A 56,203-nucleotide genomic window follows, 5' to 3' on the forward strand; every position below is an offset into this window, starting at 1 on the left:
GCCTTCGGCATTCTCGCCGCACTGCACGAGCGGGAACGCTCGGGCGTCGGCCAGCACGTCGACGCCGCGATGGTCGACGGCGTGCTGTCCATGATGGCCATGCCCTTCGCGGACTGGGGCACACCGACGCTGCCCCGGCGCGGAACCGGCGCGCTCACCGGCACCATGCCCGTCTACCGCACCTACGAATGCGCCGACGGCCGATACGTCGCCGTGGGCGCACTCGAGCCGCGGTTCTTCGCGGCGCTGTGGACCGAGCTCGGACTCGGTGACGGTACCGAGGTGCCGGACCACCTCGATCCCGCCGGATTCCCCGAGCTCACCCGCGCCCTGGAAACGGTCTTCCGCAGCAAGGACCGCGATACCTGGGCGGCGCATTTCGCCGACAGCGACGCGTGCGTCACCCCCGTGCTCGAGCCCGGCGAACTCGCGGCGCACCCGCACGTGACCGCCCGCCACCCGGACTTCGCGCTGGACCGCGTTCCGGCCGTACCGAAGTTTTCCCGTACTCCCGCCGCCCCCGGCGGCACACCGGCTCCGGAAGAGACCGTGGCGGTGCTCGCGTCCTTCGGGCTCACCCCGGACGAAGCAGCCCGGGTCGTCGCGCCGCGCGACGCGGCCACCGGCGACCTGAGCTGGCCCCCGATCACCCGGCCCCACCCCGGCTCCACACAGGAAGGAATGCCTCAGGCATGAACACAATCGAGACGGACGTCCACGCCGACTTCCGGGCCATCGTGCGCAAACTCGCCACCGAACGGATCGCGCCGCATGCCGCGGACGTCGACGAGAGGGAACGGTTCCCGGAGGAGGCCTGGCAAGCGATCGTCGAGGCCGACCTGGCCGGCCTCGCCCACCCCGAGCACCTCGGCGGTTCCGGTGCCGACCTGCTGTCCCAGGTCATCGCGATCGAGGAGATCGCCGCGGCCTGCATGACCACTTCGCACGTGTTGCTGGTGAACTGGGCGGGCACCTGCACGATCCTGTCCCACGGCTCGGACGAACTGCGGAAGCTCGTCGTACCGCGGGTGGCGAGCGGACAGGCGGGCGCCGGCTGGTGCCTCACCGAGCCCACCGCGGGCTCCGATGTCGCCGGGCTCACCACCACCGCCACCAAGGTCGACGGAGGCTGGCGCCTCAACGGTCTCAAGCGCTTCATCAGCAATGCACCGTGGGGCACCTGGTTCGCGGTCCTGGCTCGTACCGGCGAGTCGAGCCACGGCGTGTTCATCGTGCACCGCGACGATCCGGGCCTGTCCTTCGGGCCGCACGAGCGCAAGATGGGACTGCGGGGCAGCCCGACCGCCGACATCGTGCTCGACGACTGCTTCGTGCCGAACGTACGGGTCGTGGGCGACCCCACCCAGGGCTACCGCTACATCATGGGCGAGCTGAACGGCAGCCGCGCGCTGATCGCGGCGCAGGCGCTCGGTGTCGCGCAAGGGGCGTTCGACGCCGCTCTCACCTACACCTCCGAGCGCTCGCAGTTCGGCCAGCCCGTCTCGCGGTTCCAGATGGTCCGCGGGATGGTCGCCGACATGGCCGTGCGGCTCGCCTCCGCCCGCGCTCTCCTCTACGAGGCCGTCGCGCTGATCGAGGCGGGCCACCCGGAGGCCCGCGCCCGGGCCGCCATGGCGAAGTTGCTGTGCAGCGACAACGCCATGTCCGTCACCACCGACGCCGTGCAGCTCTTCGGTGGCTACGGCTACATTCGCGACTACCCCGTCGAACGCATGATGCGCGACGCGAAGATCACGCAGATCTACGAGGGCACCAACCAGATCCAGCGGACGATCATCGCCAAGGCCGCCTACGCGGGGGCGGGTGCCGCATGAGCCGCGCGCTGGAGGGCATCCGCGTCGTCGAGCTCTGCGAGATCATGCAGGGACCACTCGCCGGCCAGACGCTGGGCGACCTCGGCGCGGACGTGGTGAAGGTCGAACGGGGCGAGCGAGGCGACGCGATGCGCACGCTCGACCGGGAAGCCGTCGAAAACGGCCGGATGTCGTCGTACTTCGTGGCGCTGAACCGGAACAAGCGCAGCATCAGCCTCGACCTGAAAACGCCCGCGGGAAGGGAAATCCTGCACCGGCTCCTCGCGGAGGCGGACGTGCTGGTGCACAACTACCGGCCGCACGCCGTCCGCGGGCTCGGACTGTCCTATGAGGACCTTGCGTCACGGTACCCGCGGCTGGTGTACGGCAGCGCGTCGGGCTTCGGCGCCACCGGACCGCTCGCGCACAAGCCCGGACAGGACATGCTGGCCCAGACCGTGAGCGGGCTCGCCCGGGCGGTCGGTGACCCGCGGCTGACGTCGTACCTCAATCCGACCGCGCAGGTGGACTACACCTCGGGCATGGGGCTGGTGCAGGGCATTCTCGCCGCTCTGCTCGAGCGGGAACGCAGCGGGCGAGGGCAGGAAGTGCGCGTCAACCTGCTCGACTCGGCCGTGGCCATGCAGATGCTCGAAGCGGCGGCGCACACCCTGTACGCGGAACACCTGAACTGGGTCACGCAGTGGTACAGCGGCACGTTCGCCACGACCGACGGAGTGGTCACCGTCCTCGGGCTGTTCCGGGACAACGCGGTCCGCCTGATCTGCGATGCCCTGGAAATTCCGGACCTCAGCCTCCGGCCCGAACTGTCCACGACCGAGCTTCAGGCGAGGAACAAGGACGTCGTCAACGAGGTCATCGCCCCGGTCGTCGCCAAGCTGAGCACGGAGCAGGCACTCGAACGCTTCGAGGCCGTCGACTTGCTCTGCGCGCCACAGCTCACGCTCGCCGAGGTGCTGCGGCACCCGCAGCTCGCCGCCAACGAACTACTCGTCGATGTCGATGTCCCCGGCCAGGACCGGGCGCGCGTCGTCGGTTATCCGGTGCGCCTTTCCCGGAGCCGCGCGGACGTCCGCCGCGCGGTCCCGCGCCGGGGAGAGCACACCGGCGAAGTCCTTGGCGAACTCGGCTACACGCCGGAGGAGATCGCGGAATTCGGCCGGCAGGGCGTCGTCCGGATCGAGGCCGCCGCCCACAGCCGGTCCTGACACTCACCTCGGTGGTGACCTCGACCCACTGGCGGTCTGACCCCCGCCCGTAAACTCTTGGAGAACAAAGCCATGGCTGAGGTTTTGGTGCTTGTCGACCATCTCGACGGACAGATCCGGCGGAGCACGTTGGAACTGCTGACCGTCGCCCGCGGACTGGGCGAGCCGTCCGCGGTGGCGGTCGGCCCCGTCGGCACGACGGGAAAGCTGTCGGCGGAGTTGAAGTCGCACGGTGCGAGCAAGATCTACCTGGCCGAGACGGATTCCGGGGACTTCGTGACCCCGCAGGTGGAACTGCTCAGCGCGTTGCTGGAGGCGGGGGATGCGGTGACGCTGTTGGCCGGGGCGATGGCCGGTGGCCGGGAGATCGCGGCCAGGGTGGCCAGGAAAACCGGCCACGCCCTGGTCGACAACCTGGCCGCGGTGGTCGTCGGCGACCATGCCGCCCGGACGACGGCGGCGACCACCATGACCGCGAGCGGCCATCGTCTGGGGAAGACGAGACTTCTCGCGTGCGCCGCGGGCTATCCCGACGAACTCGACGAGTGACAGCGTGTCCTGTTCGGATAACTGGCCGACTTCGCCGGAGGCAGCGCGGCGGGCACGCTGCTCCCGCCCGGCTGGGTGAACATGACCGTCGACTACACGGTGAAGATCGTCGCTCCCGCGCGAGGCGACCGGGTCGTCGCGCGCAGCTCCGTCCCGAGACCTTGGAACAGTCCCCGTGCGCCGTCCAAGTCGGAGGCTTGACTCGTCCGTTCAGGGCATGGGTGGCGGTTCTTGTCAGCACTCAGAACCTCGCGTCCGTAAGCTCGTACTCTCGAGATCGAGGGGACCGATGCGGATGAACCCGTGGTTACAGCTGAGCGCCACGCTGGTCGTCGGCGTGATGACCGCGGGTGGCGCGTTGTGGGGCGTTCGACGGAATGGCCAGGTTGGGGACCGGGCCACCGAGCAACGGGAGGCTCAAGGGCGCCGGGAAGAATGGTCGAAAAGATTCTACGAGGTGCTAGCGTACGTGGTCGACGAGTCACCACGTAAGCGAACCGCTGGCCTGAACCTGATGGCAGCCCTGGGCGATTCGGAGCTCGCGGGGCCGGACGAACGCCGCTTGATGGAGGCTCTCACTGATCGCGTTCTGAAACCGCTTATCCGCGAACTGAACGCTTGCGACCCGAACGAGACCGTGGTCGAAGACAACGAGGGCGAGCTACCAACATGAAAGAGCCATTAGAGGTGACCGCCGAGCAGGTCGCAGCCGCCCGCCTCCGCGTTGTCCTTGATCGACGAGCGGGCCGCGAGCCGGCCGAGATCGTACAACGCATCGCGGAGCAGGAGCCTGCTGAGCCGAGGAACGCCACATCAGCGCCCGCCACAGGGAGCCACGGCCCTGAGCAAGACCAAGTCGGAGAACCCTCACGTCTCCGGAAGCTTCAAGTCGCCAGGCCCAAGGTCAGACATCCGGGTGTCTCCGCGAGCCTTCCCGTATTGCTCGGGCGATTTGCCGACGTGGCCAGCCTTTCCCCACCGGGCAGGGCCGGCACACCGGATGCGGTTCGTGAGTATTTGGAAGCGGGCCAAGGAGAATATGCCGGTGTCCTGGGTTTGTTCGTCTGCCAGGCCTCCAGGTTGCCTGAGCTGATCACTGAGTTGATCAAGGTGAGGCCGGAGCAGCCGCTCCCGCTGTCACTGAGCATCGACACGGACCTGGGCGGGTTGGCGAAAGCGGTCTCGATCTCCGAATCCCGCGCCGATCTGCTCTCCCTGCGCATGGTGGAGGCGCCCGCTCCCCCGGATGTGGACGACGTCTGGCTGGAACGGATCGCGGAGTTCATACCCGAAGATGTGGTCCGCGTCGTCGAACCGCGCGGCGGTGGCCATAAGTGGCTGGACAGCGTCCGGAGGGTCGCTGAGCACGGCAGTTGGCCCAAGCTCCGCTGCGGCAGACTCCGGGACGACAGTTCCCTCAGTGTCGAGGAAGTCGCCAGCTTCCTCGACGTCATCATCAGCCTTAACGGAGCTTCTTTCAAGGCAACCGGCGGTTTGAACAGAGCAGTTCGGCACACCGACCCGGAAACCGGTGCCACCCATCACGGCTTTCTCAACCTGCTGATCGCCACCGCTCGAACCCTGTCTGGCGACGACGTGCGTGAAGCCCTGGCGGCGACTGATGGCCGCGCTCTCGCAGACGAAGCCGCCGCGCTGTCCGAACAAGCCCAGCACGCCGTCCGTGGAATTTTCGCCAGCTGTGCGTGGTCTTCCTTCGCGGAAGGAGTGGAGGACCTAATGCGGCTGGGACTGTATGCCCCACGCGTGAGTTACGGAAATGAGAGCACCGGGGGTGCCGCCGGCGCGTGAGACGCGATGGCGTCGTTGATCCGGTGCGAATCCCTGTGCTCGCGGTCGAACGCCCCCGTTCCCCTGAATGACCGGAGACCATACCCACCCCGACCCGGTAGATCGACATCTCGGCCGCCACGAGCGGATCTTCAGCGACAGGGCCGCTTATCTCACCGCTTGCCTGATTGCGGACCTCCGGCCGATCATTCACGCGACGAGTCTGTCACCCCTGGACCTTTTTGGCGCAAATAGTGACGCAGACGGAAACGGAGAAACGAATCCGAACGGCGTACAACCTTTAGCGCGAACCGTTCGTGTCGGGACGCACCGGGCTCGGCGACCTCGCCGAGCTGCCCGAGCCGGTGCCATTCGGCGGCCGCGGAACAACGCAGGCGACCAGCTGCGCCACGTACCCACGCCAGCACGCCACGAAGTGACCATGCAGTCGACGACATCGGGGTCCATGGCAAGCAGCTCGGTCATCGCCACGATGTCTCAACATGGTGATCACTCCGTTGAGGAGGTTGGGGGCGCGGTGCGGGTGGTGACGGCTCAGGCGGTGACGAACTCGAGCAGCGCCCTGTTGACTTCCGCTGCGTGGGTCCAAAGCAGACCGTGCGGGGCATCGTCGATCTCGACGTAGTCCGCTTCGGGGAACGCCGCGTGGAAGGGCCACTGTTCTACGCCAAGGGGGGTTCAGGCCGTCGGGATGGACCGGGTCAGGAACGAGGCCGGCGTCTCGCTGAAACGGATCTACTCGCTGTTCCCGTCGAAGGACGACCTGCTGGTCGCCGTCCTGAACCGTCGCCGGTCTCAATGGGATGCCGGGATCGCGCAGTTCGCCCAGCGGGCCGCGACTCCGCGCGAGAAGATCCTCGCCATCTTCGATTTCCTCGACGCTTGGTTCCGCCAGCGCGACTTCCGCGGTTGCGCGTTCATCAATGTGTTCGGCGAACTCGGTCCCAACTCGCCCAACGCCATCCGGACAGTGCGGGCTCAGAAGAAGTCCTTCCAGCGGTACGTCTCGCGCCTGGTCAGCGAAGCCGGTGCCCCCAACGCTGTCGCGGCGCAGATCACGATTCTCGTCGAAGGCGCCCAAACCACCGCTGCCATCTCCGGCCGGCCCGACCCGGCCCGGCAGGCACGCATTGCAGGCAAGGTCCTTCTGGATAACGCTCTCGCCCAACATCAACTCCAACAAGAAACCGGCGAATTCGGCGCACCCCAGCTGCCGCCGACGACGGCTGATCGCGGTTGATGATGGGCAGAATGTCGCGGCGGGGGTACTCGCGCCGTGGCGCAGATTGTTCACTGCGGTGATCATGTCCGCCTCGTGCTCTGTTTGGGGTAGGACATGGGCGCGATGACCTCCTTCCAAGCAAGGCCATTCGGCGGCTGACTTCACGGGCGGTGTGTGATGTTCTCGAGTTCCGGAGATTTGCTGAGGGGACAGGGAGACATGATGAGACGCAGTGTGCGCCGTATCGTCGTCGTGATAGCCGCGACCGTCGCGCTCACCGTCACCGCTGCGGTGGGCGAGGCCGGTCTTGCGCAGGCAAGCCAACCGGCGGGGGCGCGTGTTGCCTCGAGCGCCGGGGTGCTCGACGAGCCGTCGCCCTCGGATCAGGACCAGCTGCGAATCGTGGCGGCGGCCATCTGGGGCCAGGATCTCGCCAACGGCTGGGACATGAACACCGACGTCGCCAATGTCCTGTCCGACGCGACTCATGCCATTCTGACCTGCTCAGCGGCATTTTCCTTGGTGCCCAAGCCTCCGGGCTGGGTGCCGGGGATTACGTATCTGGTGAAGTACGCGTTGAACCTTCGAAATTACTTTCTGGCTGTTTCGGGGAACCGAACCTACGCCGCGTGTGTGTCGGGGACCGCTTTGAACTACCGCTCTGCCATGGAGATCGCGTCAGCGGGAGTGTGATCCATGAGTGGCACCAGACCCGAAAGGTGCCGCGGTGACCGGATCCCGGCGGAACATCCGCAAGCGCGGCCCCCAGTCGCAGGCGTGCCCGCGATCCGATGGGACCGCGGGCACGTCGCGACTAGCTCGAAACGGTGAACGACAAAGTCACTTCTCCGCGGCGCGACCGGCGAACCGCTGCCTGAAGTCGGCGGACTCCTTCGCGGTGATGATCACGTCGGAGTAGCCGTCCTCGGTCGGCCAGGTGACGACCTGCTGCTTGCCGGCGCGCACTTCGATAGTCCTTGTCCTGCCGGCGAAGTCGTTCGTGGTCAGGGTGAAGGTCACCGACTGGCGGCCCTCGGCGAACAGGAAGAACCGCCGAGTGGGACGCCCCGCAATCTGTTCGGCTTCAAGGACGGCACGGCCAACAAGGAGATCCTCGACAGTGCCGATCTCACCGATCGGCTGGTCTGGACCAAGGCAGGCGGCGACGAACCGGACTGGGTGGGCGGCGGTTCCTACCACGTGGTCCGCAAAGAACGCCACGACCGCAGCGAGTCGCTGCTCCGGCCAAATGTTACATTCCAAGACTTTGTAGCGTAACGACTATCACACTGTAGACAAGTTCTCGCTAGATGCAAGGCCTCAGCTCGAAAAGTAGCAGTAATGCTTATGCAACATGAGACGGAAATGACGCATCGTGTCGACGTCGAGGCGCCGCGCATGCGAAGCAGGGCGGCCCGAGCGGGCGAGGAGCCCGCGCCTTGACCACGTCGCTAGAGCTCAGGGCCTTCGACGGCTTCGCCCACGGGCTGAACTACGGCTACGAGAAGGTTCCGATTCCCGGCCCCGCTACCGGCCGGTGCAGGCGATCACGAGGGTGCCGACGCCCCGTGATCACCGGCTACCGACCTGCGATCTCGCCTGATCGATCCCGAGGTCAGGCGGCCAGTTTGAGCCCGTTGACCCACAACGTGGTCACGACCGCCACGACCTCCTCGACGTCACGATCTTCGTTGACGAAGCTGTCCTCGGCGGCGCGACTGACCATTCCGGACAGTGTCCTCGCGGTCAACAAGGGATCGAGGGACGCGTCGACGAGACCGCGCTGCTGCAGGTCGCGGATGTGGCGCGCGTTGCGCTCGGCGAAAAGTTGAGAACGCCGGACGCGCAATTCCTTGAACTTCGGATCGATGGCCGCCACCTGGTGCATCAGGGCCATGAGCTTCGCGTTGCGCTTGTACGCCACGAGGTAGGCCCGGTTACTCGCCTCGATGACGGCGACCACGTCGTCGGAGTCCGCGAGACGAGGCATTCCCGGGTGGAGCATGTCGTCTTGAGCCGCTTCCAGGACAGCGGTGAAGGCTTCTTCCTTGCTCGCGAAGTAGGTGTAGAAGGTGCCGGTCGAGCAGTTCGCCTCTGCGGTGATATCGGTCAGACGCGAGGTGAGGAACCCATCGCGCTCGAAAACCGTTCGTGCGGCGGCGACGAGCGTGGCACGCATCCGCATGCCACGGGCGGTCGCCGGTGGCTCCTTCATGCCTGTCGTGTCGGCGAGCGCGGGGACATCGTCCATCACGTCACCCGCCGTCCGTTCGCTCATGGCCTCTTTGTACTGAAGCCGAGTTCAGAACGCAAACGTGCCCCGCCCGCCGCCCAGGCACCGTCAACCGTCCCATTGGTGCAGGTCAATCGAGCGCGCGTGGGCGGCGGGGGTGCACTGGGTCATTTCTTCTTGTTCCAGCCCGGGGAGACACGGCCCAGCTCGACGCGGGCGATGGTGCGCTTATGGACCTCGTCGGGCCCGTCGGCCAGGCGCAGGGTTCGGACAAGGGCCCAGAACGAGGCGAGCGGGAAGTCGTCGGTCACGCCCCCGCCACCGTGGACCTGGATGGCACGATCGATGATCTTCAGCGCCACCTCGGGCGCGGCGACCTTGATCGCGGCGATCTCGACCCTCGCCTTCTGATTCCCGGCCGTGTCCATCAACCACGCGGTTTTGAGCGTGAGAAGGCGGATCATCTCGATATCGATGCGTGCCTCGGCGATCCAGTCCTGAATGTTCGACCTGTTCGCGACCGGTTCGCCGAAGGTAACCCGGTTCTGCGCCCTCGAGATCATCATGTCCAGCGCTCGCTCGGCCATGCCGATCGTCCGCATGCAGTGATGGATGCGGCCCGGGCCCAGACGGGCCTGACTGATCAGGAACCCATCGCCCTCGCCGGCAAGCAACGCGGTCTTGGGTACCCGGACGTCCTCGAAAACAATTTCCGCATGACCCTCGCGGTCCAGGTAGCCGAACACCGGCAGGCCACGCACGACGGTCACACCCGGCGTGTCCAGCGGCACGACCATCATCGACTGCTGGCGGTGGGCAACCGCGCCGACGTCGGTCTTGCCCATCACGATGAGGACCTTGCAGTTCGCGTGCAACGCATTCGAGGCGAACCACTTGCGTCCATTGAGGACGTACTGGTCGCCGTCGGCGTCCATCCGCAGCTGGACATTGGTGGCATCCGAGCTCGCCACCGCCGGCTCGGTCATCGCGAACGCCGAGGCGATCTCGCCCGCAAGCAGTGGCTTGAGCCACTTCTCCTTGTGCTCGGCGGTCCCGAACAGCTCCAACACCTCCATATTGCCGGTGTCAGGAGCATTGCAGTTGGTAGCCTCCGGAGCCAGGTGCGGACTGCGACCCATGATCTCCGCCAAGGGCGCGTAGTCGAGGTTGCTCAAACCCGGCGATCCCCACGCTTCGTTCTCATGCGGGTGAAACAAGTTCCACAGGCCACGCTTCCTGGCCTCGGTCTTGAGCTCTTCCAGGATCGGCGGATGGAATTGAGGATCACCCGATTCGGCCATCTGGGCGGCATAGACGGGCTCGGCCGGATAAATGTGGTCGTCCATGAACTCCAGGAGCTTCGCCTGGTACTCACGTGCTCTCGGACTCGGTGCGAACTCCATCGGGTCTCCTTGGGTACTGTGCCGTTCGTTACCAATCCGACGGCAGCCACGCCGGAAAATCCGGCCAAGTCAGTCCGGCCGCCATGATGCGAGAACCAATCAGCGCAGCTCTCGCTTGAGGATCTTGCCGGTCGGGGTCGTGGGGAACTTGTCGACGAACTCGACAACCCGGGGGTACTTGTAGGAGGCGAACTGCTTCTTGCCCCATTCGACGAGGTCGGCCTCGGTGACGTCGTCGAAGCCGTCGTTCTTGATCGCGACGGCCTTGATCTCCTCGCCGAGCGTCTCGTGGGGAGTGCCGATCACGGCGACCAACGAGACGGCCGGGTGCGTCATCAGCACCTCCTCGAGCTCACGGGGATACACGTTGAAACCGCCACGGATGATCAGGTCCTTGACGCGGCCCACGATGTAATAGAAACCGTCGGCGTCCTTTTTTCCCAGGTCACCGGAGCGGAACCAGCCGTCGCGGATCGCCGCGGCCGTGGCCTCAGGACGGTTGTGGTAACCCTTCATCACGTTATGGCCCTTTATCGCGATCTCTCCCACGGCGCCGGGCGTATCGGGCACATCGCTCCAGTCGTCGTTGATCAGCTTCATCTCGACGCCCGGAATGGGCCTGCCGATAGAGCCGAGCCGCAACGGCTCCCCCAGCACGGACGAGGTAGCCGTCGGAGAGGTCTCGGAAAGCCCGTAGCCCTCGAGGATCTGGACCCCGAATCTTTGCGCGAACTGGCGGTGAACCTCCGCGGGCAAGGCCGCGCCACCTGCGGCCGCCACCCGGAGACTGCCTTCCAGCTGACGGACACCCGTGGCGTCGTCGAGGGCTCCGAGCAATCCCCAATACATGGTCGGCACGCCCGCGAAGATCGTCACCCGTTCGTCGATCATCAGTCTCAGGCATTCGGACGGATCAAATCGGGGAAGCATCACCACGGTCCCCCCGAAAGCCGTTGCCCCGTTCTGGATACACGTCTGCCCGAAGGCGTGAAAGAGTGGCAAGACACACAGATACGTGTCGGGAAGAGCGGCATCGATGCCATAGACATGGCGGGTGGCGAGTGCGTTTTCGCGCAGATTACGATGCCCGAGTTCGGCACCCTTGGGTTGGCCGGTCGTACCCGAAGTGTAAAGAATGACCGCGGTGTCCTCGTCGCCGCGCTCGAGGGTGGGAAGACCGTTGTCGCCCGAGAGCGGCTCATGGTCGACCAGCGTCACACCGCACTCCGGACCGTCGGAGATGGAGACGAAAAGCGAGCAGGACTCAACTCGGTCGAAGCCGTCACGTGCCGCTTCGACGAGAGCCCGGCCCGTGGGCGCGTCATGCGCGATATATGCGGTCGATCGTGAGTCCTCGAGATGATAAGCGATCTCCCGGCCCCGGAGAGTGACATTCAACGGAACGACGACCGCTCCCGCTTTGAGGATCCCCCAGTACGCGATGGTGAATTCCGGGACGTTCGGACAAGACAAAGCAACCCTGGCCCCGGGCTGGACACCCTTGCGCCGCAACGTGTCCGCGAGGCTGTTGGCGCGGTCGCGAATTTCCCGGAACGGCAAACGCCGCTCCCCCGCGACTATCGCGATCCTGTCGGGGTAACGCGTCGCCGCCGCATCGATCAGTTCTGCGAGGTTTGTCATATCAGGTCCTCAACCAGTCCGGAGTAGTCCATAGCGACGACGATCCCGCTCCACCGCCGGAGATCGGCGACAGGGCCACGACCGCGGATCCGGGGACGAGCTTGCGGAGAAGCGCCTGGGGCAAGAAACAGGGAGCTTCGACGTTGGTGGACCACATCCGGGCAAACGGACCGGCCGGACGCGCCTTCCGCCCGGCCGGTCACCGTTGAGCCATGGCTTTGCCTGACTTCGCGGTTTGCGCGCCTGCGACGCACCAGCGACACGGGCCCACGGAGATCAGTCGCATCATCGCGCCTCCTCATCCGCGATCACCGTAATTGAATCCGGATCCAGGTTCAAGTAGGTTGCTCATGGATCCACCAGTTCACGGAGGAGTCGTCGTGCCCAGAGCCGCGACCACCGCAACAACCCGCGCCCCGCTGGGCGAGACCTCTCGGGGCGCGTTCGACTCGCTCCGGGGCCGGCACCGCTGCGTCGCACTCTTACGAGTGCGACCGGGGGCAGCGCGCAAGGCCGCACGGTGAAGGCGTGGCAGGTCCTCGAGTTGGGCGAGCCCAAGGACGTCATGACGCTTGCCGAGGTCGCCGATCCACGTCCACAGGCTGGACAAGTCCTGGTCTCCGTGCTGGCCGCGGCCGCGAACTTTCCGGATGTCCTGATGTGCCGCGGCCGATACCAGGTCCGGCCCGAGCTTCCGTTCGTCCCCGGGATCGAGCGGTGCGGCAAGATCATCGCAGTGGGTGACGGCGTCTCCGGCTTCGCCATCGGTGACCGTGTCATGGGATCGCCGACGGCCCCGACCGGCGCCTTCGCCGAACTCGCGCTGATGGAGGCATCCAGCACGTTCCACGCGCCGCCCGGGCTCGACGACGCCCAGGCCGCGGCGCTCTACATCGGGCATCAGACCAGCTGGTTCGCGCTCCACCGCCGCGCCCGGATAGCGTCAGGCGAGGTACTTCTGGTCCATGCGGCCGCCGGCGGAGTGGGCACCGCGGCCGGGCTCGCAAGGGAATCCGGGTCAATGCGATCGTCCCCGGGTTCTTCGCCACCGAGATGACGGACCAATACTCCGACGAGTACAGGGCGACCCTCATCAACCGTATTCCCCTTGCCCGCAAGGGGAATACGGCGGAGATCGCCGCGACGCGGGTCTGGCTGGTGTCCCCGGCGGGCGGATACGTGTGCGGACAGTCGATCGTCTGCGACGGCGGATTCACGATCGCTTGAGCCGTAACGCGTTCCCTGTCTTGTCGATGAATCCTTTGCGAGGAACCGAACCGAGGTCAACCGGCCTGTGGGCCAGGCACGATGGGGAGCACGATCCGGGAAGGCCTTGCCGCGTCGTGCACGACCTGTTGGTTGGCCACCTGCCAGGCCGTCCCGGTGTCGATCGACTCCCCGGTGTTGAGGTTGCGATCCCAGCGAGGGAAGTTGCTCGAGGTGAGGTGGACCCGAAGGCGGTGCCCCTTCTTGAAGAGGTAACTGGTGGACCACAGGTCCACGGTGTTCTCGGCGAACGCGTCCTGCTGTCCCTCGACCCGTGCGATGCCGTCGACGACGTTGAGAGACCGGCCGCTCGGATCGACGTCGCAAAGCCGGACGACCCAATCGGTCGAGGGGGCGTCCGTCCGAGTGTGCAGAATCGCCTTGATCCGGCCGGTTACCTCGACATCGGACTCCAGGGGGGCGGAGTCGTAGACGAGAAGGTCGGCTCGCCGCTCGATGGCCGCCTGGTCCACGGGGCCGCTGCGGTACTCAGTGGACATAAGGATGGCACCCCCCGTTGTGGGACAGGGATCGGCCGGATCGTAGGCGTAGGCGTCATAGCCCTCGTCGGCCGACGGCGGTTCGAGGGACAGTGAACCTTCGGCGCGCAGGTACACGCTGGTGTCGACGGCGCGTTCCAGTGGCCAACTCTGCTCCGCCCGCCAGGTGTTGGCGCCCATGACAAACAGGAAAACCGGCGGCAGGCCGGCCCCGGAGGGATTCCGGGGTTCGTCCGCGCCGGGCAGCCACCGGGCGAACCAGTCGGCCTGGATATCGGTAAGGCTTCCGGTGAGGCCGAGAAGATCGCCACTCGCGGCCAATCCGAAGTTCACATCGCCGGTCTGAGGGCCGAAGGTTGCTCCGTGTACCCAGGGACCGACGACGAGGTTCGCGGGGCGGCCGGCCGCGCGCATGGCCATGTATCCATCGAGCGAGCCCTGCAAGAACATGTCGTACCAGCCGCCGATGGTCAGCGACGGCAAATCGATCTCAGCGTGCCTGCCCGCGATGCGGCAGGCCGAGGACCAGCCAGACTCCCGGCGCGACCGCTCCGAACCGATTTCGGGCACGTCCTGGCGGCGAAAGACCGGCGGCCGGCCTGCCGGCAGTTCCTGGTAGGCCTTGGACGCGACATCGTCGAACTCTTCGATCAGCGAGAGCAGCGGCTTGGCACCGCTGTCCGGGTCACCGGCGTGGCGCCGGATGACGGTATTCAGTCCGTGCAGGAGCGACCACGGAACACAGAAGCCGAATTCGGTGGCCCCACCCCGGGCGAAGAGCCCGTCGTCCGGTTCGGACCAGGTCATCATCGGCGCGATCGCTGTGAGCTCTGGTGGTTTCGCCAGCGCTGCCATCCATTGAGCGTTCCCGAGGTAACTGGCCCCGTACATGCCCACGGACCCGTTGGCTCCGGGAAGGGAGGCGGCCCAACGGACGGTGTCATAGCCGTCCTGTTCCTCGTAGGTCAACGGGTCCCATTCGCCTTCGGAGGCAAATCGGCCCCGCGTATCCTGCAGCACCACGATATAGCCGCGTTTGGCCAGGCCGACGGGGTTGAGGAGTTGCACCATCACCGGGCCACTCTTGTTGTACGGAAGCCTGCTCAACAACACCGGGCGGCGGCGATCGCCGGCGGGACGGTAGATGTCCGCTTTCAGGACCGTGCCGTCGCGCATCTGAGCCGGGACGTCGAACTCGATTCGGATCTCGCTCATGTTTTCCTCTTCGTTGAGTTGAACACTCTTCTGGCACGGTCCGTGCGGTTGTGCCACTTACTCATCGAGTGGCCGGTGGCCGAGCCGGTTCTCCGCCCGCGGATACCGGCTCGGCTTCTGTCGCAGCCTGGCCGCCGTCAGCTGCCGACCGCACTCAGGTCCAAGGCCTGGGGAGGGCCGGTGAGGGTCGCTTTCGCCTCGGCGCTGAGCCGGTCCAGAATCTCGACTTCCCCTGCCTCGATCCCGTCCAAGGCCAACCGAGCGAGGTCGGCCGGGTCGTCCATTACCTCTTCGGAAATGTCGACCCCGGCATTGCCCAGGTACTCCTTCAGCGTCTCAGTGGCGATCAGAAAAGGGACGAGTGCGGCGACGTGGGTTCCCTGTGCGGCGAGTTCGACCCGCACACCGTTGGTCAGACCCCATGCCGCGGACTTGGCGGCCGCGTAGGAGGTGTTGCCGTCGACAGTGGTCCAGGCCACGGCCGACAGGACGTTGAGAATGGCGCCGCCGCCGTTGCGGGCGAGGATGGGTGCGAACGCCCGGATCATGGCGAGGGTGCCGTAGTAGTTCGAGTCCATCACCTGCCGGATCGCGTCGAGGTCACCGGTGACCAGGTTCCCGCCGGCGGTGAACGCGGCATTGTTGATCAATACGTCGACATCCGTGGCGACCGACGCCGCGGCCTCGACGGACGCCTGGTCGGTGATGTCGAGGCGCAGCACCTCGGCACCCGGGATCTCGACCAGTTCGGGGCGGCGTGCCGTGGCATAAACCTTGGCGCCACGGCGCAGCAATTCGGTGGCGAAATGGTGGCCGAGGCCTCGGTTCGTGCCGGTGACCAGGGCGGTCGCGCCGTCCAGTTTCATGCAGATCCTCCGCTAAGTTGACTCATCGGTCATGTTTCTGGAGCCAACCTAGCGGCAAGGTGACCAAGCGGTCAATATGCTACGATCGGTCGCGTGGCGTCACCAACCCGCTCGTTGCGTTCCGACGCGGCACGCAACCGTGAACTGCTCCTGGCCGCGGCCGAGGACGAGTTCGCGGAGCGGGGAATCGAAGCGTCGGTCGCCGACATCGCCCGCCGGGCAGGTGTTGCCAAAGGCACCGTTTTCAGTCATTTCGCGACAAAGGAAGAGTTGATCGCCGCGGTCGTCGCGAACCACATAGCAGTCCTGACGGCCACCGCGGAACGATTGCTGGAGTCAGCGGACGCAGGAGCGGCGCTTCTGGAGTTCCTGACGGTGGCGGCGGACCGCCGGCAGCAGCGGGACCTGACGTTCCTGATGTCGATCAGCGCCGAAAACTCCCAGGTCGTCCGGATTCGAAACCAGTTGCACGCGGACATCGGCTCGCTGGTTCAGCGGGCGCACGAGTGTGGCGCTCTTCGTCCCGACGTCACGGCGACGGACATCTACCTCCTGATCTGCGCGCCGGTTCACGTAATCGAAAACCTCCCCGGCGCTCCTTCGGATCTGTGGCGACGCTATCTCGCCATCATTTTCGACGGACTGCGACCGGAAGGCGCCAGTCCCCTGCCCCGGCCGGCACCGAACTGGCCCTGAACGCCAAACCCGCTCCACCTGGCCTCCCCCGCGCCGGACGAGATCGCGTCAGCCTTCCGCGGGCAAGCCGTTGGCCCAGGCCGCGATCTGCGCCCGGGAGGCGAATCCGAGTTCGCCGCGTATGTGATCGAGGTGGCTTTCCGCGGTGCGCTGGGAGATCACCAGTGTCACGGCGATCTCGCGGTTGGATTTGCCGGACGCGACCAGTTCGGCGACCTCGCGCTCCCGCTTGGTCAGCATCGACCCCCACCCGGGCACGTCGGCGGACTCGGAACGGGCCGTCGTTTTCTCTCCCAGCGCTTAGCTGATGGCCTCGTCGTGGTCGAGGAGGCGGCCCGGCGGGGATCTCCCTCGGCCGCCGCTACCCAGCCGAGTGGCTCCAGACAGAACGGCGCTCCCGTATCGTCGCGCAATTCCCGTTTCCGTCGCAGCGCTTCCCGCAGGCGTGCCGACGCTTTCCGCAGGGCACCGGCGGTCCACCAGACGACGCCGAAGTGCCATTCCGACCAGGACAGCGCCCACCGCTCGCCCAGTGACGCGCAAATGCGCTGGCATTCCTCCAGCAAAGTCACCGCGCGATCGGTGTGCCCGAGCAGGCTGTTGGCCTGAGCGCAGGTGTAGAACGTGGTCAAGGCCTGCACGGTCCACCGCGGTGCGGTGCGATGCCAAGCCAGCGCCTCGTCCAGCAATCGCGCACCGCGCTCGACGTCGCCGTACCAGGTCAAAGCCTCGCCCAGATAGCGCTTGGCATGGGCCAATTCCCTTTCGTCACCGAGGTCGGCGGCCAGGCGGTACGCCTCCTCGAGCAACTCAAGGCTGGCACGGGCATCTCCTTGGAGGTAGGCGACGAGGCCGGTCAGGCTGAGGACACGTGCTCTTACGCCGCCGCGCGCTTGAGAACTTCGTTCTCCATCTCCAACTGCCGGAACTCGGGCGGGAAAGGTGCAGGCATGTCGAACATCCTCCCTCGTGGCCACACAGTGCCACAGGCCACGGTGTCCGGGCTACGGGGTCAAGCTCAACTCGTGACTCCAGTCCACCGTCGCGCGCAACTGCCCGGCCGCGCTTTCACCGTGTCGGGTCTTCACCGACCCGCACCAGCAGCTTGCCGAAGTTCCTTCCGGACAGCAGGCCGCGAAAGGCCTCCGGCGCCTGTTCCAGGCCTTCGACGATGTCTTCGCGGTAGCGCACCGAACCCTCGCGGACCCAGCCGGCCATGTCGTGGAGGAAGGCGTCGTGCAGGCTGGGCACGAACTCGTCCTGGATAAAACCTCGCACGGTCAGGCTCAGCGTCAGGACACGGCGCAGGAACCCGGGCAGCCGGTCCACCCCCTCGGGTTGCCCGGTCGCGTTGTAGTCGGCCACCAGGCCACAGACCGGGATGCGGGCGAACTTGTTCAGCCTGTGTGTGACGGCGTCGGCGACCGGCCCGCCGACGTTTTCGAAGTAGACGTCGACCCCGTCCGGCGAAGCCGCTGCCAGATCCTCGCGAAACGTCGGTGAACGATGGTCGATCGCCGCGTCGAAGCCGAAAACCTCCCGCAGGGCACGGCACTTCCGCGGGCCGCCGGCGATACCGACCGCACGAGCGCCCCGCAACCGGGCCAGCTGGCCGACAGCCGACCCGACCGGCCCGGTGGCCGCCGCGACGACCACCGTCTCCCCCGGCTTCGGCCGCCCGATTTCGAACAGCCCGGCATAGGCCGTGAAGCCGGGCATGCCGAGCACGCCCAGCGCGGTCGACACCGGTGCCTGCCGCGGGTCCAACCGCCGGGTGTGCCGGGCGTCGGCGACGGCATGGGTTTGCCAACCGGTGTAGGCCAGTACCAGGTCGCCGGCCTGGCGGCCGGCGGCACGCGACTCGATGACCTCGCAGACCGTGCCGCCGACCATGACGTCGCCGATCTCGACGGGGTCCGCATAGGACTTCGCGTCACTCATCCGGCCGCGCATGTAGGGGTCCAAGGACAAGTAGACAGTGCGCAGCGACACCTGGCCGTTCCGCAACTGCGGCAGTGTCCGCACGGTGGTCTGGAAGTCGCTGTCCCGCGGCTCGCCGAGCGGACGGGCAGCGAGGCGGATCTGTGTCGACTGGATGGTCATCGGCTGGCTCCCGGGAGATCGATCAGGCCGGCCAACCAGTGCTTGAACGCCTGGAATCCTCCGACGGCGCGGCCGAACTGCCTGTGTTGCTTGAGGTAGCCCAACGTCTCCGCCATTCTGCCCCGGTAGGTCTGGTCGGGATCGTCGCCGAAGCGCAGCGTGCGGATGGCGGCATAGGTACAAGGTACTAAGCGCTTGCTTACCAGGCGATCCTCCCAGCTGGCACACGATTGTCACCTTGATCACGCCAAACACGCTGACCAACCGGATACCACGTCCCACCGACCCCGCGTGGGTACACGGCGGGCGATGTGCCGCACCGATGACACGGTGCAGGCCCCGTTTTTCCACCGGAGGGCGGCGACGTTTTCCCCGAGCCGATTCGCCACGGCCGGGTGCGGATTCCGTCCCTTCGGGACAAGGCGGTTACCCGAAACCCTGACCACGCTTGGAAGAAAACGATGACCACCGAAGGCCGGGCCGCCACCGGATGTGGGTGATGGTGTTCCTGACCACGCGTGCCGACCGCTTGCCGTGGGGGCATTCGGGTCGTAGACGGCGACCGCGAAGCTCCGGGTCCCGGCAGGACGGGGCCCGGCCAAACGAGGATTGTACGTGCGGCTTCGCGCAGGTGGTTGTGATTTTCCCTGGCGTCGGCGCACATCCGCGCCCCTTGACTATCCGGATCAGTGAGCCATATTGTCGGTTCACTGATCCGATTGATCGGATCCGGCGAACCGTCAAGCATCTCCCGTATGGTTCACCGCCTATGTCGTGCTTGCTTCCGGCCGGGCCGGCAAAGCGGAACACGGGTGAGGATCCCTGGGCCGCGAAGTCCCCGCAGCCACGTGCACCGAGATGAAAGAGGCCTGGTCCAGGTGCGTATCGGAATCCCTCGCGAGAGGAAACCAAGGGAAACACGTGTCGCGGCGACGCCGGTGACCCTCCGCCAGCTCACGGCCCTTGGTTACGACGTACTCGTGGAAACCGGCGCCGGAACGGCGGCGACTTTTTCCGACGCCGCGTATGCGGACGCCGGAGCCACGATCGGCGAGGAAGACGAGGCATGGAGCGCCGACATCGTCCTCCGCGTCAACGATCCCGCAATCGACGAGGTCTGGAAGCTCAAGCCGGACGCCACGATCGTCAGTCTGCTCGCCCCGGCCCGGAATCCGGAGCTGCTGGCCGCGCTGGCCGAACGCGGCGTGACCGGGCTGGCGATGGATGCCGTGCCGCGTATCTCCCGGGCGCAGTCGCTGGATGTGTTGTCGAGCATGGCGAACATCGCGGGATACCGTGCGGTGATCGAGGCCGCGCACCACTTCGGCCGGTTCTTCACCGGCCAGGTGACCGCGGCGGGCAAGGTGCCACCGGCGAAGGTCCTCGTCGCCGGCGCCGGGGTGGCGGGGTTGGCGGCGATCGGCGCCGCGTCGTCGCTGGGGGCGATCGTACGGGCGACCGATCCACGCCCCGAAGTCGCCGATCAGGTGAAGTCACTGGGCGGGGAATACCTCGCCGTGGACGTGCCGCAAGAGGCCTCCACCGACGGCTACGCGAAGGCGACGTCGGAGGCCTATGACAAGCGTGCCGCCGAGATCTACCGTGAGCAGGCCGAAGACGTCGACATCATCATCACCACGGCGCTGATCCCCGGCCGCCCGGCTCCGCGTCTGCTGACCGGAGAAGACGTGGCCGCCATGAAACCCGGCTCCGTCGTCGTCGACATGGCGGCCGCCATGGGCGGCAATGTCGCCGGCACGGTGGCCGACGAGGTCGTGACCACCGCGAACGGGGTCACGATCATCGGCTACACCGACCTCCCCGCGCGGTTGCCCGCGCAGTCCTCCCAGCTGTACGGCACGAATCTGGTCAACCTCCTCAAACTGCTCACGCCGGAGAAGGACGGGCGGCTCACCCTCGACCTCGACGACGTCGTGCAGCGCAACCTCACCGTCGTCCACTCCGGCGAAATTCTGTGGCCACCGCCGCCGGTCGAGGTCTCCGCCACGCCGCTTTCCCGCAAAACCACCGAGCCGGCAGACACGGAAGAGAAAAAACCACGTTCCGCAGCGACTCGACTGGGCCTGACCGGTCTCGGCGCTCTCGCGCTCTTCCTGATCAACGCCTACGCACCCGCCCCGCTGCCGCAGCATTTCACCGTGCTCACGCTCGCCGTCGTCATCGGTTACTACGTCATCGGGAAGGTGCACCACGCGCTGCACACGCCGCTCATGTCGGTGACCAACGCCATTTCCGGCGTGATCGTCGTCGGCGCGATCCTCCAGATAGGACTGGACGATCCGGCTGTCCGAAGCCTGTCGACCGTCGCCATCCTGCTCGCCAGCGTCAACATCATCGGCGGCTTCGCGGTGACACGCCGGATGCTCGCCATGTTCCGCAAGAACTGAAAAGAGAACCGAACGGTGTCCGCTACCTCCATCTCCACGGCGGCTTATCTGGTCGCCTCCCTCCTGTTCATCCTCAGCCTCGCCGGTCTGTCCAAACACGAAACCTCCCGTCAGGGTCTCACCTACGGCGTGGCCGGCATGGTCATCGCACTGGCGGCGACCATCGGCCTGGTGGCCACCACGCCTTCCGGCCCAGGACAGGGGATCGGGGTCGTGCTGCTGATCGCCGCCGTCGTCGTCGGGGGTGCCGCCGGGCTGTGGCGCGCCCGCGTCGTCGAGATGACCGGCATGCCCCAGTTGATCGCGCTGCTGCACTCGTTCGTCGGGCTGGCCGCCGTCCTGGTCGGCTGGAACGGTTACCTCGAAGTCGAGGCCGGCCCACCGGCCCAGGCCGCCGGGTTCACCGGCAGCCTGCTGGGCATTCACCACGCCGAGGTCTTCATCGGCATCTTCATCGGCGGTGTGACCTGCACCGGCTCGATCGTGGCGTTCCTCAAACTGTCCGGACGGCTCAAGTCCGCCCCGTTGATGTTGCCGGGCAAGAACATCCTCAACCTGGGTGCGCTGGCGGCCTTCGCGGCACTGACGGTGTGGTTCGTGATCGCGCCTGGGCTCGGGCTGCTGATCGCCGTGACCGCACTGGCGCTGGCGCTCGGCTGGCACCTGGTCGCCTCGATCGGAGGCGGGGACATGCCGGTCGTGGTGTCGATGCTCAACAGCTATTCCGGCTGGGCGGCCGCGGCCTCGGGCTTCCTGCTCAACATGGACGTCCTCATCGTCACCGGCGCCCTCGTCGGCTCCTCCGGCGCCTACCTGTCCTACATCATGTGCAAAGCCATGAACCGCTCGTTCGTCTCCGTCATCACCGGAGGATTCGGCATCGAAGGCCGGGCCGACGATGACACCGACTACGGCGAGCACCGCGAAATCTCCGCCGAAGAAGCCGCCGACCTGCTCGCCACCGCGTCCTCGGTGGTGATCACCCCCGGCTACGGCATGGCCGTCGCTCAGGCCCAATACCCCGTCGCCGAACTGACACGCCAGCTCCGCGACCGGGGTGTCACGGTCCGCTTCGGCATCCATCCCGTCGCCGGGCGCCTGCCCGGACACATGAACGTCCTTCTCGCCGAGGCCAAAGTGCCCTACGACATCGTGTTGGAAATGGACGAGATCAACGACGACTTCGCCGGGACCGATGTCGTCCTGGTCATCGGTGCCAACGACACGGTGAATCCGGCCGCGGCGGAAGACCCCGGCAGCCCGATCGCGGGAATGCCCGTGCTGAGGGTATGGGAAGCCGAGAACGTCATAGTGTTCAAGCGATCGATGGCCGCGGGCTACGCCGGTGTCCAGAACCCGTTGTTCTTCCGGGAAAACAGCCGGATGCTCTTCGGCGACGCGAAAAGCAAAGTCGGGGAAATCGCGACGGCACTGGCCCGGGTCCCCGCCTGACCGCCGCGCGGAAACCGCTGCCGATCCTGCTCCTCAGCCGATCCGAACGGGCTGCCGCCCTCGCCGAACCTGGTCAGTGGTGGAGGTCTCGTAGCGCAGCGACACCCGCCGCACCAGATGCCGCCACACCCCCAGGGCGAGCAGCATGGCGCAACTCCTCACGGCAAATCCGGACCTGGTGGTGTTCAACGGCTACGCCGACCAATACCGCTACGCATCGATCCGCGTGCACGCCGGACAGCGCATCCGGCTGTGGCTACTCGACTCCGGCCCCAACAAACCCAGCGCCTTCCACGTGGTCGGCGCCCAATTCGACACCGTCTTCAAAGAAGGCTCGTACCAACTGCAACCCGGCAACCCCACTGACGGCGCGGCCCAGGAACTCGACCTGCAACCCGGCGAAGGCGGCTTCGTCGAACTCACCCTGCCCCGACCCGGCACCTACACCATCACCACCCACCGGCTCGCCGACGCACAACGCGGCGCCATGGGCAGCCTCATCGCCGAACCTTGACCGAGCCGACCTGGCCGACGGGGCACACGTCGTCGCCATCGATCCGGCCACCCATCACAGCTTCTACCCGGTGCCCGCCGGGACGGACAGCCGTCCCGCGCTGCTGGAACAAGAGCCCGTCGGGTAGCGCGAGACGACCGTCCCATGTAGTCAGTTCACGGGTCGAGACATCACGCCACAACACATCACCGTGGCTACGCTCCCCCTATGAACAGCGAGGCCCTTGTGACAGCGGGAACCTTCGGTGCCGGCCACATCGCGCTCACCGCAGCCATCACCGGTGTCCTCGCCTTGGCCGCGGCAGCCTGGCGGCTACCCCGCAAGGCGTGGCTGGATGTGGTGGCCGTCGGCGTGCTCGCCGCCGCGTCGGTGTTCCTCTGGCGGATCTCGGCGAACATGCCACAACTCAACAGCGACGGCCTGCCCGGCTTCTCCGCCAACGACTGGCTCGCACCCGCACTGACCTACCTGTTCCTCACCACCTACGCCGACCTGCGCCCACCCCCCGACCCCCGCCGCGACCGGCAAACCCGAGCACTCGCCGTGCTCGCTTCCCTCGCCGTCAACGTGATCACCATCTGACGCCGACACGGCTCTCGCCCGTCGCCCGGGTTCGGTGGCCCGATATCGCCGCCCGTCGGCGAACCAAGGTCGTCAGGTGGCGACCGGAAGGTCGGCCAGGCGCCATTCGAGCATCCCGTCGGCCAGCCGGCGGGCCGGCCGGCCTTGGGCGGTGAGGAGCCGGACGGCGTCGTGGGCGAGGACGCAATAGGCTCCGCGGCAGTAGGCGACGATCTCCTGATCGACTGGTAGCTCGGCCAACCGGTCCGCGAGTTCATCCAGCGGGATCGACACCGCGTCGGGGATATGCCCCGCGGCGTACTCTTCCACCGGCCGCACATCGATCACCGTCACCTGGCCCGAGCCGACGCGGTGCAGTAGTTCCTCCCGCGTGACCTGCTCGGTGTCCGGACCGAGGTAGGCGGCGCGGGCGGTGGCCACCTCGGCCAGGTGCTCACTGGCCACCGCTCGCACCAGCGCGTAGAGGGCGGCGACATCGGAACCGGCAAGCCGGTAGTAGATCTTGGTGCCCTCCTTGCGGGTGGTCACCAGATTGGCCCGCTTGAGGGTCTGCAGATGCGCCGAGGCCGTGGTCAGCCCAAGTTCCGCGGCCCGCGCGAGCGCGTCGACCGTTCGCTCCCCCTGGGCCAGCAGGTCGAGCAGTTCCAGCCGCTTGCCGTTGCCCAGAGCCTTGCCGACCTGGGCAAACAGATCGAACAAGGCGTTCTTCGTTTCCCGGTCGCCCATAGTCCTCCAATCTTCTATGGAATATTGTAGGACATGAGCATCAAGGAGGTGGCGATGAGCACGGTCGACGTGGTTCCCCTCGTCGACGAGGGGCTGGGCAATTCCGCCTACCTGGTCGACCTCGGCGACGGCCGGGCGCTGGTGGTCGATGTCAGCCTCGACCTGCGCGCGTCCTGGTACGCGGCGCGACAGCGCGGGCTGCGAGTGGCCTTCGCCGCCGATACCCACCTGCACGCGGATTTCCTGTCCGGCGCCCGGCAATTGTCGGCGACGGAGGGCACGCGGGTGCTGGCCTCGGCGGCCGGGCGCCGCGAATTCACCCACCATGGCCTCCGCGACGGCGACGAAGTCGACCTGGGCGGCCTCCGGCTGCGAACACTGGGCACACCGGGCCATACCCACGAGCATCTGTCGTTCCTGCTGCTCGACGGCGACCGCCCGGCCGGGGTGTTCACCGGCGGTTCCCTGCTGGTGGGCTCGGCGGCCCGCACGGACCTCGTCGCACCCGAGGAGACCGAGGCACTGGCCCGCGCCCAGTACGCCTCGCTGCGGCGGCTCGCCGCGCTGCCGGACGACGTGGCCGTGTGGCCCACACACGGCGCCGGATCGTTCTGCTCGGCCCCGCCCGGCGCTGACCGAGTCAGCACCATCGGCCGCGAGAAGGCCACGAATCCCCTGCTGTGCAAGCAAGACGAAGACGACTTCGTCACCGCGCTCCTGGAGTCGCTGGGCAGTTTCCCGCCGTACTTCCTGCGACTCGGCGAGATCAACCGGCGCGGGCCCGCCGTGCTCGACCGGACACCCGGACTGGCCGGTCTGGACGTCGCCACCGTCCGGGCCATGCTCGCCGAGGGCGCGCGACTCGTGGATGTGCGGCCGGTGCCGGAGTTCGCCGCCGCGCACGTGCCGGGGGCGCTGTCCATCCCGCTGCGGCCGGCGTTCGCGTCCTGGCTGGGCTGGCTCGCCCCGCACGACCGGCCGCTGATCATCCTGCGCGCGGCGGACCAGGACCCGGCCGAGATCGCCTGGCAGGCAACCAAAATCGGGTACCTCGACCTCGCCGGAGAACTCACCGGCGGCATCGATTCCTGGACCGCCGACGGTCACCCCACCACTGGCACCCGCCTGGTCGGGCCCGGTCAGGTGGAGGGCCGCGTGCTCGACATCCGGCAGGCCGCCGAATTCGCCTCCGGGCATCTGCCCGGGGCCCTGCACGTGGAACTCGGCGACCTGGCCCACCGCGCCGATGAGGTGCCGGACGGACCGCTGGTGGTGATGTGCGGACACGGGGAACGCGCGATGGGCGCGGCTAGCCTGCTCGAGCAAACCGGTCACCGCGACCTCGCCGTGCTGACCGGTGGCCCGGACGACTGGGCCGCGGTCACCGGCAGGCATCCGGAGAGCGGGCGGTGACCCGCTCCACCGCCCCACCACGGCTGGGCATCCGCGCCAACCTCGCCCAGTTCAGCCTGCTCGTCACCATCAACGCCCTGGTCGGTGGCGTACTCGGGCAGGAGCGCACCGTGCTGCCGCTGCTGGCCGGGCAGACCTTCCACCTGACCGGCTATACGTTCCTGCTGACCTACGTGCTCGCGTTCGGCGTCACCAAGGCCGCCACCAACTATTTCGCGGGCACCTGGTCGGACCGGTTCGGCCGCAAACCCGTCCTGCTCGCCGGATGGCTCGTGGCCATCCCGATCCCGGTGCTGCTGATCTGGGCGCCCACCTGGGAATGGGTCGTGGCGGCCAATGTCCTGCTCGGCGTCAACCAGGGACTGACCTGGTCCACCACGGTGATCATGAAGATCGACCTCGCCGGACCGGCCCGCCGTGGCCTGGCGATGGGCCTCAACGAGGCCGCGGGTTACCTCGCCGTCGCCCTCACCGCCGTGGCCACCGGATACCTCGCCGCTCGCTACGGCCTGCGGCCCGCCCCGTTCCTGCTCGGAGCGTCCTATGTCGCGCTGGGCATCGGTCTGTCCGGGCTCACCGTGCGCGAAACACGCGGTCACGCCCGGCTGGAAGCCGGCCGGCACGCCGCCCGGAGCGACGGCCGCCACGATCACCTGCACGCCGGGCTGACCAGCCGGGAGGTCTTCGCCAACACCAGCCTGCGCGAACCCGCGCTCTCGGCGGCCAGCCAGGCCGGGATGGTCAACAATCTCAACGACGGCCTCGCCTGGGGTCTGTTCCCGATCCTGTTCGCCACCGCCGGGCTCTCGATCTCTCGCATCGGCATCCTCGCCGCGGTCTACCCCGCCGTCTGGGGCGCCGGGCAACTGGTCACCGGGATGCTGTCAGACCGGTTGGGCCGCAAGCATTTCATCACCGCGGGCATGCTTATCCAAGCCGCCGCGCTCGCCCTCGTCGCCCTCGCCGGCACCTTCTTTGTGTGGCTCCCGGCCGCGATACTGCTCGGCGCGGGCACCGCGATGGTCTACCCGACCCTGCTCGCCGTCGTCGGCGATGTCGCCCATCCCGCCTGGCGCGCCCGCGCGGTCGGCGTCTACCGGCTCTGGCGCGACGGCGGCTTCGCGGTCGGTGCCGTGCTCGCCGGAATCATCGCCGACCTGTGGGGCCTGCGCGCCGCGGTCTGGGTCGTCGCCGCACTCACCGCCGTGTCCGGAATCATCGTCGCCGTCCGGATGTATGAAACCCACCCGGAAACCCGCCGCGTCCAGCGATGATCTGGCACACGAGAGGTTGTAACTCGTGTTACATTCTCTGTCGTGACAAAAGACGGGTCGAGCAGGTGGCTGGTTCTGGTGGTGCGGATACCGGCTGATCCGTCGCGCCACCGGGTGGCGGTGTGGCGCGAACTGCGGAGGATCGGGGCGCTGTCGTTGGGGCAGGGCACGTGGGCGGTGCCGGACGTGCCCGGTTTCGCCGACGGTGTGACGCGGGTGATCGAACTGGCGCGGCGGGGCGAGGGCGAAGTGGTCGTGCTGGACGCCGCCGGTCGCGCGGAGACTGACGGCGCGCGGATGGAAGCCTTGTTCACCACCGAGCGGGAAGAGGAATGGGCGGAGTTCCTCGCTGATTGCGGCAAGTTCGACGCCGAGATCGACAAGGAAATCCGCATCCGCAAGTTCACCATGGCCGAGCTGGAGGAAGAAGAGCAAAGTCTCGAGCGGCTGCGCCGCTGGCACCGGGAACTCAAGGCCCGCGATGTCTTCGGCGCCCCGTCGGCCCCTGAGGCGGAGCGGCGGCTCAAGCATTGCGCGGACCGGCTGGCCGACTACACCGAGCAGGTTTTCCAAGCCCTGCACCAGATGTGACGGGAACGATCGTGAACACCGATACGCAACTCTTCGTGGACATCAACGATTTCGCGCGGGCCACGCCGTGGCTGCACGGAATCGTGCTGGCCTACGCCAATGACGGGATCGTGGTGTTCGCCGCCCTGATGCTGGCGGGCTGGTGGTCGGCGCGACGGCAGGCGAATCCGGTCCGGATGGCGGCGGCGGTGTGGACACCGCTGGGCATGTTGCTCGCGCTGGGCCTGAATCAGCCACTCTCGGCGATGGTAGGCGAACCCCGCCCGTATGCGACGTTGCAGAACATCCTGGTGCTGGCGCATCACAGCAAAGATCCGGCCTTCCCGAGCGATCACGCGGTGATGGCCGGCGCGGTCGCGGCCGGACTGTTCCTGGTCAGCAAGCGGCTCGGGTGGGTCACGGCGGTTCTGGCGATCGTGATGGCGTTCTCCCGCGTCTACATCGCCGCGCACTATCCGTGGGACGTGGCCGCCGGACTCGTGGCGGGAGCGGTGGTCAGCCTGCTCGGATTCGTGGTGGTGCGCCGGTTACTGGTGTGGCTGGTCGAGTTGGCTGAACGCACCGCGCTGCGGCCGGTTTTCACCAGTACTTCGGCTCGGGCGGATTCGGCGGCGGGTTGACATGGCCACGGGTGCACCAGTCTTGCCAGGGCTGCTGGGGAATCTGGAGCCGGTGCTGGACCACTACGGGTATCTGGCCATCGCCGGGCTGATCCTGCTGGAGGATTTCGGTGTGCCGGCGCCGGGTGAGACGGTGCTGATCGCGGGTGCGGTCTATGCCGGGGCTGGCCGGTTGAACGTCGCGGCCGTCGTCGTGATCGCGATCGTCGCGGCGGTGGCAGGAGACAACATCGGTTACGCGATCGGGCATTTCGGCGGCCGCCCGCTGGTACTGCGGTACGGCCGTTACGTCTTCCTGACCGAAAGCCGTCTGAACACCGCGGAGCGGTGGTTCACCCGTCATGGCGGGAAAATCGTCGTGCTCGCCCGGTTCGTCGAAGGGCTGCGCCAGCTCAACGGGATCGTCGCCGGTATCACCGGGATGCCGTGGCGGAAGTTCCTGGTGTTCAACACGATCGGCGCCGTGCTGTGGGTGGCCGTCTGGGCGAGCCTGGGTGATCTCGCCGGTAGCCACATCACCGCCATCTACGACCAGATCCACCGTTACCAGCCCTATGTCCTGCTCGCCGTCGGCGTGGTGGTGGCCGCGCTGATCACCCGGCACCTGGCGCGGCGGCGGCGAACGGGAGAGGACGCCGACCGATGAGCACCGAGTCTCCCGGGCACACCGCCACCGGGTCGGCCGCACAGGTGCGGCCGTTGTACGCGGCCGGGTTCGTGACCGCGTTCGGCGCGCACAGCATCGCCGCCAGCCTCGGCGCCTACACCCACGGCGACCACGCCTCCCTGCTCACCCTGGGGCTGCTGCTGGCCGTCTACGACGGCGCCGAAGTGATTCTCAAACCCGTGTTCGGGTCGCTGGCCGACCGCATCGGGCCCCGCCCGGTGCTGCTGGGAGGCCTTCTTGCCTTCACGCTCGCGTCCGCCGCATTCGTCATCGCCGGGAACCCGGCCGCGGTCGGGTTGGCCCGGCTGGGCCAAGGTGCGGCCGCGGCGGCGTTCTCCCCCGCCGCCGGGGCGCTCGTCGCGCGGCTGTCCCCGGCTGGGCGGCAGGGCCGCGCTTTCGGCGGCTACGGCGTGTGGAAGAGCATCGGCTACACCCTCGGCCCGCTGCTGGGCGGCGTCCTGATCAGCCTCGGCGGCTTCACCCTGCTGTTCGCCACACTTGGGGCCCTCGCACTGGTGGTCACCGGCTGGGCCACGCTGGTGGTACCCGCGGCGCCGCCGTTGCCGCGCACCCGCCAGACCGTCCTCGATCTGGCCCGCCGCCTTGCCCACCCGAGCTTCCTGCGCCCGACCGCCACTCTCGCCGCGACGACCGGCGCGCTGGCGGTCGGTGTCGGGTTCCTGCCCGTGGCCGGTGCCGCGACCGGGCTGACGCCGTTGGTCACCGGCGCGGCGGTGTCGCTGCTGGCGCTGTGCTCCGCGCTGGTGCAGCCGTGGTCCGGCCGCGCCCGCGACGCCGGGAGACTGCGCGACGGCACCGGCATGGCCACCGGTCTCGTGCTGGCGGCCGCCGGGATGGCGCTGGCCGCCGTGGTTCCCGGTGTCGCGGGCGTTCTGGTGGCCGCGGTGGCCGTCGGGGCCGGGGTTGGCCTGGCCACACCGCTGGGGTTCGCCCACCTCGCCTCGGTCACCCCGCCCGAGCGGCTCGGGCAGACCATGGGCGCGGCCGAACTCGGCCGCGAACTCGGCGACGCGGGCGGCCCGCTGCTGGTCGGCGCGATCGCCGCCGCGGCCACCCTCGGCGCCGGATTCCTCGGCCTCGCCGCGCTCCTGCTCGTCGCCGCCCTGGCCGTCGGCGGAGCCCGGACGGGTGCGCGCGGATGAGCGGCGCGCCCGCGAAGTACCACGGTCCGCGTAGGCCTTCGCCATGGTCATGCCGTCCTCTGACTTATGAGCTCATCTCCGCCAAGCCCTTTTCCAGCGTCACGTCAGGCGAGTAGCCCAGTTCGGTCCTCGCGGCAGTGATGTCGTAGGAGCGGTCACGGCCGGTGAAGCTCACGAGCCAGTTCGTCAGCGGGGGCGCCGACTTCCGGCGAAACAGGCGCGCCGTGCGGTCCATCATCGCCGCCATGGGCGCCGCAATCGCCAGAGGGACGCTGCGGCTCTTGGACAGGTCCACGCCGCGGGTCGCCAGCAAGGGGGTGAGGAAGTCCCGGATGGGCATCGGCGTGCCGTCCGTCACGTAGTAGATCCCCCCGTGGCGGCCCCCCGTCAGTGCGAGGAGCATGGCGCCGACCAGGTTTTGGACGTGCACGAAGTCGACGATGTGCCGGCCGTGGTCGATCCAGGCGAACCGTCCGGCCTCGGCGACCTCGGCCATTTCGTTGATCGTCGTCATTCCGCGACCCCAGATGAACGGCGGGCGGAGCACCACCAACTCGGTGTTCCCGCGGTGGGCTTCCAAGAGTGCGCGCTCGGTGGCCAGTTTGACACGGCTGTAGGCGATATTCGGCCGGCCTTCCGGCGTCGACTCGTCGACGACAGGACGACGTTGGCTGCCCGTGGAGACGGATGCGGCACTGACGAGCACGAAGCGTCGCACTCCGGCCGCCACGCTCGCGGCGTGCAGGGCGACCGTCGGCACGTGATTGGCCCGTTCGAAGAGCGAGTCGGGCCCCCAGAACTCCATGTGCGCCGCGACGTGCACGACCGCGTCGACTTCTCGCAGCTCGGCGAGCCAACTCGGCGCTGGGGAGTCATCCCGGCGGAGCTCGGCGAGATCGCCGGGAACGGGAGCCGCTCCAGCCGCACGGACCCGCTGAATGCTCGAGCCCGATCGGGCAAGTGCCATGACCTCATGCCCTTCGGCGACGAGGCGATGGACGAGAGCACTGCCGACGAAACCGCTGCCGCCGGTGACAAAGATCTTCATGCTTCCACTCCTCCTGAGTGCATTGCCATCGAATAGTTCGGCATCAATGTATCTACGTCTATGTAACCTGCCGTACGATGGGCGCGTCAAGTAGGAGGCGGGCGATCAGGAGGTGGGCGATGCCACACGCGAGGAAGAGCGTGACCGCGGCACAGGTCGCCGACGAGTTCAGTCGTACGGCGAAGATTCTCGTGCGGCACTTCAACGAGCGTCTCGGCGAGCACGGGGTATCGACACCGAGGTCCCGCCTGGTGGCGGAGGTCGCCCGTTCGCAGCCCGTTCGTCTCACCGAACTCGCGCTCGCCGTCGGTATCGCCCAGGGGACCGCGTCCACCCTGGTCGACGCGCTCGTCCGCGACGGACTGCTCGAACGACAGACCAGCGCGGACGACCGTCGGTCCGTACTCCTTCGCGTGACAACGCAAGGGGCCGCGCTGGCTCAGGACTGGACGACCAGCTACGAACTGGCGGCGGAAGAGTTGTTCAAACCACTCACCTCCCAGCAGCTGTCGACGCTCGTCGACATCCTTCGGGCTCTCAGCGCCAACGAGGCGTCGGCCGCCGGCGACTGACGAGTGGCACACTCCCCCACGGCGTCCACCGCCGGCCATAGCCAACCGCCGATCAGTGTCGCCAGAAAAGCTCTGTGCGTCCGAGCATGGCGCGACGAATTCGGTTGACCGTTGCTCCCGGCCGACTACTCAGCCACGGGCCCCGATGCGCCAATCCCGATGTGCGGCCAGCAGTTCGCCGCGCTGCTCAGGCTCGGAGTCGCGAAGCACCATGCGCAAGGTGGCCAGATCCCGGATCTCGCGGGCCAGACGAGTCAGCGTTGGCTGCGGACGGCGCGCCAGGCGTACCAGGACTCCGAGCACGACGGGCGCGCCGATGAGGGCTAGATGGATTGTCATGACGTGCACTTCCTTTATCTCGATCAGGTGGACTGGCTGAGCGGTCGAGTACTAGGAATAGACCCGGATCGCGTTCGGTGGGTTCGGGCGTACGAGGTCGAACGAGAACGTTCTGGGGAGACTCGATGGGCGATGACGGTCCCCGGCAGGAACTTGTCCGGCGCTTGGACGAGGCAAGGCGCGCAAAGGGCCTCTCTCAGAGCGCGCTGGCTCACAAGGCCGGCTTGGGCAAAGCCACCGTGAGCGATGCGCTGAATCCCGCGAAGGGGACACCGCTTCCGGACACCGTCGACAAGCTGGCGAAGGCGCTCGGGATCAGCGGGCCTGGTCTGGACGACCTCCAAGTACTGCGTGATCACGCCGACGCTCGGCTGCGGGACCATGCGGCCCCCCACTTGCGCACAACGCTGCCACCCGTGCCACTCGGCTTCGCCGGCCGCTCCGAAGAACTCGACGCCGTTCTGGACGCGCTCGGGCCCGGCTCCAGTGGCCCGAGCGCTGTGTCCGTGGCCGGCCTTCCTGGTGTCGGCAAGACCGCCCTCGCCCTGGTCGCCGCCCACCAGGCCCAGGAACGCGGATGGTTCAGCACCGCACTGTTCGTTGACCTGCTCGGCTACCACGGCACTCCCGCCGACCCGGGCGACCTCCTGGCCGTTCTCCTCCGTGGTCTCGACGTCGACGTTTCCGTTGCCGGTTCGACCGCAGCGGAACGCGCAGCCGCCTACCGGGCCCGACTCGCAGAGCTCACCCGTGCGAAACAGCCCGTGCTGATCGTCGCGGACAACGCCGCCGACGCCGCGGCTGTGGGAACGCTGGTGCCGGGCGGACCGCACCGGCTGCTGGTGACCTCCCGGCACACTCTGCACACCCTGGAGGCCCGCCTGGTGGAGTTGCCCGCTCTGACCGACGACGCCGCCAACGAACTGCTCGCCACCGCGCTGCGCATCGCCAATCCCGGTGACGCCCGGGCAGACCTTGCCGGGAGCTCGCCTGACGGGCCCGGGAACGCTCTGTTGCGGCTGTGCGGGGGACTTCCGCTGGCGTTACGCATCACCGCGGGCCTCCTGATCGCGGATCCGGATCTGTCCATCGCGGAACTGGCGGAAGAAATAGCGGAGCTCGGGCCACTGGAGGGCCTGGACGACGGCGAACGAGCCGTACGTGCCGCTATCGAGCTGTCCTATCGCCAGCTTTCCTCCCAGCTCGCGGAGGTCTTCCGTCTGCTCGCCCTCAATCCCGGGCCGGATCTTTCCACCGAGGCTGCCGAGGTCCTCACCGGGCTGCGCCGCCCGGTTCTGCGCCGCCGTCTCTCCGAACTGGCGCGTGCCCATCTCCTGGACGGTGCCCGCGTACCGGGTCGTTGGCGGATGCACGATTTGGTTCGCGTATACGCGCACGAGTGCCTCTGGGCCTACCGCCAGCACGAGGGAAACGACATGTACGGCCTTGCCGCGCAGCAACGCCTGGTGCGGCACTATCGTGCGTGGCTGGAAGCCGCAGATGTGTGGCTGCACGGATTCATCGACGACTCCACGACCCGTGAGGCTTTTCCTGACCACAGGGAGGCGCTTGCGTGGCTGGATACCGAGCGCACCAACCTGCTGGGCGCCGCCGCATCCGCAGCCCTCAACGGCAGCCCCGGCGAAGCGGTGCGGATAGCCCTCGGACTGACCGAATACCTGCAACTCCGCAATCTGCACGCGGATGCCGCGTGGGTGCTGGGCATCGCGGAAAAGGTGGCCCCCACGCCGTTCGAACGGGCGCAACTGCTCGACACCCGAGGCAACATGCTGGCCATAACCAATCACTTCGACGCGGCCATCGCGTTGCATGAACAAGCACTGGAAATCTTCCGCAAGCAGGGCCACGACCGTGAGAAGGCACTCGCTCTGCTGAATCTCGGCTACGCCCTCCGCTACACAGGACAGCGCAAGGAGGCCACCGCACGCTACCGCGAGGCACGAGCCATTCTCGAACGGACCGGCCCCCTCTACTACCTGGCTTCCGCCTGGCTCTGCCTCGCCGCGATCTGGAACGAAGGCCGGGACTTCAGCAAGGGACTCTCGGCAGCTGATCAGGCCCTGGCGGCCGCACGGACCTGCCGCAACACCACGCTTGAGGTAAAAGCCCTCTTCAACCGCTTTAACGCCCTGTACGGACTGCAACGCCATGCAGAGGCACTCGACACGATCAAGCACGCCCTTTCCCGCGCCGAGAACACGGCCACCGCTCATCACCACGTGGGGGAAGGCCTGGTGCACTTGGCAGTGTCCCTGCAGGCCGCGGGCCGGCCACAGGAGGAGCATCGGTCCGCCTTCGAGAAGGCCGCGACGGCGTTCGACCGAGGGGGGCTGGCGGACCTCGCCGACCTCGCACGCACATGGGCGGAGGGGACCGAGTCACTGGACTCGAACGACTCGGCCGCCAAAGCCGGCCAAGCCGACAAAAACGATCCCAGCACCGGGCCTGACCACTGAACGCATGACCACTGAGGCCGTGACTGAGCGCGTAATTTTATTACGCGCTCACAGCCCACCCAGACGCGCACGCCGGTTCGTCGCCATTACATGCTGGATCAGCGTGGTGAGCACCTGCTTGGTCGATTCGCGTTCTCGCGCGTCGCAAAGCACGACCGGGACGCCCGGGTCGATGCCCAGCGCGGCGCGTACTTCTTCGGTGGCATACCGTTCGGCACCGTCGAAACAGTTCACGGCCACCACGAACGGCAATGACCGGCTTTCGAAGAAATCCACCGCGGCGAAACAGTTTTCGAGCCGCCGGGTGTCGGCGAGCACGACCGCGCCGAGCGCGCCCACCGCGAGTTCGTCCCACATGAACCAGAACCGGTCCTGCCCCGGCGTGCCGAACAGGTAGAGGATCAGCTCCGGGTTGATGGTCACGCGCCCGAAGTCGAGGGCGACTGTGGTGGTCGTCTTCCGCGCCACCCCGGAAAGATCGTCCACCTGGGTGGACACCGCGGTGAGCGCCTCTTCGGTGCGCAGCGGTTTCACCTCGGACACCGAGCCGACCATCGTGGTCTTCCCGACGCCGAAACCGCCCGCGACGAGGAGCTTGAGGGTGGACACGTTGGGATCGCGTCGCTGCCGGGTGGCGGGATGCACGTTCGGCTGAACCGTTCTGTCAGAGTTTGCGGATACCATCGAGCACCGCCTGGAGGATCCGTTCGTCGGCCATCGCGGCCACCGGGCTGTCACCGCGCAGGATCACGTAGCCACCCTCGATCAGATCGCTGATCAGCACCTTGACCACGGGCATCGGCAACCGCACGTACGCGGCCACCTCGGCCACCGAAAGCGGCTGCTGGCACAACCGCACGATCTTGGCGTAGTCGGGCTGCAGGTGCGCCGCCTGACCGGGCGTGGTCACCGCGACCACGAGCGTGAGCAGGTCGAGCCCGATGTTGTCGGTGCGCGTCCGGCCGCCGGTGACGGTGTAGGGTCTGCCGATCGGACCGGCGGCGTCATCGAACCACGCCTCGTCCCGCCCGGTCATGGCGCACTGTGCTGCTCAAACCTTGGCGCCGCGCTCATCGCCACGCCGACCCGCTTGACCATCATGTTCATCGCGTAGGCGACCAGACCCATGTCCACGTCTTCACGGGTGACCAGGGCGAGACACGCACCCTGTCCCGCGGCGGTGACGAACAGCAGCGCGCGGTCCATCTCCACCACGGTCTGCCGCACGTGGCCGCCGCCGATGTGCCGCGAGGCACCGTTGGCCAGGCTCTGGAACGCCGACCCGATCGCCGACAGGTGCTCACCGTCCTCTTCGGACACATTGGCGGACTGGGCGATGAGCAGCCCGTCGCCGGACAGCACAACCGCCCGTTCCGCACCGGACACCTGCTGCAGCAGGTCGTCGAGCAGCCAGTCCAGCTCGGTGGCTCCCGAATTGTTCATGGTCACTCCCGAAACATCTCGGTGGCGGGGTCGGTGTCGCGGGCCTGGCGGCTGCCCTGCTGGAAAGCGCCGAACCGGCTGCGGGCTCGGTCGGGGTCATCGGTCGGGAACCCGTTTTCCCCGGCCGGTGCGGGGGCCTGGCGTAACTGCGGAACCAGGCTCCGCTGGCGCTCCCGCCGGGGCAGGCGCGGCCGGCCCGGCGACAGCGGGCCCTGCGTTGGTGGGCCCTGCGTTGCCGCGACGGGCGGCGGTGCGCTGGGCTTCGACTGGCTGAGCGCCGGCTGGCCGCGCGGGGGCGTGGGCGAGAACAGATCGACCTTCGTGGGCGAGTCCTCGTACGCCGGCGCGGCCCGCACGCGTTCCTCGGCCAGCGGCATGGGCTGGACCGGGACGGCGGAGGGCGGGAGTTCGACCCGTTCTTCCGGCGTGGGCAGTGGAACGAGCAGGTCCGAACGGATCAGCACGATCGCCCGCGTGCCGCCGTACGCCGACACGCGCAGCGTCACGGCGATGTTGTGGCGTGCGGCCAGCCGTGCCACCACGAACATGCCCAGCCGCGGCTCCGCCGACAGCGCCATCACGCTGAAGTCCGGTGGATCCTGCAACATCTCGTTGAGCTGTTCGAGTTGCTCGGGCTCCATGCCCAGGCCCTGGTCTTCGATCTCGATGACCAGACCGCGGGCGGCCAGGGTTGCCGAAAGGTCGACGCGTGACTTCGGTGGCGAGAAGTTCGTGGCGTTGTCGATGAGCTCGGCGATCAAGTGGATCACGTCCGCGACAGCGGGCCCGCTGACCGCGATGGCAGGCAACGGCGCGATGTTGACCCGGGTGTAGTCCTCCGTTTCCGCGGTGACACCGCTGACCAGGTCGGCCAGCGCGACCGGGTTGCGCCACTGCCGTCCGGGGCGCTCGCCGCCGAGAATGATCAGGTTCTCCGCGTTGCGGCGCGCCCTGGTGGACAGGTGGTCGAGCTTGAACAGGAGGTCGAGATGGTCAGGGTCGGCCTGCTTGCGCTCAGCCTCGTCGAGCACGCGAAGCTGCCGGTGCACCAGGATCTGGCTACGGTGCGCGATGTCGAGGAATACCTTCTGGGTGCCCTCGCGGGTCTTCGCCTCGTCCACGGCGGCGGCGACGGCGGTCCGCTGTGCCTTGTTGAACGCGTCGGCGACCTGCCCGATCTCGTCCTCGCCGTGGTCGAGGACGGACATTTCGACCTCGAGGTCGACATCCTCGCCCTTGCGGACCCGGTTGACCAGGTCGGGCAGCTGGGTGTCGGCGATCTCCAGCGTCTCCTCGCGAAGCCGGACGAGCCGCCGCACGAGCCGGCCGGCCATCCGCCGGGCGATGACCGCCACCAGAACGGAAAGCAGGAGCGCGGCCACACCCGCGGCGATGGACGTGATCAGCTGCCGGTTGCCGGTGTCGATCTCCACCTGCGTGGCGTTGGAGCTCTGCTGCACATAGAGGTTCATCAGCGCCCCGCCGACCTGGGTTGAGGCGTCGCGCCATTGCTGCTGTGCCACCGGAAGCGTGCTGCGGTTGCCGCTCAGGATGGAGTTCTCCACCGCCGTGACGGTGGCCCAGGCGGGGCCTGCCCGGAGCGCGTCGTACTGCCGCTTCACCGACGGAATCATTTCCCGTACCTGGCCGTCGAATCCGGCGTGGTACGCGCCGACCACCGCGACGTAGGTACGGAGTTCGTCGCCGGTGAGACCACCTCCGGCCAGCCCGGCGGAGGCGAGCGCGTCACTGCGGGCCATCGCGTCCGCGCTGACGAACAGCGGCATCGCGGTGACGCGCAGATAGCCCGACTCGGTGTCGGGCGCCCGCTCGGCGACACCCAGGAGGCCATCGGTGTATTCGTCGATGATCTGGTTGTAGAAGCCGTAGGCGTCCAGCAACCCGATCTGCCCGGCGTCGGCCTGCTGGCGGACCGAAGGAAGTTTGGCCACGTTGACGGCGATCGCCGCGACAGCCGTCTTGACCCGGTCCGGCGCCTGGTCCACCAGGCCACCCAGCACGGTGGCCATCCGTGCGGCTGTGGCGTTGGTCGCCGCCCTGGCCGGGGCCAGCTGTGTCGCCACACCGCCGTGGGTGGCCAGGTTGGTGAGTGTCAACTGCCGCTCGGCCTGAACCGCGGCGAAGAACTGCGCGCCCGGTGTCGCCGCGTCGTGCACCTTCGTGATGAAGGAACGTGCCTCGACGGCCTGGTAAATGAAGTAGCCGGAGGCGGCGAGGCCGGAAATCAGCAGGACGATGCTGGGCACGAAAGCGATGGCGAGGACTCTGGCCCGGATCGAGGCGCGCCGGCCCCGTCTTCTGGTTTTCTTGTTCAAGGAGGGCCTTCCGCACTCGTGTGACTGGGGCCCCGCGAACCCAGCTGACAGGGGAAGATTATTCACGTTCAGCACGGAGAGTCAACGTCAACCCCGGGGGCTCCCCATGTGTGTAGTCGCGCAAGATCACGAAAACATTTTTCCAACCACTTACAAGCATTGCTCGTGCGGCGCGACATTTCAGTTGCCGCTGTGGCCGGGCGTGCGTGATGCTGTTCCCTTGCCAAGAGGAGGAAGGGATCGGGCGATGTTCACGGCAGTGGAGGGGGCGCGGGTGCCGATCCGGATGTGGGCCGACCCGGATTCGGTGGAGGACGCGGCGATGCGCCAGTTGCACAACGTGGCCAACCTGCCGTGGGTCCACGGACTCGCGGTGATGCCGGATGTGCACTACGGCAAGGGCGCGACCGTCGGCAGCGTGATCGCGATGCGCGATGCGGTTTCTCCTGCCGCAGTGGGGGTGGACATCGGTTGCGGGATGAGTGCGGTGCGCACGTCGCTGACGGCGGCGGACTTGCCCGATGACCTTGGCGCGTTGCGGCGGCGGATCGAGTCGGCGGTGCCGGTGGGCTTCGCCATGCACAAGACGCCGGTGAGCCCGGCACGCGTACCTGGCCTCGGCGGATGGGACCGGTTCTGGTCGTTGTTCGGCGAGTTGCACGAGGGCGTGCGGAACCTGCGTGAGCGGGCACGGGCCCAGATCGGCAGCCTCGGCGGCGGTAACCACTTTATCGAGGTGTGCCTGGAGTTGGGCGGACCGGATACCGGGCGGGTGTGGCTGATGTTGCACTCGGGCTCGCGGGGCATCGGCAATGAACTCGCCAAGCGGCACATCGATGTGGCGCGGCGGCTGCCGCACAACGCCGACCTGCCCGACCGCGATCTGGCCGTGTTCGTCGCCGGGACGCCGGAGATGGCGGCGTACCGGCGGGACCTGTTCTGGGCGCAGGACTACGCGGCGCGCAACCGGGCGACGATGGTCGCGCTGGTGCAGAGGGCGCTGGCCGACACCGTGCCAGGGGTGCGGTTCGATGAGCCGATCTCGTGTCACCACAACTACGTCGCCGAGGAGACCTACGACGGCGTCGACGTTCTGGTCACGCGCAAGGGCGCGATCCGGGCAGGCTCAGGTGATCTCGGGATCGTCCCGGGCAGTATGGGCACCGGCTCCTACATCGTGCGCGGCCGCGGCAACGAGCGGTCCTTCCACTCCGCTTCGCATGGTGCGGGCCGCCGGATGTCCCGGACCAAGGCCCGGAAGACCTTCACCGCCGCCGACCTGGCGGCGCAGACCAGCGGCGTCGAGTGCCGCAAGGACGACGGCGTGGTCGACGAAATCCCGGCCGCCTACAAGGACATCGACGCCGTGATCGCCGCCCAGACCGACTTGGTCGAGGTGGTCGCCCACCTCAAGCAGATCGTCTGCATCAAGGGTTGAGCGTGCGGCCTGGCCAACACGCACTGGCCGGGCACCTCAGTGCTCGAGGCGGAACTGGAGCATGAGTTCGAAACGCGTTTCGGTGTCGTTCAGGTCCACTCCGGTCGTAGTCGCGCAATCTGTCCGATGGCTCTACGTAGCCGGGTGCGTCGCCGGCGAGGAGATCGGAAAGGCGCAGCAGGAGCGACCGATCGGGTCAGTAACCTCGACCACTCCGTGCGGACGGAGCATCGACACGAAGGCGGAACACCGGCCGGGAGTGGCGGTGAGATGCAGCACCACCGCTTCGGCGGTGAGTTCGAGCGTCTCGGCGTGGAACCACCGCGCCAGCTCCCCGATCTGGGCCAGGTTTCCAGGCACCCGGCCGACGAAACGCGTACTGCCAGCTCCGGGAAGACGGCCGCAGGACTGTCCGCGATATCGCGCAGCGGGTCGGTCTGACCGTCGCGCCGGTGAAGCGGCGTATCGACCGCCTCGAACGGACCGGCGTGATCAACGGCTACCGCGCGCGTCGATACGACCAAAGTGGATGGTGAACTCGAGGCCGTGGTGGAACTCCGCTTCATCGGTAACCTCGAACTCCGCACCATCCTCTCCTCCGCCGAGAACATCCCTGAAGTGACCGAGGTTCTCACCCTGGCCGGAGATCCCGACGCACTCGTTCGCGTCCGGGCCGCCAACATCCACGACCTGCAGCGAGTGGTCAACCTGTTGCGCACCAACGGCCAGGTCACGGGAACGAAGACTCTGGTCGCGCTCGGCTCCTGGTCTCGCCACGCGCCTAGGGACTGACCAGGTCACCCGCGGCGCTTCGGCCCGGCCGGGTGGACACACTTCGGCAATACGGTAAGTCCCGTTCTTGGTCCACCGCCGCGATCATCTCGGTGGCATTCCCACCTTCACGCGCCGAGCCCCACCGTGGAATGCCGGAGTTCGCCGCCTTTCCAGACACCCAGGACGTGTTCTTCCCGGCCGAGCCGGTCGAGGTGTTCGAGTGGATCGATGTCGAGCGCGATCAGGTCGGCGTCGTAGCCTGGCGCCAGCATGCCTGATCGGGGAGCTTGCGGGCCCAAGGTCAGGGCGCCGTTGGCGGTGGCCGCCTCGATCGCCTCCACAGGGGACAGTCCGGCGCGGACCAGCAGGGCGGCTTCACCTCCCATATACGCGAACGGCAAAGGACTTGCCGGGCCGGAGGTGACCAGATCGGAGCCGGCCGCGATGGTCACGCCGGCGGCGTGGGCGATCGCCATCGCACGGGCGTGATCTTCGGCGATCTCCTCGAACTTCCGCGCGACGTGCCGGGGAAAGCGCGCGAGTTGCCGCAGTCCGACTTCGATGATCGTCCGGGTCGGGACGAGCATGATGTCCTTTTCCCGCATCGCGGCGGCGGCTTCCTCGTCCACGTGACTGCCGTGCTCGATGGTGCGCACACCCGCTTCGATCGCCGCCATGACGCCGCGCTTGCCATGGCAGTGCGCCATCACGGCTCGATCGGCCCGGGCCGCCTCTTCGACCATGACCCGGAGTTCATCGGAGGAAAACTGCTGATGTCGCGGATGGTCGACCACGCTCACGACCCCGCCGGTCGCGCAGATCTTGATGACCCGGGCGTTGTTGCGCAACTGCGAACGAACGGCCTTGAGGCATTCGGTCACGCCGTCAGCCGTACGGAAGCCCTGCTCGCGAAAGTTCGCCGGGTGCACCCAGTGCTCCGGGTAGGAGTGCACGTCGGAGTGACCGCCGGTGGGACTGATCGCCGCCCCGGCGCTGTAGATGGTGGGTCCGGCGATCGTGCCGTCCTCGACCGCGGGCGCGATCCAGACCCCCAGTCCGGCGGCGTCGCGGACGGAGGTGTAGCCGGCCCGCAGCATGGCCTCGAGGTCCTTGGCCAGCCGTGCCCCGGCCAACGCCGGCGACGTGATCAGCATGTCCTCGAACCTGGTCGCGACCACCCCGGCCAGGTGTACGTGGGCATCCCACAGGCCGGGCATCAGGGTCGGCACCGTGGCGCGGACGGGGACGTCCGCCGGAGCCCCGGCCCGAGACCCGGCGTAGCGCACACTCCCCGCCTCGATCACGACGGTGCCGTCGCGGACGGGGGTGCCGCGGCCGGGGATCACCAGATCGGCGTCGATCCGAAACGGCTTGGTCATCAGCGGATCTCCTCGGCAACTCGCTGCTCCTCGATGTGTCGAGACGAGCGTGGAGGCTGTTGACGAACATAGACAACGCCTGCTGTGATTCTGACGGAAACGGCCATAATATTGGCCGATGCTCGAACCGCGGACGCCATTGAGCGCCCTGGACCGACGTATCGTCGGTGCGCTCCAAGTGGACGGCCGGGCTTCGTGGCGACAGATCGCGGCAGCGCTCGGTGAACCCGAGCGGACGATCGCCCGTCACGGCCACGCGCTGCTGGCCTCGGGTACGGTCACGGTCGTCGCCGCGTCCCCGCATGGCGAGGGGATGATCGTCCGGGTCCGATGCGCCGCCGGCATGGCGCGTCCAGTCGGCTCCGCTCTCGCGCGCCGGCCCGACAGCACGTCGTGTTGTTTGGTGACCGGTCCGCCCGACTGTTTCGCGGAGATCTTCTACCCGCAGCACCGGCTCGCCGCTCTCGCGCTCGACGAGATCAGCGCCACGCCGGGTGTTGTCGATGTCCGGACCGACCCGATCACGAGGTACTACCGCGGAGTCCACGAATGGCAGCCCGGACTCATCACGGAGAGCGAGACCGCCGCGGTCACCGACCCGTCGCTGCCGGCCAGTTTCCGCACCGGTATCGCCGGCCTGCCTGCGCTGACCCGCGAGGAACAGACGATCCTGGACGCGTTGCGCAAGGACGGGCGGACGTCCTACGAGGCGCTGGCGCGATTCGCGGGCGTGTCGGAACCCACCGCGCGGCGCCGCGTTCAGTCCCTGCGCGGCAACGGTCGAGCGGTAGTGCGGGCGGTCATCGAGCCTCGGCTGATCGGCCTGCCGGTGGAAGCGATGCTGTGGATTCGCGCTCGACCGCGTGACGTCGACGCCATCGGAGAGGGACTCGCGGTGTCACCCTTCGTCCGGTATGCCGCCGCCACGATGGGTGAGTACCAACTCGCCGCCCAACTCGTCGTCGCGGACATGCGCACACTGCACGACTGCGTTACCCGGTCGCCATGGTCGGCCAGGGCCGTTTCGGTGGAGACCTCGCTGATAGTCGAGACACCGAAACGCAGTGGGGTGTTGGCCGGCGAACCGTGAAAAGGTCGGCGCCGACATCCACGCGACCGTTGAATCCGTTCCGCGCCCAACGATGCCGGCCATGCCCGCACGGTCGGCCTGCGGTGGTTGCCCGGCCGCCGTTCCCTCCCATCGTCCTAACCGGACTTCGATACCAGTCGGTGTGCTAGCTTTGGTGTTGCGAAGTCAGACCGCCTGGCGCGGCGCAAGGAGCGTGGAGTTCATGACCATCGACTATCAGACCTTCATCGCGGATCCCATTCCGCTCGACGTCAGCGAACCGGTGCCCAACGGTGATCGGCGGATGTTCTCGCCCCTGTCGGTCACGCTGCTCCACAGCGAACGCGACGCGGTACTCGTCGATCCACCGTTGACCCGGGGCCAGGCCGAAGAGGTCGCCTCCTGGGTTCACGCAACCGGTAAGAACCTCACCCATATCTTCGCCACGCACGGTCACGGCGACCACTGGTTCACCGCCGGCCTGCTCGCCGACCGCTTCGGAGCCGAGGTGGTCGCCTCCGCCGGCACCATCGAGCAGATGCGGCACAACGTCGCCATCCGCGAAGGCTTCTGGGATCGCTTCTTTCCCGGTCAGATTCCGGATACGCCTGTCACCGCCACGACGCCGGCGGGCAACCGATTCGAACTCGAAGGTCACGAACTGCGCATCGTCGAGGTCGGCCACACCGACACGGACGAGACCAGCGTATTGCACGTGCCCGACCTGGACCTCGTGATCGCCGGCGATGTCCTCTACAACGGCGTCCACCAGTTCCTCGTCGAGGCCAAGGACGGCGGCCTCAAAGCATGGCGCGCGGCGATCGAGACTGTCGAAGCCCTGCGGCCTCGCTTCGTCGTGGCCGGCCACAAGAACAAGGAACTCGACGACGACGCCCGCCGCACCATCTCACAGACCCGCGCGTACCTGGACACCGTCAGCGAACTGCTGCCCCAGCACGAGACCCCGCTCGGCTTCTTCGACGCCATGGTCGGGCGCTTTCCCGAACTGCTCAACCCCGGCGCCCTCTGGAACGGCGCGCTCGCCCTCTACAGCTGAGTGCCATGACGGGAACAGGCTGTTCTCGACACAAGTCAGATGCCTACAGCGAGCGAGGGCGGCCGCTGACGCGAACGCCACCCACCGGGCGCCTCGATGTGCGAAGGCGGTAAACGGCGACTCGTTGGAGTTGAAGGGGTTTACCGTGGCAGAGTGCTGCTGGAGCGGGGCGGGGAGATGGCGGTGCTGGAGTCGGCCATGACGGCGGCCGGCGCCGGTGAGGGCGGCCTGGTGATCATCGCGGGCCCGCCGGGAATAGGAAAGACCGGGTTGCTCGGCGCAGCCGCCGAGCATGCCCACGTGACGGGAATGCGGGTGCTGGCCGGCCGCGGCCGGCAACTGGAACGGGAGATCGCCTTGGGTGTGGCGGTCGAACTGCTCGCACCACCGATCGCCGCCGCTGGTCCGGACGAACGGGCCGGGTTGCTGGCCGGGCCGGCGATCGCCGCCGCTTCGCTGGTCCTCGACCAGGCCCCGCACCCGGCACCGGATTCACTGCTGCTCGGCCTGTGTTGGCTGGCGGCCAATCTGGCCGGGTCGGCACCGCTGTTGGTGGCCGTGGACGACGCGCAGTGGGCGGACGCGGTATCGCTGCGCTTCTTGGCCATGCTCGCCGACCGGGCTCCCACCCTGCCGCTGATGCTGGTGGTCTCGGTCCGCGACGGCGCCGAGGCTCCGACGCTACTGCTCACCCACCCGCGGGCGACTCTGCTCCGGCCGGCCCCGCTGACCAGGACTGCAGTGGGCCACCTGGTGGCGAAGACTTTCCCCGCTCCCGACAACGCACTCGTCGACGCGGTCGACTACGCCACCGGTGGTAACCCGTTCCTGGTCGGCGAACTACTGCGCTCCTTACAGGCCGAGGGCGAGACACCACGGCCGAGCACGATCGCCGACCTGGTGCCCGGCGCGGTGCTGCGCTCGGTGCTCGCGCGGCTGGCCCAGTTGCCCGGCGACACGGTCACGCTGGCAACGTCGATCGCGGTGCTCGGCGACGGCACACCGCTGTCCAGGGTGGCCGCGCACGCTGGTCTGGACCTCGTCGCCGCGGAGCGCGCCGCCGACCGGTTGGCCACGGCATGTCTTGTGCGGCCGGGCAATCCGCTGACCTTCACCCATCCGCTGATCGGTGCCGCCGTGCACGCCGACCTGCCGGCGTTCGCCCGGTCCCGCGCCCACCGGCGAGCCGCCGACCTGCTGTCCGCCGACGGGGCCGGGACCGACCAGGTGGCGGGGCACCTGCTGGTCGTGGAACCGGAGGGCGATCCGCGGGTAGCCGAGGTGCTGCGGGACGCGGCCGACACGGCACTGCGCCGGGGCGATCCCGCCTCCGCGGCCCGCCTGCTGACCCGTGCCCTGGCCGAACCACCGCCGGTGGACACGCGCGGCGGGCTGTTCGTCGCCCTGGCCCGCGCCCAGCTCCTGGCCGGCAATCCGGCGGCTCTGGCTTCGCTGACGAAAGGTCTGGACCTCCTTGACCCGGCCGACCGCTCCCTGCGCGCCCATGCGCTCACCCTGCTCGCTCAGGTCCACAAAGGACTCGACGACCCGGACGGCGCGGTCGGCGCGTGGGAGGCCGCGCTGGAGTTGTTCGAACCGGGCGGCCCGGAGTGGCAGGACGTCCTCGCCGGCTACCTGACGACGACCATGTTCCATCCGGCGACCCGCGAGCGCGCCGAACGACACCTGTCCCTGGACCCGCAGCCGGCCAGCCGCGGCTTGGCCGCCCACGTGACGCTGCGCCTCGCCCTGGCCGGCGAGCCCCCCGCGCGGGTACTGGCGTCGGCCGAGTACGCGCTGACCGACGATCCGGTTCTGGAACCCGGCGGCGGCTCCGGCGCGCTTATGGCGCTGGTCGTGCACGCCCTGATCATCGTGGGCGAGCTTGCCGCCGCCGAGCGGGCCGCCGACGCGGCACTGACCGCGGCCGGCCGCCGCGGTGACATCCTGGCCTGCGGCTATGCCAGCTACCACCGGGCTCTGGCCCGGTTGCGGTGCGGCCGGTTGACCGCGGCGCTGGCCGACCTGGAAGCGGCGCAACTGCCCTACACGGTCGGCTGGAAGTCCGCCGGCGGCTGGAACGGCTGGCTGGCCGCCCAGATCTACGTCGAACACGGTGACCTGGCCGTCGCGCACCAGATCCTGCGCCAGGCCGACGACCGGCCGCCGGACTCCATGGAGGCCGCGCTCGCCGCCCACGTGCGAGCCCAGCTCGCCCTCGCGCGGGGCGACAGCGCGACCGCGCTGGACCTGGCCATCACGGCCGGCCGGCGGCTGCGCGAGTTCTACGGCATCGACCATCCGGGACTGTTGCCGTGGCGCACGACGGCGGCACTCGCCGCCCGCCACGCCGGCGACCATGACCAGGCCCAGTTCCTCGCGGCGGCCGCCCTCGACCGGGCGCGCGCGGTCCGGATCCCGCAAGCCATCGGCACGGCACAGCGTGTCGTCGGCCTGGTCGCCCGTCCGACCGACATCACGGCGTTGACCGAAAGCACCGCCACCCTCGGCCGTTCCCCGGCCGCGCTGGAACACGCGCGTGCACTGGCCGACCTCGGGACGGCACTGCGCCGGTCCGGTGACACGGCCTGCCGGCGACCACTGCGGCAGGCGCTGGCCATCGCCGAGCAAGCCCAGGCCCGTCCACTGGCCGAACGTGTCCGCACCGAACTGCACGCGCTCGGCATCCGTCCACGAAGGACGGTGGTGACCGGCGTCGACGCGCTGACCCCGGCGGAAAGCCGGGTCGCGCTCCTCGCGTCGCGCGGCCTGAGCAACCGTCAGATCGCCCAGGCCCTGTTCATCACGGCCAAGACCGTGGAGACCCATCTGGCGCGCGCCTACCGCAAACTGGCGATCACCAGTCGTGGCCAGCTGCCCAAGGTGTTCACCTGAGCTGGGCCTGGCCGGCGGGGAATCCGCGCGCACGATCACTGCGCGTCGCCGGCCGAGGGGCGCCGGGTAAGCCCGTCACGGGACGATTCCCTCCAGGTCGACCACGCCCAGACGCAGCTGCGCGACGCTTCTGCCGAACTGCAGATAGCTGCGGTTCACCGAGCAGCTGTCACGGATGCCGACGATCACCGGAGCGGCCTCCGGGTCCGTCCTGGTCGGGATGGCCAGGCCGAACGCGAAGATCGAAGCGAAGGCACCGAGGACGTTCTGCATTTCCTTGACCAGCAGCAGCGCGGCGTGCTGCCCGAGGGTCAGCTGCGACGGTGTCGCCTCATTTCCCTGCAGAACCGCCGACACGACGGCCAGGACGGCGACTACCGCACCGTAGGCCACCTCGACGTACCGGGTGACGTCGTTGAAGCCGATTTCGCCGGACGCCACTTCGAGCGTGTCCGAGCTGTTCAGGGAAGGAACGTCGCCCAGATCGAGCGTGATGAACGCGCTCCCGCCCCCGCCGCTGGACATGAGGTTGCGGATCTGCCGCGCGGTGTCCAGGGCTGGTGGGATGCCGCCCATGACGGTGATCGCCAGATCCAGGTTCTGCCGGTCGGTCGAATCCCGGGGCAGCAGCAGGCTCGCGGAGGCCAGGCCGACCGTGTAGAGGATCCAGTCGCAGGCGAGCTTCGGGCGGCCGAGTTTCGCGCTCGACGCGGTCCTGTCCTCGGTCGACACGTCGAGGGCGTCCTTGACGGCGCCGAGTTTGGCGCTGACCAGGCGCAGGCAGCCGCTGATCACCTGGAGCACCTGCGCCGTCAACGGTACGGTGCCCTCCTGCGCGGTGAGCAGGAGCTTCGGGGCCGGCTCCGACAACGCGCGGATCAGCGTTTCCCAGTCGTGCGCGCCGTCCGCGGCGTCGATCTCCGCCTTGCTGAACAGGTTCCGCTTGGTGACGCCCTTACCGATCACCGTCGCCGGGATCGTGGCGAGCAGGACCACCAGGTCCAGCAGGGTCAGCTTGCTGCCGTCACCCTTACAGATGATCTCCTCGTACAGCGGGGTCAGCACGGGGACGTCCCACCGTCCGCTCAACGCGTCGCGGATCGCGGCCACCATCTGGATACCCAGGTCAACGGCGATGAGGGTGACGTTCTCCGCGCTGTTGACCACGGTGAGGGCGAGAACCTCGAAGAGACCTTCGAACAGGTCCGACAGGGGCCGGCCGGTGGGCACGTCGGTGAACAGCTTCTTGAGCTGCTCACCGGCCTGCATCAGGATGCCGATCTCCGTGGTGGTCAGGCCGACGAGCACCTTGCCGAAGTCACCCGGCAGGAACGGGTCGGACGTCGCCGCGTCCAGGTTCGTCACGAACTGGTGCTCCGCCCAATTGGCCTGCGGCGAGTCACCCACCGTGGTCCGGTAGCCGGGCAGCGAGTCGCCGGCATCCGGGCCCACGCGCGCGGCGAAGATGTCCGACGAGCGGTCCACGACCAGATGGCCGTCGACGAACTTGTCGCGCACCTCCTTGAACCTGTCGTCGATGGTCTTCTTGGCGGCGGTCATCCGGCGGATCGCCTCGTCGAACGACAGCCTCACGAGCTTGGTGACCACCCGGTGGTTGGCCAGCATGTCGTCCCAGTCGAAGGCGAAACCGAGCCACGCGACGAGTTCCGCCAGGCTGAGGCCGAGGGTGTGCTCCAGCACCCAGTCGATCGCCGCGAGCGCGTGGTGCGCGGCGTTCAGCACGCAGCGCAGGGCGAAGCCGCCGATTTTCACCAGCAGTTCCCAGGCGCCCTCGGCCAGGTTGAGGGTCAGCGACTCCACGGCGTCGACGCCCGCGTTGACCGCAGCGATCAGCTCACCGGCCGCGACATGCAACCAGTCCGGCGCGTCCTGCGTCCGCACGTATCCGGCGGGCGGCACCTGCCAGGTGCCGTCGGTGCCCCGGACCAGGTTCACCGGCGCGGCCGTGGTCATGCCCGGATTCCCCGCGGCTCGGGCCGCCAGGTCGTCATGCGCCACCATCAGCTGGGCCGTGGCCGCGGCCGCCGCGTCACAGGTGAGCTGGTCCGGTGGCGTGGGGAACAGCGGCCTGTCGTCACTGCGCACGGCAGTGGCGATCTGCTTGCCGGAGACCACCGCACGCAGGGCCGCCTTGGCGTCGGTGCCAGGATCGACCCGGAGCGACTGGTCCTGCTCCACCTGGAACGTGAGCGGGGGAACCGTCAGATCCGAGGTCTCCAGGACAACCGTCAGCACACCGAACTGGTCCGTGACGGCGGATTTGGCCACGCCGGTGCGCAGCGCGTAGTAACGGCCGTTGACCAGTGCCGCGCAGTCCCGTTCCGGTTCGATGGTGACCTTCGCCGACGCGACCGGGCTGCCATGGTCGTCGGCCACCGCGAGGCGCGTGGTGTAGGACTGGATGGTCAGGGCTGCCGACGTCGTGTGCAGCGAGACGGTCTGCGGCTGCCACAGTTGCGTCTGGGGTTGCCGCACCACCAGCCGGAACGAGCCGTCCGAGCCGCCGACGGCCATCGCGGCGCCCACGGTGTCCTTGTCGGCCGGCGTGGCCAGATACGCCGACAGCGCGGCGACCTCGTTGTCGATCATGACCGGCGGCTGCCACTGGTAGGTGTCCCCGTCTTGCGTGCCTTCCAGGTGTACCAAGGCATCCCGCTCGTCCAGCGCCCACACGCCCAGCCGGCCACCGGTCTGGTCGGAGGCGACGATCAGATCCCGCACACCCTTGACGGCCGTGCCGGCCACGAGCGGTTCGCCGGCCAGGTGGGAGGTCGCCTGTGCCTGCACGGAGAAGTGGTAGATGCCATCGCCGCCGACGTAGAGCGCCGTACGGCCCTTGTCGTCGGGCAGGGTGGCCAGCGACCGCGGGTTCAGGTCCTTCGGCAGGTCCAGTTCGACGGTCTGGATCACGGCGTGACTGCCCTCGATCTTGGGCAGCGTGCTGAAGATCAGCGACCGCACGTCGGCCAGTTGCAGCAGGGAATACACGCCACGGCCCTGCTTCGGGTGGTGCCCGACGGCGACACCGAGCACGGAGGTCGCGTTCTCCGGCAGCGGCAACGGCATCGACGACCACGTGCCCGCGGGATCCGGGTTGATCTGATGGTAGCGCACCTGCCCGGTGGTGTCCTTGCCCGCGACGACGGCGAACGGCGTCTCCCCCGGCCCGTCGCTCATCAGGACGTCCACGATGTCGAGGCCGGGCAGCACGGCGTGCCGGGTCAGCTTGTCCGGCAACGTGGCCCACTCGTCGGCCGCCTCGCTGTTGGCCAGCGGCGCGCTGACATACACGTGGGCGTCACCACCGGGCGTGGCCGCGGCGACGATCATTCGCAAACTGCCGTCGACGTCCTGGGACACGCTGAACGACCGGACATCGGCATCCTCGCCGAGGTCGGGAAGCTTCGCCAGGTGGTGCGTGAGGTCCAGCCGCGCCCACCCGGTGGTACTGCCGCCGTCGGGTCTGGTCAGCCATAACCGGTGCTCGGCGTCGAGGGAGAACAACAGTGGCGAGTGCGTCTTCGAGTAGGCGGTGCGCACCCGGCGCTGGGCGGGCAGCACGTTTCCCGGTAGGTGGTTGGTCATGAGCTGGGACTGCGCCGTGGTCTTCACAGCATGCCTTTCGCTTGCGGTGGACGGGAATCAGGACTTCGCCGACGTACCCATGAGCAGGTCGCCCTGGTTGTTGAAGGCCGGTTCGACCATGGAAAGCTGTCCACCGCCCGGAAACACGAACGGCGCGACGTTGATCTGCTGCGCGAGCGTGGTCGTGATCTGAGCCGGCAGGGCCTCGGCGTAGGCCTTGTCGATGGCGTCGCTGACCGCGCGGTCGCACTGTTCGATGAGCGGTTCCAACAGCGCACCCCCGTCTATGCTGCCGATGAGGCACGACGCGTAGGGCAACTTGCCCAGGACGTCGCCGGGGTCGGGCGGGGGCAGTTCGACCTCGGCGGACACCTTGAGGACGCCGTCGACCGCCCCGATGATGTTGACCAGAATCGTCACCGGAACCCGGTACCGGACGGTGAAACTGCTGCTGATCGCGTGGTTTTCCACGCCGAACCAGTGTGTGTAGTCCAGTGTGCAGTCGACCGTCCGCTCGATCCGGATCGTGGCCGTGCCGGGGATGAACCTCAGCGACACCTGCCAGGCCATCGTGAACACGATGTCGTCGTTGCTGAACGTGTTGGTCTGATGGGACTTCGCGCTCACCGGACCGTAGGAGAAGACGCCACCGTCCGCTTTGGACGTCAGCTCACCCGACGTGACGGCGGACAGCGCGAGGTCCAGGCTGCCGTCGTTGTCCTCGAGTTTCCAGTACCCGCACACCAGCGGCGCGAGGCGCGGCAGCAGGTAATCGTCGAGGAACAGCTTTCTGGCCATGGCGATGGTGCCGTAGCGGGCGACGGGGGCACCTATCGCGCCGTCGGAGGGCTGGATGAAGTCGCCCCACCACGGCGTCAGGTTGTCCGGGAGCTTCGCCGTCCCGGTCATCATGAGGTACAGGATGCTGTCCATGTCCCGGCCCTCGATCTTGCCGGTGCCGTCGCGGTACTCGTTGGTCACGAAGTCGATGCTGCGGGGCGGAAAGCTGGGCGTCGGGTCCTTCCACTCGGGCACCGTGACGGTGTAACCCAGCACGTGCCCGTCGGCCTTGCGGATCTCGTCCAGATAAAGCGTCAGATAGGCAGGGAACATGGCCACGGCACTGCTGGGCATGGTGCTGGGGAACTTCGTGCCGTCCGGGTCGAAGGCGGTGAGGTCGGCGTTCGCCAGGTCCAGGAACAGCCGTTGAATCGTGAAGGCGCCCTGGAACGACTTCGCCAGCGCGCCGGCGCGCCGGCGAACGGCTGGCGGCAGCGTGGTGAGGTCCGAGACGCCTGCCTTGGCCAGATCGACCAGGAAGCTCGTCCGTAGTCCGGCGATGTCGCATCGCAGGGCCGTCGAAGGGTCCCCCGTGAGGTCCCGGTAGTCCATCGTGCCGCTGTCGAACCCCACCACGAAAGCCACTTTGCCCACCGAACCGGGCACGCACACGCGGACCGACAGTTCGGACACCGTACCGGTCAAGAACAGCGGGCCGTCCGGTTTGAGCGGCACCCTCACCTTGCGCAGCGCGTTCGCGTCGTCGTCGAGCAGGCCGGAAAGCTGGGAATTGACGTACCACTGGGGCGTGGCGAGGATCGTGTGGACCCCTTGCATCGATGTCGCTTCCCGGCTGTAGGGCGAACTGTCGCGAATCGCCGGCGTCATGACGTCTCCTCTCGGTGCTCCGACAAGGTCGCTCGTAAGGAATTTGCGAGCAGGTGCGCAAGACAGCAAGAATGTGTTCGTCGTAGTCTTTCGGCGCTCGGGCGCCGGACACATCAGGGTCGGCACCCTGACATTTCCGATTCCTCCCAATGGCGCAATCGGGGTCCCGCGAACGGACAAGGACGGGGCACCGCGACCACGGAGGCGATGCTCACGCTCGGCGATCTCGTGTGCGGGGAAGATCCACTACCTCGGATTTTCGAGCGCACGGCCAGCGGCGGCTCTCGGCGGTGACACCCGGCGCCGCGACGGCCCGGCTCCCCGAATCCCTCGTTCCCACCGTGGGTGGAAACAATCCAATTAGCGGGGTGGTGCACAAATTGTCCCCGAGCGCCGGCTGTTCTGTGCGCGGGATTGACCGGCCCGGCAATTACCGCGCCAGAGCGCTTGACAGCCGCGCCTCGGCCGCAAGTAGCCTGGATTTACGCACCAACCCAAGGTGCCCTGTTGGTAGCCGGCGTCGATCCTCCCGTATCACGCTGGGGCGTTCGACCACGTCCAACGTGAGGTTTCGGGTCGGGCTCCACGGGGTCTGGATATCGATTCGTGGAGCACTGGCGTACCGATGGAGAGAGTGATTCTCCGGTTCAGGCCGGGAGGGAATAATTGATCATGGGTGGGAGCTCGGTCGATCACCCCGCCCGCTGATTCCAAAGGTTCACAAATGGGAAACTCTTACGGCGTCTTGATCGCAAAGCCGGCTCCCCCTTCGGCCGCGCTCGCCGAACGCGAGCGACTCTTCACCGAGGTGCTCACCGACATCGTCGGCACCAACCACATCACCGCCGACAGCCACTTCTTCAACGACCTCGGCGCCGACTCCATGGTCATGGCCCGATTCTGCGCACGAGTACGCAAACGCCCCGACCTGCCCTCAATCTCCATGCCCGACATCTACAAACACCCGACAATCCGAACCCTCGCAACAGCCCTCACCAACACCACAGCGGACGTCGAACCCGCACCGGCCTCGGAGCCGGTATCCCCAGCGGCTCCCCTTGAGCCGCACAGGAAAGCCCGTAACGGTGAGTACGTCCTCTGCGGTGTGTTGCAGCTCCTGTTCCTCCTCGGCTATCCCGCCCTGACCGCGGCCGCCTGGGTGACAGGCCTCAACTGGGTCTCGGCGAGCCCCGGCCTGGCCGACGTCTACCTGCGTTCGGTAGCTTTCGGTGGCGCGATGTTCGTCGCTCTGTGCACCCTTCCGATCGTCGTCAAGTGGGTGTTCATCGGCCGGTGGAAGCCTCAGGAGATCCGTGTCTGGAGCATGGCCTACGTCCGCTTCTGGCTCGTCAAAACCCTGATCCAGCGGAACCCGATGGTGCTGTTCGTCGGTTCACCGCTCTACTCGCTCTACCTGAGGGCACTGGGTGCGAAGATCGGGCGCGGCGCCGTCGTCCTCTCCAGAAACCTGCCCGTGTGCACCGACCTGCTCACCATCGGCGACGGTGCGGTGATCCGGAAGGACTCGTTCTTCAACGGCTACCGAGCCCACGACGGCATCATCCAGACGGGTGCGGTGAGCATCGGCAAGGACGCGCTCGTCGGCGAGTTGACGGTGCTCGACATCTGGACCTCGCTGGGTGACGGGGCCCAGCTCGGGCACTCGTCCGCGCTGCACACGGGCCAGACCGTGCCCGCCGGGGAGCGCTGGCACGGCTCCCCGGCGAAGCGGGCCGAGACGGACCCGCTGGCGGTCGGAGCGCGCGACATGGGCACAGGACGACGGGCTGGCTACGCGGCCGTGCAGTTGGTGACCCTGCTCCTGCTGGGTACGCCGCTGCTGTTCGGCACCGCGTTTCTCGCGGTCCAGCGGGTCCCGGCGCTCGCCCCCCTGGTGGACTCGGCACCGGTGTCCCTCACGAGCTGGTCGTTCTACCGTGACACGCTGATCGTCTCCGCCGTGCTCTTCTTCGGCGCCGCGCTCGTCGGCCTCGTGTCCGTGGGAACGGTTCCGCGCGTGCTGAACCTCTTCATCAAGCCGGACAAGGTCTATCCGCTGTACGGATTCCACTACTGGATCCATCGCGCGATCTCTCGCACGACCAACGTCAGGTTCTTCACGACTCTGTTCGGCGGCACCTCCTGCATCGTCCACTATCTGCGCTGGCTCGGGTACGACCTTCGCGGAGTGCGGCAGACCGGTTCGAACTTCGGCGAAATGGTCAAGCACGACAGCCCGTTCCTCAGCGCGGCCGGTAGCGGGACGATGGTCGCGGACGGGCTGTCCATCATCAATGCCGATTTCTCGAACACGTCCTTCCGCCTGTCCCGCGCGTCGATCGGGGCGGAAAACTTCCTCGGGAACATGATCGCCTACCCCGCGCAGAGCAAGGCGCGCGACAACTGCCTCCTCGCGACGAAGCTGATGGTTCCCCTCGATGGACAGGTGCGGGAAGGCGTGGGCCTGCTGGGCTCACCAAGCTTCGAAATCCCACGGTCGGTCAAGCGCGACCAGCAACTCAACGCGGCGAGCGCGCACGAGCTGCGCCGCGGCCTTGTCGCCAAGAACATCTACAACACCAGGAGCATGGCGCTGTTCGTGTTGGTGCGCTGGACCTTCTTCTTCTCCGTCACCGTGGTCTACATGGCCGCCGTGAACCTCTTGAACTCCCTCGGTTCGCTCGCACTCGCGGTCGGGCTGGCCACCGCCGGCGTCGTCGTCTTCACCGTCGCCTACAACGTCATGATCGACCGGCTGATCCGGCGGCTGCAGGCGTTGGTGCCACGGGGTTGCTCGATCTACGACCGCGCCTTCTGGCGGCACGAACGCTTCTGGAAACTGAGTTCCCTGACCTACGTTCTCGCCTTCAACGGCACCCCGATCAAGAATGTGATCTGGCGGCTGCTGGGTATGCGGATCGGCCGCCGGGTCTTCGACGACGGTCTCCGCGTGCCCGAGCGGACGTTCACCACGATCGGCGACGACTGCACCCTCAACGCGGACACCATCGTCCAGTGCCACTCGCAGGAGGACGGCGGATTCAAGTCGGACCGCATCTCCATCGGTGCCGGCTGCACCCTCGGGGTCGGCGCCTTCGTCCACTATGGCGTGACGATGGGCGACGGCGCGGTGCTCGGCACCAGTTCCTTCCTCATGAAGGGCGAGGAAATGCCACCGGACGCACAGTGGAGCGGAAACCCCGCCACAGAGATGCACGAGCACCCGGCCCTCGCCCGCCTGACGGAGCTACCGCACCGCGAGCACGCCTCGAACGGCTGAGGTCCTCCTCTTGCCGGAACCGAAGGGAGATCCAGATGTCGTCCTCGTCGCTGCTGATGGATGTGGACCTGCAGCTCGGCAGGGTGCCGATGCTGCGAGTCGATGCCACCGGCGACGGACCGGGCTGGGCGGCCGCGCACCACGATGCCTTGCGTGCCGTCGTCGCCGAGCACGGTGCGGCCCTGGTCCGCGGTCTCGGGGCGCGCGACCCGACCGAGGTCGCCGCGGTGTTCCGTGGGCTGGCCCCCGCGGGCCTGATGATCGACCGGGAGGCGTTCGCGGAGCGGCAGACCTACACCGAGGGCGTGTACTCCTCGTCGAAGTGGCCACCGAACCAGCCGATGTGCATGCACCACGAACTGAGCTACCGGCTCGAGTTTCCCGGCGTGATGTTGTTCGCGTGCCTGTCCGCGCCCGACACGGGCGGGGAGACCGGTGTGGCGGATTCGACGGCCGTGCTCGACGCGCTGCCCGATGACCTCGTCGAACGGCTCGAGCGGGAGGGCTGGATGCTGGTCCGCAACTACAACGACGAGATCGGCGCGTCGCTCACCCAGGCTTTCGGCACCGAGGACCGTAGCGCGGTCGAGAACTACTGCCGCGCCAATGCCATCGACTTCGAGTGGAGACCCGACGGAGGGCTACACACCCGGCAGCGCCGCAGCGCGGTGGTGCGTCACCCGGTCACGGGCCGACAGTGCTGGTTCAACCAGATCGCCTTCCTCAACGAGTGGACGCTCGACCCCGAGGTGCGCGAGTTCCTGGTGGACACCTACGGTGCCGAGGGACTGCCGTTCACCACCCGCTTCGGCGACGGCGACCCGATCGGCGAAGACGTCGTGCGGCTGCTCAACGAGGTGTACGAG

Annotated in this window: 52 protein-coding genes (2 of these 52 running past the window's edge); 32 read left to right on the plus strand and 20 right to left on the minus strand. The window is 67.8% G+C overall.

Translation table 11 applies throughout. From position 1 onward, the window contains the following. The 8 genes from ACFSXZ_RS04425 to ACFSXZ_RS04460 all read left to right on the plus strand — a co-directional run. A protein-coding gene (locus tag ACFSXZ_RS04425) for a CaiB/BaiF CoA transferase family protein (protein WP_378261476.1) crosses the window boundary here: on the plus strand, positions 1-696 show its 3' portion. The gene continues 495 nt to the left of window position 1, outside the view; 696 of the gene's 1,191 nt are visible here — the last part of the coding sequence; its start codon lies beyond the left edge, outside the window; it ends in the stop codon at positions 694-696. Further along, positions 693-1,835 (plus strand): acyl-CoA dehydrogenase family protein, encoded by a 1,143-nt coding sequence (locus ACFSXZ_RS04430; RefSeq protein ID WP_378261478.1) that lies wholly within the window; start codon positions 693-695, stop codon positions 1,833-1,835. Before ACFSXZ_RS04425 ends, ACFSXZ_RS04430 begins: the two co-directional genes overlap by 4 nt. Continuing rightward, complete coding sequence (locus ACFSXZ_RS04435; protein ID WP_378261480.1) at positions 1,832-3,043, plus strand: CaiB/BaiF CoA transferase family protein; 1,212 nt, start codon at positions 1,832-1,834, stop codon at positions 3,041-3,043. Before ACFSXZ_RS04430 ends, ACFSXZ_RS04435 begins: the two co-directional genes overlap by 4 nt. A 72-nt stretch (positions 3,044-3,115) precedes the next feature. After that, the gene (locus ACFSXZ_RS04440; RefSeq protein ID WP_378261482.1) at positions 3,116-3,592 is read left to right on the plus strand and encodes a hypothetical protein; all 477 of its coding nucleotides are present in this window, start codon (positions 3,116-3,118) and stop codon (positions 3,590-3,592) included. Between the two features lie 289 nt (positions 3,593-3,881). Next, positions 3,882-4,265: a hypothetical protein gene (locus ACFSXZ_RS04445; protein ID WP_378261484.1), complete on the plus strand. Its 384-nt coding sequence runs from the start codon at positions 3,882-3,884 to the stop codon at positions 4,263-4,265. Positions 4,266-4,531: 266 nt separating this feature from the next. Then, positions 4,532-5,401 carry a hypothetical protein gene (locus ACFSXZ_RS04450; protein WP_378261486.1) on the plus strand — a complete coding sequence of 290 codons (870 nt, stop codon included), beginning with the start codon at positions 4,532-4,534 and terminating at the stop codon, positions 5,399-5,401. 691 nt (positions 5,402-6,092) lie between these two features. Further along, positions 6,093-6,641, plus strand: coding sequence for a TetR/AcrR family transcriptional regulator (locus tag ACFSXZ_RS04455; protein WP_378261488.1), 549 nt, complete (start codon positions 6,093-6,095; stop codon positions 6,639-6,641). Between the two features lie 216 nt (positions 6,642-6,857). Continuing rightward, positions 6,858-7,316, plus strand: coding sequence for a hypothetical protein (locus ACFSXZ_RS04460; RefSeq protein WP_378261490.1), 459 nt, complete (start codon positions 6,858-6,860; stop codon positions 7,314-7,316). 147 nt (positions 7,317-7,463) lie between these two features. Here the strand turns inward: ACFSXZ_RS04460 and ACFSXZ_RS04465 are convergent, their stop codons facing one another. After that, positions 7,464-7,760 (minus strand): phospholipase domain-containing protein, encoded by a 297-nt coding sequence (locus tag ACFSXZ_RS04465; protein WP_378262755.1) that lies wholly within the window; start codon positions 7,758-7,760, stop codon positions 7,464-7,466. On the opposite strand from ACFSXZ_RS04465, the gene ACFSXZ_RS04470 reads away from it, so the two are divergent. Continuing rightward, entirely contained in the window at positions 7,734-7,901 is a 168-nt protein-coding gene (locus ACFSXZ_RS04470) for a hypothetical protein (RefSeq protein WP_378262757.1), read from the plus strand. The two genes, ACFSXZ_RS04465 and ACFSXZ_RS04470, sit on opposite strands and share 27 nt — an antisense overlap. Before the next feature lie 337 nt (positions 7,902-8,238). Here ACFSXZ_RS04470 and ACFSXZ_RS04475 read toward each other — a convergent pair whose 3' ends face one another. The 3 genes from ACFSXZ_RS04475 to ACFSXZ_RS04485 all read right to left on the minus strand — a co-directional run bounded on the left by ACFSXZ_RS04475 (position 8,239) and on the right by ACFSXZ_RS04485 (position 11,900). Further along, positions 8,239-8,901: a TetR/AcrR family transcriptional regulator gene (locus ACFSXZ_RS04475; protein WP_378261492.1), complete on the minus strand. Its 663-nt coding sequence runs from the start codon at positions 8,899-8,901 to the stop codon at positions 8,239-8,241. 122 nt (positions 8,902-9,023) lie between these two features. After that, positions 9,024-10,259, minus strand: coding sequence for an acyl-CoA dehydrogenase family protein (locus ACFSXZ_RS04480; protein WP_378261494.1), 1,236 nt, complete (start codon positions 10,257-10,259; stop codon positions 9,024-9,026). 99 nt (positions 10,260-10,358) lie between these two features. Continuing rightward, positions 10,359-11,900, minus strand: coding sequence for a long-chain-fatty-acid--CoA ligase (locus ACFSXZ_RS04485; protein WP_378261496.1), 1,542 nt, complete (start codon positions 11,898-11,900; stop codon positions 10,359-10,361). 520 nt (positions 11,901-12,420) lie between these two features. Here ACFSXZ_RS04485 and ACFSXZ_RS04490 point away from each other — a divergent pair. Together ACFSXZ_RS04490 and ACFSXZ_RS04495 are read left to right on the plus strand one after the other, a co-directional pair. After that, positions 12,421-12,957: an alcohol dehydrogenase catalytic domain-containing protein gene (locus ACFSXZ_RS04490; protein WP_378261498.1), complete on the plus strand. Its 537-nt coding sequence runs from the start codon at positions 12,421-12,423 to the stop codon at positions 12,955-12,957. Beyond that, a complete protein-coding gene (locus ACFSXZ_RS04495) occupies positions 12,954-13,127 on the plus strand; it encodes an SDR family oxidoreductase (RefSeq protein ID WP_378261500.1) in 174 nt (57 codons plus the stop codon). Before ACFSXZ_RS04490 ends, ACFSXZ_RS04495 begins: the two co-directional genes overlap by 4 nt. Before the next feature lie 56 nt (positions 13,128-13,183). Here ACFSXZ_RS04495 and ACFSXZ_RS04500 read toward each other — a convergent pair whose 3' ends face one another. Then, complete coding sequence (locus ACFSXZ_RS04500; protein ID WP_378261502.1) at positions 13,184-14,881, minus strand: CocE/NonD family hydrolase; 1,698 nt, start codon at positions 14,879-14,881, stop codon at positions 13,184-13,186. A 137-nt stretch (positions 14,882-15,018) separates the two neighbouring features. After that, entirely contained in the window at positions 15,019-15,747 is a 729-nt protein-coding gene (locus tag ACFSXZ_RS04505) for an SDR family NAD(P)-dependent oxidoreductase (RefSeq protein WP_378261504.1), read from the minus strand. 93 nt (positions 15,748-15,840) lie between these two features. On the opposite strand from ACFSXZ_RS04505, the gene ACFSXZ_RS04510 reads away from it, so the two are divergent. Continuing rightward, complete coding sequence (locus ACFSXZ_RS04510; protein ID WP_378261506.1) at positions 15,841-16,443, plus strand: TetR/AcrR family transcriptional regulator; 603 nt, start codon at positions 15,841-15,843, stop codon at positions 16,441-16,443. 48 nt (positions 16,444-16,491) lie between these two features. On the opposite strand, the gene ACFSXZ_RS04515 is transcribed toward ACFSXZ_RS04510, so the two are convergent. The 3 genes from ACFSXZ_RS04515 to ACFSXZ_RS04525 all read right to left on the minus strand — a co-directional run bounded on the left by ACFSXZ_RS04515 (position 16,492) and on the right by ACFSXZ_RS04525 (position 18,546). Continuing rightward, the gene (locus tag ACFSXZ_RS04515) at positions 16,492-16,683 is read right to left on the minus strand and encodes a response regulator transcription factor (RefSeq protein WP_378261508.1); all 192 of its coding nucleotides are present in this window, start codon (positions 16,681-16,683) and stop codon (positions 16,492-16,494) included. Continuing rightward, positions 16,677-17,252: a hypothetical protein gene (locus ACFSXZ_RS04520; RefSeq protein ID WP_378261510.1), complete on the minus strand. Its 576-nt coding sequence runs from the start codon at positions 17,250-17,252 to the stop codon at positions 16,677-16,679. Before ACFSXZ_RS04520 ends, ACFSXZ_RS04515 begins: the two co-directional genes overlap by 7 nt. A 259-nt stretch (positions 17,253-17,511) precedes the next feature. Continuing rightward, positions 17,512-18,546 carry an NADP-dependent oxidoreductase gene (locus ACFSXZ_RS04525; protein WP_378261512.1) on the minus strand — a complete coding sequence of 345 codons (1,035 nt, stop codon included), beginning with the start codon at positions 18,544-18,546 and terminating at the stop codon, positions 17,512-17,514. Positions 18,547-19,424: 878 nt separating this feature from the next. On the opposite strand from ACFSXZ_RS04525, the gene ACFSXZ_RS04530 reads away from it, so the two are divergent. From ACFSXZ_RS04530 to ACFSXZ_RS04545, 4 genes are all read left to right on the plus strand, one after another. Continuing rightward, positions 19,425-20,954, plus strand: coding sequence for a Re/Si-specific NAD(P)(+) transhydrogenase subunit alpha (locus tag ACFSXZ_RS04530; RefSeq protein ID WP_378261514.1), 1,530 nt, complete (start codon positions 19,425-19,427; stop codon positions 20,952-20,954). Between the two features lie 15 nt (positions 20,955-20,969). Then, on the plus strand, positions 20,970-22,406 hold the full coding sequence (pntB, locus tag ACFSXZ_RS04535; protein ID WP_378261516.1) for a Re/Si-specific NAD(P)(+) transhydrogenase subunit beta: 1,437 nt from the start codon (positions 20,970-20,972) through the stop codon (positions 22,404-22,406). 145 nt (positions 22,407-22,551) lie between these two features. After that, positions 22,552-22,920 (plus strand): hypothetical protein, encoded by a 369-nt coding sequence (locus tag ACFSXZ_RS04540; RefSeq protein ID WP_378261518.1) that lies wholly within the window; start codon positions 22,552-22,554, stop codon positions 22,918-22,920. A 207-nt stretch (positions 22,921-23,127) separates the two neighbouring features. Then, entirely contained in the window at positions 23,128-23,502 is a 375-nt protein-coding gene (locus ACFSXZ_RS04545) for a hypothetical protein (protein ID WP_378261520.1), read from the plus strand. 72 nt (positions 23,503-23,574) lie between these two features. Here the strand turns inward: ACFSXZ_RS04545 and ACFSXZ_RS04550 are convergent, their stop codons facing one another. Continuing rightward, positions 23,575-24,228, minus strand: a complete 654-nt coding sequence (locus ACFSXZ_RS04550; protein ID WP_378261522.1) for an ArsR/SmtB family transcription factor — start codon at positions 24,226-24,228, stop codon at positions 23,575-23,577. Positions 24,229-24,261: 33 nt separating this feature from the next. Between ACFSXZ_RS04550 and ACFSXZ_RS04555 the strand changes: the two genes are divergently transcribed. Genes ACFSXZ_RS04555 through ACFSXZ_RS04580 form a run of 6 tightly spaced genes read left to right on the plus strand, consistent with a single transcriptional unit; the run spans position 24,262 to position 29,956 of the window. Continuing rightward, on the plus strand, positions 24,262-25,641 hold the full coding sequence (locus ACFSXZ_RS04555) for an MBL fold metallo-hydrolase (protein ID WP_378261524.1): 1,380 nt from the start codon (positions 24,262-24,264) through the stop codon (positions 25,639-25,641). Further along, the gene (locus ACFSXZ_RS04560) at positions 25,638-26,915 is read left to right on the plus strand and encodes an MFS transporter (protein WP_378261526.1); all 1,278 of its coding nucleotides are present in this window, start codon (positions 25,638-25,640) and stop codon (positions 26,913-26,915) included. The genes ACFSXZ_RS04555 and ACFSXZ_RS04560 overlap by 4 nt, the downstream gene beginning before the upstream one ends. Positions 26,916-26,957: 42 nt before the next feature. Then, complete coding sequence (locus ACFSXZ_RS04565) at positions 26,958-27,506, plus strand: Chromate resistance protein ChrB (protein ID WP_378261528.1); 549 nt, start codon at positions 26,958-26,960, stop codon at positions 27,504-27,506. Between the two features lie 11 nt (positions 27,507-27,517). Then, positions 27,518-28,126: a phosphatase PAP2 family protein gene (locus ACFSXZ_RS04570; protein WP_378261530.1), complete on the plus strand. Its 609-nt coding sequence runs from the start codon at positions 27,518-27,520 to the stop codon at positions 28,124-28,126. Between the two features lie 22 nt (positions 28,127-28,148). Then, a complete protein-coding gene (locus ACFSXZ_RS04575; RefSeq protein WP_378261532.1) occupies positions 28,149-28,772 on the plus strand; it encodes a DedA family protein in 624 nt (207 codons plus the stop codon). Next, entirely contained in the window at positions 28,769-29,956 is a 1,188-nt protein-coding gene (locus ACFSXZ_RS04580) for an MFS transporter (RefSeq protein ID WP_378261534.1), read from the plus strand. The genes ACFSXZ_RS04575 and ACFSXZ_RS04580 overlap by 4 nt, the downstream gene beginning before the upstream one ends. 64 nt (positions 29,957-30,020) lie before the next feature. Here ACFSXZ_RS04580 and ACFSXZ_RS04585 read toward each other — a convergent pair whose 3' ends face one another. Beyond that, positions 30,021-31,004, minus strand: a complete 984-nt coding sequence (locus ACFSXZ_RS04585) for an NAD-dependent epimerase/dehydratase family protein (RefSeq protein WP_378261536.1) — start codon at positions 31,002-31,004, stop codon at positions 30,021-30,023. A gap of 119 nt (positions 31,005-31,123) precedes the next feature. On the opposite strand from ACFSXZ_RS04585, the gene ACFSXZ_RS04590 reads away from it, so the two are divergent. After that, the gene (locus ACFSXZ_RS04590; protein ID WP_378261538.1) at positions 31,124-31,576 is read left to right on the plus strand and encodes a MarR family winged helix-turn-helix transcriptional regulator; all 453 of its coding nucleotides are present in this window, start codon (positions 31,124-31,126) and stop codon (positions 31,574-31,576) included. A gap of 129 nt (positions 31,577-31,705) precedes the next feature. On the opposite strand, the gene ACFSXZ_RS04595 is transcribed toward ACFSXZ_RS04590, so the two are convergent. After that, positions 31,706-31,915: a hypothetical protein gene (locus ACFSXZ_RS04595; protein ID WP_378261540.1), complete on the minus strand. Its 210-nt coding sequence runs from the start codon at positions 31,913-31,915 to the stop codon at positions 31,706-31,708. Between the two features lie 125 nt (positions 31,916-32,040). Here ACFSXZ_RS04595 and ACFSXZ_RS04600 point away from each other — a divergent pair, with 125 nt between their 5' ends. Then, complete coding sequence (locus ACFSXZ_RS04600) at positions 32,041-34,392, plus strand: AAA family ATPase (RefSeq protein ID WP_378261542.1); 2,352 nt, start codon at positions 32,041-32,043, stop codon at positions 34,390-34,392. A gap of 48 nt (positions 34,393-34,440) precedes the next feature. Here the strand turns inward: ACFSXZ_RS04600 and ACFSXZ_RS04605 are convergent, their stop codons facing one another. The 4 genes from ACFSXZ_RS04605 to ACFSXZ_RS04620 are packed head-to-tail and all read right to left on the minus strand — an operon-like array spanning position 34,441 to position 38,111. Beyond that, positions 34,441-35,076: a GTP-binding protein gene (locus tag ACFSXZ_RS04605; RefSeq protein WP_378261544.1), complete on the minus strand. Its 636-nt coding sequence runs from the start codon at positions 35,074-35,076 to the stop codon at positions 34,441-34,443. After that, the gene (locus ACFSXZ_RS04610) at positions 35,057-35,428 is read right to left on the minus strand and encodes a DUF742 domain-containing protein (protein WP_378261546.1); all 372 of its coding nucleotides are present in this window, start codon (positions 35,426-35,428) and stop codon (positions 35,057-35,059) included. Before ACFSXZ_RS04610 ends, ACFSXZ_RS04605 begins: the two co-directional genes overlap by 20 nt. Next, positions 35,425-35,835, minus strand: coding sequence for a roadblock/LC7 domain-containing protein (locus ACFSXZ_RS04615; protein WP_378261548.1), 411 nt, complete (start codon positions 35,833-35,835; stop codon positions 35,425-35,427). The genes ACFSXZ_RS04610 and ACFSXZ_RS04615 overlap by 4 nt, the downstream gene beginning before the upstream one ends. Before the next feature lie 2 nt (positions 35,836-35,837). After that, positions 35,838-38,111 carry a sensor histidine kinase gene (locus tag ACFSXZ_RS04620; RefSeq protein WP_378262759.1) on the minus strand — a complete coding sequence of 758 codons (2,274 nt, stop codon included), beginning with the start codon at positions 38,109-38,111 and terminating at the stop codon, positions 35,838-35,840. Positions 38,112-38,418: 307 nt separating this feature from the next. On the opposite strand from ACFSXZ_RS04620, the gene ACFSXZ_RS04625 reads away from it, so the two are divergent. Further along, positions 38,419-39,609 carry an RtcB family protein gene (locus tag ACFSXZ_RS04625; protein ID WP_378261549.1) on the plus strand — a complete coding sequence of 397 codons (1,191 nt, stop codon included), beginning with the start codon at positions 38,419-38,421 and terminating at the stop codon, positions 39,607-39,609. 132 nt (positions 39,610-39,741) lie between these two features. Here the strand turns inward: ACFSXZ_RS04625 and ACFSXZ_RS04630 are convergent, their stop codons facing one another. Next, positions 39,742-39,969, minus strand: coding sequence for a hypothetical protein (locus tag ACFSXZ_RS04630; RefSeq protein WP_378261551.1), 228 nt, complete (start codon positions 39,967-39,969; stop codon positions 39,742-39,744). A gap of 59 nt (positions 39,970-40,028) precedes the next feature. On the opposite strand from ACFSXZ_RS04630, the gene ACFSXZ_RS04635 reads away from it, so the two are divergent. Next, positions 40,029-40,145, plus strand: coding sequence for a winged helix-turn-helix transcriptional regulator (locus tag ACFSXZ_RS04635; protein ID WP_378262761.1), 117 nt, complete (start codon positions 40,029-40,031; stop codon positions 40,143-40,145). After that, positions 40,135-40,401: an Lrp/AsnC ligand binding domain-containing protein gene (locus ACFSXZ_RS04640; RefSeq protein ID WP_378261553.1), complete on the plus strand. Its 267-nt coding sequence runs from the start codon at positions 40,135-40,137 to the stop codon at positions 40,399-40,401. The genes ACFSXZ_RS04635 and ACFSXZ_RS04640 overlap by 11 nt, the downstream gene beginning before the upstream one ends. A gap of 107 nt (positions 40,402-40,508) precedes the next feature. On the opposite strand, the gene ACFSXZ_RS04645 is transcribed toward ACFSXZ_RS04640, so the two are convergent. Further along, complete coding sequence (locus ACFSXZ_RS04645; protein WP_378261555.1) at positions 40,509-41,762, minus strand: metal-dependent hydrolase family protein; 1,254 nt, start codon at positions 41,760-41,762, stop codon at positions 40,509-40,511. Positions 41,763-41,880: 118 nt separating this feature from the next. On the opposite strand from ACFSXZ_RS04645, the gene ACFSXZ_RS04650 reads away from it, so the two are divergent. The 3 genes from ACFSXZ_RS04650 (at position 41,881) to ACFSXZ_RS04660 (ending at position 46,783) form a co-directional block, all read left to right on the plus strand. After that, positions 41,881-42,852 carry an Lrp/AsnC family transcriptional regulator gene (locus ACFSXZ_RS04650; protein WP_378261557.1) on the plus strand — a complete coding sequence of 324 codons (972 nt, stop codon included), beginning with the start codon at positions 41,881-41,883 and terminating at the stop codon, positions 42,850-42,852. A 202-nt stretch (positions 42,853-43,054) separates the two neighbouring features. Next, positions 43,055-43,888, plus strand: coding sequence for an MBL fold metallo-hydrolase (locus ACFSXZ_RS04655; protein ID WP_378261559.1), 834 nt, complete (start codon positions 43,055-43,057; stop codon positions 43,886-43,888). Between the two features lie 153 nt (positions 43,889-44,041). After that, positions 44,042-46,783 (plus strand): ATP-binding protein, encoded by a 2,742-nt coding sequence (locus tag ACFSXZ_RS04660; RefSeq protein ID WP_378261560.1) that lies wholly within the window; start codon positions 44,042-44,044, stop codon positions 46,781-46,783. Positions 46,784-46,858: 75 nt separating this feature from the next. On the opposite strand, the gene ACFSXZ_RS04665 is transcribed toward ACFSXZ_RS04660, so the two are convergent. Together ACFSXZ_RS04665 and ACFSXZ_RS04670 are read right to left on the minus strand one after the other, a co-directional pair. Beyond that, positions 46,859-50,416 carry a hypothetical protein gene (locus ACFSXZ_RS04665; RefSeq protein ID WP_378261562.1) on the minus strand — a complete coding sequence of 1,186 codons (3,558 nt, stop codon included), beginning with the start codon at positions 50,414-50,416 and terminating at the stop codon, positions 46,859-46,861. A gap of 30 nt (positions 50,417-50,446) precedes the next feature. After that, positions 50,447-52,057: a hypothetical protein gene (locus ACFSXZ_RS04670; RefSeq protein ID WP_378261564.1), complete on the minus strand. Its 1,611-nt coding sequence runs from the start codon at positions 52,055-52,057 to the stop codon at positions 50,447-50,449. A 724-nt stretch (positions 52,058-52,781) separates the two neighbouring features. On the opposite strand from ACFSXZ_RS04670, the gene ACFSXZ_RS04675 reads away from it, so the two are divergent. Continuing rightward, positions 52,782-55,337 carry a Pls/PosA family non-ribosomal peptide synthetase gene (locus tag ACFSXZ_RS04675; RefSeq protein WP_378261566.1) on the plus strand — a complete coding sequence of 852 codons (2,556 nt, stop codon included), beginning with the start codon at positions 52,782-52,784 and terminating at the stop codon, positions 55,335-55,337. A gap of 35 nt (positions 55,338-55,372) precedes the next feature. Continuing rightward, positions 55,373-56,203: the 5' portion of a TauD/TfdA family dioxygenase gene (locus ACFSXZ_RS04680; RefSeq protein ID WP_378261568.1), read on the plus strand. The gene runs 171 nt beyond the window's last position; only the first 831 of its 1,002 coding nucleotides appear in the window; the start codon lies at positions 55,373-55,375; the stop codon falls past the right edge of the window.

This window comes from Amycolatopsis pigmentata, from assembly GCF_042684065.1.
In the GTDB taxonomy this organism is placed as follows: Bacteria; Actinomycetota; Actinomycetes; order Mycobacteriales; family Pseudonocardiaceae; genus Amycolatopsis_E; species Amycolatopsis_E pigmentata.

What these genes read in the sequence shown, in the direction of transcription:
- ACFSXZ_RS04430 (WP_378261478.1), top strand. Translation starts at nt 693, where the DNA reads ATGAACACAATCGAGACGGACGTCCACGCCGACTTCCGGGCCATCGTG.
- ACFSXZ_RS04435 (WP_378261480.1), top strand. Translation starts at nt 1,832, where the DNA reads ATGAGCCGCGCGCTGGAGGGCATCCGCGTCGTCGAGCTCTGCGAGATC.
- ACFSXZ_RS04440 (WP_378261482.1), top strand. Translation starts at nt 3,116, where the DNA reads ATGGCTGAGGTTTTGGTGCTTGTCGACCATCTCGACGGACAGATCCGG.
- ACFSXZ_RS04445 (WP_378261484.1), top strand. Translation starts at nt 3,882, where the DNA reads ATGCGGATGAACCCGTGGTTACAGCTGAGCGCCACGCTGGTCGTCGGC.
- ACFSXZ_RS04455 (WP_378261488.1), top strand. Translation starts at nt 6,093, where the DNA reads ATGGACCGGGTCAGGAACGAGGCCGGCGTCTCGCTGAAACGGATCTAC.
- ACFSXZ_RS04475 (WP_378261492.1), bottom strand. Translation starts at nt 8,901, where the DNA reads ATGAGCGAACGGACGGCGGGTGACGTGATGGACGATGTCCCCGCGCTC.
- ACFSXZ_RS04480 (WP_378261494.1), bottom strand. Translation starts at nt 10,259, where the DNA reads ATGGAGTTCGCACCGAGTCCGAGAGCACGTGAGTACCAGGCGAAGCTC.
- ACFSXZ_RS04485 (WP_378261496.1), bottom strand. Translation starts at nt 11,900, where the DNA reads ATGACAAACCTCGCAGAACTGATCGATGCGGCGGCGACGCGTTACCCC.
- ACFSXZ_RS04495 (WP_378261500.1), top strand. Translation starts at nt 12,954, where the DNA reads ATGACGGACCAATACTCCGACGAGTACAGGGCGACCCTCATCAACCGT.
- ACFSXZ_RS04500 (WP_378261502.1), bottom strand. Translation starts at nt 14,881, where the DNA reads ATGAGCGAGATCCGAATCGAGTTCGACGTCCCGGCTCAGATGCGCGAC.
- ACFSXZ_RS04505 (WP_378261504.1), bottom strand. Translation starts at nt 15,747, where the DNA reads ATGAAACTGGACGGCGCGACCGCCCTGGTCACCGGCACGAACCGAGGC.
- ACFSXZ_RS04515 (WP_378261508.1), bottom strand. Translation starts at nt 16,683, where the DNA reads ATGCTGACCAAGCGGGAGCGCGAGGTCGCCGAACTGGTCGCGTCCGGC.
- ACFSXZ_RS04525 (WP_378261512.1), bottom strand. Translation starts at nt 18,546, where the DNA reads ATGACCATCCAGTCGACACAGATCCGCCTCGCTGCCCGTCCGCTCGGC.
- ACFSXZ_RS04540 (WP_378261518.1), top strand. Translation starts at nt 22,552, where the DNA reads ATGGCGCAACTCCTCACGGCAAATCCGGACCTGGTGGTGTTCAACGGC.
- ACFSXZ_RS04545 (WP_378261520.1), top strand. Translation starts at nt 23,128, where the DNA reads ATGAACAGCGAGGCCCTTGTGACAGCGGGAACCTTCGGTGCCGGCCAC.
- ACFSXZ_RS04550 (WP_378261522.1), bottom strand. Translation starts at nt 24,228, where the DNA reads ATGGGCGACCGGGAAACGAAGAACGCCTTGTTCGATCTGTTTGCCCAG.
- ACFSXZ_RS04555 (WP_378261524.1), top strand. Translation starts at nt 24,262, where the DNA reads ATGAGCATCAAGGAGGTGGCGATGAGCACGGTCGACGTGGTTCCCCTC.
- ACFSXZ_RS04580 (WP_378261534.1), top strand. Translation starts at nt 28,769, where the DNA reads ATGAGCACCGAGTCTCCCGGGCACACCGCCACCGGGTCGGCCGCACAG.
- ACFSXZ_RS04585 (WP_378261536.1), bottom strand. Translation starts at nt 31,004, where the DNA reads ATGAAGATCTTTGTCACCGGCGGCAGCGGTTTCGTCGGCAGTGCTCTC.
- ACFSXZ_RS04590 (WP_378261538.1), top strand. Translation starts at nt 31,124, where the DNA reads ATGCCACACGCGAGGAAGAGCGTGACCGCGGCACAGGTCGCCGACGAG.
- ACFSXZ_RS04595 (WP_378261540.1), bottom strand. Translation starts at nt 31,915, where the DNA reads ATGACAATCCATCTAGCCCTCATCGGCGCGCCCGTCGTGCTCGGAGTC.
- ACFSXZ_RS04600 (WP_378261542.1), top strand. Translation starts at nt 32,041, where the DNA reads ATGGGCGATGACGGTCCCCGGCAGGAACTTGTCCGGCGCTTGGACGAG.
- ACFSXZ_RS04605 (WP_378261544.1), bottom strand. Translation starts at nt 35,076, where the DNA reads ATGGTATCCGCAAACTCTGACAGAACGGTTCAGCCGAACGTGCATCCC.
- ACFSXZ_RS04610 (WP_378261546.1), bottom strand. Translation starts at nt 35,428, where the DNA reads ATGACCGGGCGGGACGAGGCGTGGTTCGATGACGCCGCCGGTCCGATC.
- ACFSXZ_RS04615 (WP_378261548.1), bottom strand. Translation starts at nt 35,835, where the DNA reads ATGAACAATTCGGGAGCCACCGAGCTGGACTGGCTGCTCGACGACCTG.
- ACFSXZ_RS04625 (WP_378261549.1), top strand. Translation starts at nt 38,419, where the DNA reads ATGTTCACGGCAGTGGAGGGGGCGCGGGTGCCGATCCGGATGTGGGCC.
- ACFSXZ_RS04645 (WP_378261555.1), bottom strand. Translation starts at nt 41,762, where the DNA reads ATGACCAAGCCGTTTCGGATCGACGCCGATCTGGTGATCCCCGGCCGC.
- ACFSXZ_RS04650 (WP_378261557.1), top strand. Translation starts at nt 41,881, where the DNA reads ATGCTCGAACCGCGGACGCCATTGAGCGCCCTGGACCGACGTATCGTC.
- ACFSXZ_RS04655 (WP_378261559.1), top strand. Translation starts at nt 43,055, where the DNA reads ATGACCATCGACTATCAGACCTTCATCGCGGATCCCATTCCGCTCGAC.
- ACFSXZ_RS04670 (WP_378261564.1), bottom strand. Translation starts at nt 52,057, where the DNA reads ATGACGCCGGCGATTCGCGACAGTTCGCCCTACAGCCGGGAAGCGACA.
- ACFSXZ_RS04675 (WP_378261566.1), top strand. Translation starts at nt 52,782, where the DNA reads ATGGGAAACTCTTACGGCGTCTTGATCGCAAAGCCGGCTCCCCCTTCG.